Genomic DNA, 55,458 nt, shown 5'->3' with positions numbered 1-55,458 from the left:
CGTTCTTCCTTTTATCGATAGGCACTGGCATAGACCGCAGCGACGGTCCAAAGGTCTATGGCTGACCTTTAGATTAATCCACTCGCGCGCAACCTGCTTGATCCCGGTCAGGGCTTTTCGCCCTTGAGGCGACGCAGGCTGATGTCTGCCAGGCAGGTATCGAGGTCACCAAGATGGTCGATGACCGAATGCACGCCCAGATTGAACAGTTGCAACGTAGCCTTTCCGCGTTTGATTTCCCGTTCCTGCTGGGTCAAGGCTTGCCATTCTTCAGGGGAAAGCCCGCACAGCGAGCCGCAGGACGCCAGGCCAATGGTCCACAATCCGGCGTTGAGGCCTGATTGCAGCAGCCGCGGTTCGCCGCTGACCAGCACACAGCCGTCCAGGCGTTCGACGTTCAAGGTCATCAGCGCTTGCCAGCAGGCGTTCGGTGCCGGCCATGGTTGATTGATTGTTGCTAGATGTTGCGACGGCTTGATCCAGTCCGGCAGGGCGACGGCCAGGGAGTGACTGACGGCAGGCGGGAGCTCATCGAGCCAGGCGCAGGGAATTTGCTGGCGCTGCAGGCTGTGCAGGCTGTCCAGCGCGCCGGGCGTGACGTCGGCATGCTCTACGGCATGCGCGCCTTGGCGGTGAGTGCGCGCGCCGAAATCCACCAGGCAGCCACTGAGTCCGAACAGTACTGCCGTCAGGCTGGGGGCGGTTTGGGGCAGAGCTTCGGCGCGTGGCATATCTACATCCCTGAAATAGCGTCGAGGCTAGCGAATCACGGTGACAGTTGAGTGACACGGATGTGAATGCCTCACAATTGGCGCGATTCCATACGAGTGTGATTCGTGCAATGTGCCTTAAACGGCGTTTACGTCTTATACTTGCCAGCTTGTTGAACGGCCTCCGTGCCCGTTCCAGTACCTACCAAGGAGTTTTTTTATGCGCTGGAGCAATCATCTAGCCAGGATTTGTGTATGCGCCAGCCTGCTGGTTCCGTTCGTTGCACAGGCGGCGACGGAAGAAGATCCTTGGGAGAGCGTCAACCGCCCGATTTTCAAATTCAACGATGTCATTGATACCTATGCCCTGAAACCTCTGGCCCAGGGCTACCAGTACGTGACGCCGCAGTTCGCCCAGGACGGCGTGCACAACTTCTTCCGCAACATCGGCGACGTGCGCAACCTCGCCAACGACCTGTTGCAGGCCAAGCCGCGCGCTGCGGGCGTTGACACTGCACGGATCATTTTCAACACCACCTTCGGCCTGTTGGGCCTGATTGACGTCGGCACCCACATGGGCCTGCAGCGCAACGACGAAGACTTCGGCCAGACCCTCGGCTACTGGGGTGTCGGCAGCGGTCCTTACGTGATGCTGCCGTTCCTTGGCCCGAGCACCCTGCGTGATGCGCCGTCGAAATATGTCGACTCCTTCACCGGCCCGTACCGCTATGAAGACGATGTGGCCGTGCGCAACTCGTTCTTCGCTCTGGATGTCGTTGACACCCGTGCCAACCTGCTGTCGAGCGAGAAGCTGATCACCGGCGACAAATACACCTTCATCCGCAATGCCTACTTGCAGAACCGCGAATTCAAGGTCAAGGACGGCAAGGTCGAGGACGATTTTTAATCTCGACCGATAAACTGAAAAGGCGACCCTCGGGTCGCCTTTTTCGTATTGAAAAGCGTTATCTCATCTTCAGGATTGTAAGGCCGAGTTTCTGGTTGCCCTGATCCTGCGCCTTCACCCAGACCACCTCGGTATCGGCCTCCAGGCCCTTGAGCGCCGCGTGGTCGGAATCGATACGGACATTGAGCCGGTCACCCACCTTGAACTGACGGGGTGCCTCAAGCTGCATGCCACTGCTGGAAAGGTCGATGCAGACGCCTTGCACCTCATCCCCCTCATGAATCAGCAACACATCGGCATCGACGCGCATGCGGATGAAATCGCGCTTTTCACTGTAGTCCCGACCGGTTTGACTCATGGGTTCGATCCTTCCATTGGGTTACGGATTTGCCTGTTCTTATAACTCCCGGTCATTTCACAAGTAAAGACGTCAAGCGACCATCGGCGTGAGCTTGAAACGCCCCGCGGATGGGAGTACCGTCTGCGCCTTAGAAGGGCACCTCTGGTGTACCTGTGTGTAGGGCGAATGCCCGAAAGCGGTGCAACAGAGAGGCTAGAAAGCGAATCCAGTAGTGAGAACCAGGTAAAAACCTGACCACTACGCCAACCTAATTCTGGCGCCGTTTGCCCACATGCCAAAAACCAGTGCCACGCTGCTGATAATCGATGATGACGAAGTAGTGCGCGCGAGCCTCGCCGCCTATTTGGAAGACAGTGGTTTCAGCGTCCTGCAGGCCAGCAACGGCCAGCAAGGTCTTCAGGTATTCGAGCAAGACAAGCCCGATCTGGTCATCTGCGATCTGCGCATGCCGCAGATGGGCGGACTCGAACTCATTCGCCAGGTGACCGAGCTGTCACCGCAGACACCGGTCATCGTAGTTTCCGGTGCCGGCGTGATGAACGATGCGGTCGAGGCGTTGCGCCTGGGCGCGGCGGACTACCTGATCAAGCCTCTCGAAGACCTGGCCGTGCTCGAGCACTCCGTGCGCCGGGCCCTGGATCGAGCGCGTCTGCTGCTGGAAAACCAGCGCTACCGCGAGAAGCTGGAAAAGGCCAACCGCGAGCTCGCCGCCAGCCTGAACCTGCTCCAGGAAGACCAGAACGCCGGTCGCCAGGTGCAGATGAACATGTTGCCGGGCAGTCCGTGGGCCATCGACGAGTTCAAGTTTGCTCACCAGATCATCCCGTCGTTGTACCTGTCGGGTGATTTTGTCGACTATTTTCGGGTCGACGAGCGCCGGGTCGCGTTTTACCTGGCGGATGTTTCCGGTCACGGCGCCTCTTCAGCCTTCGTGACCGTGCTGCTGAAATTCATGACCACGCGCCTGCTGTTCGAGTCCAAACGCAGCGGCACGTTGCCGGAATTCAAGCCATCGGAAGTCCTTGGTCATATCAACCGGGGGCTGATCAGTTGTAAGCTGGGTAAACACGTCACAATGGTCGGTGGAGTCATCGACGAGGAGACAGGTTTGTTGACCTATAGCATCGGTGGTCATTTGCCGTTGCCAGTGTTGTACACACCCGACAGTGTTCGTTATCTGGAAGGGCGTGGTCTGCCGGTGGGCCTCTTCAACGAAGCCACCTACGAAGATCACGTGCTGGAGCTGCCGCCGACCTTCAGCCTGACGCTGATGTCTGATGGCATTCTGGACCTTTTGCCAGAACCCACACTCAAAGAGAAAGAAGCGGCGTTGCCCCAACGGGTCAAGGCTGCGGGCGGCACCCTGGATGGGCTGCGGCAGGTTTTCGGATTGGCCACGCTAGGGGAGATGCCGGATGATATCGCCCTGTTGGTGTTGAGCAGGAATCTTTAATGAGTACCGGTAGAATCCAGTTCGCCGAGCAGGACGGCACCTTCGTCCTGAAGTTCGTCGGTGAAGTTCGCCTGACCCTGTGTTCGGCGTTGGATGCGACTATTGATCGGATCTTCACCGCGTTGAATTTCAACGCGATCGTGATCGACCTGACCGAAACCCGCAGCATCGACAGCACCACCCTTGGCCTGCTGGCCAAACTGTCGATCCTGTCGCGGCAGAAGGTCGGCCTGTTGCCGACCGTCGTCACCACCCACGAAGACATCACGCGGTTGCTGGAGTCCATGGGCTTCGAGCAGGTGTTCAACATCGTTGACCAGCCTGTGCCGTGCCCTGAGTGCCTGGACGACCTGCCTGATCAGGATCAGTCCGAGGAAGTGGTGCGGATCAAGGTGCTCGAAGCGCACAAGATCCTCATGGGCCTGAACGACTCCAACCGCGAAGCCTTCCACGACCTGGTAAATGCGCTCGAGCGGCATTGATCGCTGAACGCCTCGCCACAAGTAATCAGGTGCACACAAAAAAGGGCGAATCCACCAAGGTTCGCCCTTTTTGCATTGCGCTAACTCAAATCACAGCTTGGCTTGCAGCAGCGCCTCAAGCTTCTCCTGATCCCGCGCAAACTGACGAATGCCTTCCGCCAGCTTCTCGGTCGCCATCGCATCTTCGTTGGACAACCAGCGGAATTGCGACTCATTGAGGCTCAGGCGCGCTTCACCAGCGTGGCCTGGGGACAGTTTGCGTTCCAGCTTGCCGGTATCGGCCGCCAGTTTGTCGATCAGGTCCGGGCTGATGGTCAGGCGATCGCAGCCGGCCAGTTGCTCGATCTGCCCCAGGTTACGGAAGCTCGCACCCATGACCACGGTCTTGTAGTCATTGGCCTTGTAGTAGTTGTAGATGCGCGTCACCGACTGCACGCCCGGATCATCGGCGCCGGTGTAGTCGTTGCCGTTGGCTTTCTTGTACCAGTCGTAGATACGGCCCACGAACGGCGAAATCAGGAATACCCCGGCGTCGGCACAGGCAGCGGCCTGGGCGAACGAGAACAGCAGGGTCAGGTTGGTCTGGATGCCTTCCTTCTCGAGGATCTCGGCGGCGCGGATGCCTTCCCAGGTGGAGGCGATCTTGATCAATACGCGGTCACGGCCGATGCCGGCTTTGTCGTACAGCTCGATCAGGCGATGGGCACGCTTGAGCATGGCGTCGCTGTCGAACGACAGGCGCGCATCGACTTCGGTAGAAATACGCCCCGGAATCACTTTGAGGATTTCCTGACCCACGGCAACGCCAAAACGGTCGCTGGCCAGGCCCACGTCGCCCTTGCAGTCGCGCACGCTGGCGTTGAGCAGCTCGGCATACGCAGGGATGGCGGCGGCCTTGAGCAACAGGGAAGGGTTGGTGGTGGCGTCCACGGGTTTGACGCGAGCGATAGCTTCGAAGTCGCCGGTGTCGGCAACCACGGTGGTCATCTGTTTGAGTTGTTCCAGCTTGGAAGTCATGGGCGTGCTCTGTCCTATGGGTCTGAAGACATTACCCGAGCGCTGACAGCCACTCAAGGGCGCGTGCGTGTATCGACGGCCCCTGGGGCAACAACCTGAAAACGGCTGTTTGAAAGGCGGGGCTTGGTGGTGAAAAAGCTATCGAAGAATACGATGCCCAAATGCCCCGCAGGTTCAATGCGACTGACCGTCAGCGCCCTTCAAGCAAGGCCGCTGCCTGATCCAGCAACGCCAGCGGGTCCTTCGCCTTGTGAATATCCACCGACAACAGCTGGCGGAACTTGCGCGCCCCCGGAAACCCGGTGCCCAGGCCCAGGACATGGCGGGTGATATGGTGCATCGAACCACCGGCATCAATGTGCGCGGCGATATAAGGCCGCAATTGCGCCAGCGCCTCGGCACGGCTGATCACCGGCGCCGTGCTGCCGAACAACTGCTGATCCACCTCAGCCATCACATAGGGGTTGTGATACGCCTCACGGCCCAGCATCACACCGTCGAACGTCTGCAGATGCTCGTGGCAGGCCTCCAGCGACTTGATCCCGCCGTTGAGAATGATCTCCAGCTCCGGAAAATCTGCCTTCAACTGCGCCGCCACGTCATACCGCAGGGGCGGAATGTCACGGTTCTCTTTCGGCGACAGACCTTCCAGAATCGCAATCCGCGCATGCACGGTAAAACTGGTGCAGCCGGCATCGCGCACCGTGCCAACGAAATCACACAGTTCTTCATAGCTGTCGCGCCCATTGATGCCGATCCGATGCTTGACCGTCACCGGAATGGACACCGCATCACGCATCGCCTTCACACAATCAGCCACCAACTGCGGATGCCCCATCAGGCACGCACCAATCATATTGTTCTGCACCCGATCACTCGGGCAGCCAACATTCAGGTTCACCTCGTCATACCCATGCTCCTGCGCCATACGCGCACAGGCCGCCAGATCCAGCGGCACACTGCCACCCAGCTGCAACGCCAACGGGTGCTCAGCCTCGTTATGACGCAGGAAACGCTCGTGATCACCGTTGAGCAAGGCACCGGTGGTGACCATTTCGGTGTAGAGCAGGGCGTTTTTCGAGAGTAGGCGCAGGAAGAACCGGCAGTGGCGGTCTGTCCAATCCATCATCGGAGCAACGGAAAAACGACGCGAGAGCGGGGCGGGTGTGGCGGTGGTGATGGACATGGGGGATCTGGAATCGGTGAGGCTGGGAGGTGGGGGAGTTTATCAGGGTTGGGGCTATGAGGTTTGCCCGAGCTTATGGAAGGTGCTCGGTGAGCCTGTAGAGCAAGGGATAAGCGGATCTGAACGACCAGAGCTCCGCTTTCCATGGCGAGTTAAACGATGAACCTGACCTCACCGCTATCAAGACGATAAACCCCGCCTACGATCTTCAATCGCTTCTGCTCCACCGCTTCTTTCAACAGATCCGATGACTTCAGAAGATTTGCAGCGGTATCCATGACGTTTTGCGTGATAGCGTTTTCCAGCAAATCACCCGGCTTCTCGAGAACCTTACGTACCGACGGCTCAAGGGCTGTCGCCAGGCTCTGGATCTGGCCCGGAAACACGGCGTTTTCCTTGACCGACTTGACTCCGGCGGCAACCGCGCCGCAGCGTTCATGCCCCAGTACCACCAGCAGCGGCGTGCCCAAGACGGCGACCGCGTATTCGAGGCTGGCCAGGCCGTCGGTGGTCATGAAGTTGCCGGCGACTCGCACGGCAAATAGATCTCCTCGTCCCGTATCGAAGGCATATTCAGGCGCAATTCGTGAGTCGGCGCAGCTCAATACTGCTGCGAATGGATTTTGCCCTTCGACGAGGGCTGCACGTTCCGGAAGGAAGTTTTGCCGCTGGGTTACGCCCTGGATGTAGCGGGTGTTGCCGGCAATCAGCCGCTCTAGCGCCTGATCAGGGGTGATCGCGTTTTGTGGTTTTGGTGGCGCGGCGACCGGTGCGGCGTGAGCGGGTTTGACGGACACGATACCCGACAGGGCTGCTGCACCGATTCCGATGCCTGCCAGACGCAGAAAGCTGCGGCGGCCATTGAAAGACGGAGGCGTGGGTGATTCCGGGTTTGAACACATGGCAAAGGGCCTGTTGGCAGTTATTGAAAAATGCCGCGCATGTTCAAAGTGTTTGGGTGCCAATGGCCAAGCTAAATACGTAACCAGTTTTTGTTGGCGCGTATTCATGGGGGATTTCAATTGTTTCGGGAGGTGAAAGTGGCGTGTTCAGTGAGTTCAACGGTTCAACGCCAGAGCTGAACCCAAGCTGTCGTGCCGATAAGTTTCATGATGTTTCGCCCCCGCGACGCCTAGGATAAACACACAAAAGATCATCTCCCCGCGCCTCAACTCCACAGGAAGTCAAAAATGATCGCTAACCTCGTCAAAGTTTCGCTGGTGGCCGCTGCTGTGTTGTTGAGCGCCTGTTCGGGTTCGGGCGTGAGCGCCCGCAACGATTACTCCGTTGATTCCGTGGCGCCGGCCGGTTTTGGTCCGGGGCCGACGAACAGTGGCAAGCAGATGAATTTCCACGGTAACGCGTTGGGCAACAGCTTTGGCGAGTACGGTTCCGGGTTGCTGCACGACGACTGATGCGCGAGCGGTATAAAAAAGGGCGTCCCTCGGGACGCCCTTTTTTGTGCGCGAAATTCGCTACTTCGCTTCCGGCACCGCCAGCCATTGGCGCAGGATTTTCTGGTAGCTGCCGTTGGCCTTGGCCAGGTGCAGCCATTGATCGACGTAGAGCTTCCAGGTGATGTCGTCGCGGGGCAGCAGGTAGGCTTTTTCGCCGTATTGCAGGGCGTGCGTCGGGTTGACGGCGCACAGGCCCGGTTTGAGTTTCTGCTGGTACAGCGCTTCGGAAGCGTCGGTGATCATCACGTCGGCTTTTTTATCGAGCAGCTCCTGGAAGATGCTGATGTTGTCGCGCAGCTGCAATTGCGCCTGGGGCAGGTAGGCATGGACGAACGCTTCGTTGGTGCCACCGGCAGGTTCAACCACGCGCACCGCGGGCTGGTTGATCTGTTCGACGGTCTGGTACAGCGCCTGGTCTTCGCAGCGCACCAGGGGAATCTTGCCGTCGACGTCCAGCATCGTGCTGAAGAAGGCTTTTTTCTGGCGTTCGAGGGTCACCGAGATGCCGCCCATGGCGATGTCGCACTGGCCGGCGAGCATGTCGGGCATCAGGGTTTTCCAGGTGGTGGGCACCCATTCGACCTTGACGCCGAGGCTCTCGGCCAGGGAGCGGGCCATGGCGACGTCGATGCCGGCGTATTCGCCGTTTTCCGATTTGATCGTGTAGGGCTTGTAGTCACCGGTGGTGCAAACGCGCAGCTGACCCGCTTGCATGACACTGTCCAGGTGCGAAGGGTCTGCCTGGGCGCCGCAGGCGAGGGTGAGCAAGCCGCCGAGCATCATTGCTCTGTTGATGTTCTTCATTGTTATCAGGCTTATGTGCAGAGGTGGTGGTGAAGGAAGGCAGTGTAGTGAAACATTCACTGATTTGAGAAATGAGTATTGCTTTCACCCACTCTTTTCACTTCCTTCAGAACCACATCCTCACCCCAAGCACCAGGCGGGCTTCGCTGGAATCTTCGCCTTCTTCGGCAATGTAATCGGCGGTGTTGCCAAACGCGCGGTTCCAGCTCACGCCAACGTATGGCGCGAACTCCCGGCGGATTTCGTAACGCAGGCGCAGGCCCGCTTCGATGTTCGACAGCCCGGCGCCGATGCCGCGCTGCGGGTCGTTGTTGGCGTAAGCATTGAGTTCTGCGCTGGGTTGCAGGATCAGCCGTTGGCTCAGCAGGATGTCGTAGTCGCCTTGCAGTCGCAGCGCACTCTGGCCGGCTTCGCTAATGAAGGCCGTGGCTTCGGCTTCGAAGTTGTACAGCGCCATGCCCTGCACGCCGAACGCGGCCCAGGTTTGTGGAGCGCCGGGTTTGAAGTCTTGGCGTACGCCGCCGACCAGGTCCCACCAAGGGGAAATGGCGTGGCCCCACAACGCCTGGATTTCCGCGTCTTCGGTCACGCCGTTGCTGCGCTCACCCTCGGAGCGCAGCCACAGGCGATCAATGTCGCCGCCGATCCAGCCGGACAGGTCCCAGGCCAGGGTGCTGCCATCGTCGGCGTCCTGCCATTCGAGTTTGTCGGCGAGGAAAAAGCTGTTGAGTGCGGTGTCGTGCACGCGATGGCCAGTGGGGTCGACGTAGACGGCGGCGCGATCGGCGGCGGTCGGCAGCGGGATCGGCGTGCGGCTTTCCCTCGGCGCGGTGGCAGGCATCTGGCCGTGGCTCATCTGACTGTGATCCATGCCTTGCATCTGGCCATGATTCATCTGGCCGTGGTCCATGGCTGGCATGTCATCAGTGGCGGCCAGCGTGGTCGAGGCCATCAACGCTGCAATAAAAGGGCTCAATCGAATCATGCTCTGCACCTCATTCTTCCACGCGAACTTCACGGAACATGCCCATTTCCATGTGGTACAGGAGATGGCAGTGGTAGGCCCAGCGACCGAGCGCATCGGCGGTGACCCGATAGCTGCGCCGCGAGCCGGGCGGCATGTCGATGGTGTGTTTGCGCACCATGAATTGGCCCTTTTCGTCTTCGAGGTCGCTCCACAGGCCATGCAGGTGGATGGGGTGCATCATCATGGAGTCGTTGACCAGCACGATGCGCAGGCGCTCGCCGTACTTGAGGCGCAGCGGCTGGGCGCCGGAGAATTTCACGCCGTTGAATGACCAGGCGAACTTTTCCATGTGCCCGGTCAGGTGCAGTTCGATTGTGCGGCCAGGCTCGCGGCCGTCCGGGTCTTCGAAGGTGCTGCGCAGATCGGCGTAGGTGAGGACGCGGCGTCCGTTGTTGCGCAGGCCCATGCCGGGGTCATCGAGTTTGGGCGTGGGGTTCATGGTTTGCATGTCCACCAGCGGGTTGTCGGTTTCCGACGCTGGATGGGACTGCATCATGGGCATGGCCATATTGCTGTGATCCATGCCTGCCATGTTGTCGTGGTCCATACCACCCATGCCCATGTCGGCCATGGTCACCAGCGGGCGCGGATCGAGAGGCGGAAGCGGTGCTGTCAAACCCGGCTTGATGGCGAGGGTGCCACGGGCGTAACCACTGCGGTCCATGGCCTGGGCGAACAGGGTATAGGCCGCTGCGGTCGGTTCGACGATCACGTCATAGGTCTCGGCCACGGCGATGCGAAATTCATCGACGCTCACCGGTTTGACGTGCAGGCCGTCGGCGGCGACCACGGTCATTTTCAGGCCCGGGATGCGCACGTCGAAGTAACTCATGGCCGAGCCGTTGATGAAGCGCAGGCGCAGTTTTTCGCCCGGGCGGAAGATGCCGGTCCAGTTGGTCTCCGGCGACTGGCCGTTCATGAGGTAGGTGTAGGTGGCGCCGCCGACGTCGGCGAGGTCGGTGGGGTTCATGTTCATTTCAGCCCACATCTTGCGGTCGGCAACGGTCGCGGCCCAGCCGTTGTCGCTGACGTCACCGATGAAGTCGCCGACGGTGCGCTTGTGAAAGTTGTAGTAGTCGGACTGTTTTTTCAGGGTTTTCATCAGGCTGACCGGGTCTTCATCGGTCCAGTCGCTGAGCATCACCACGTAGTCACGGTCGTACTGGAAGGGCTCGGGCTCCCGGGCGTCGATCACCAGTGGCCCGTAGACGCCAGCCTGCTCCTGAAAACCGGAGTGGCTGTGATACCAGTAAGTGCCGTTCTGCCGCACCTGGAACTGGTAGACATACATGCCGCCGGGCTCGATGCCTTTGAAACTCAGGCCCGGCACGCCGTCCATGTTGCTCGGCAGGAGGATGCCGTGCCAGTGGATGGAGGTGCTGTCCTTGAGCCGGTTGCGCACCCGCAGCGTCACGGTGTCGCCTTCGCGCCAGCGCAGCAACGGGCCAGGGATGCCGCCGTTGATCGCCATGGCCGTGCGTGGGTTGCCAGTGAAATTGACCGGGATTTCGCCGATGGACAGGTCGAAATCGGTGCCGGCCAATACCTGCTGTTCTCCGGGACTGCTGACCGCCCAGACCGGTGCGCGCCATAACCCGGTGCCGCTCAGCAACCCGCCAATGGCCAGGCCTTTGACGAAGGTGCGTCGTGAAGTGTGGGAATCCATGCCGAGTGTTCCGCCCGTCAGCCTGTTGAATGTTCAACGAGGCTAAAGGGCGGTGGCTTTCAGCAGGCTGAGGCGGGGATTACAGTTTTGACAGCCGGACAGTTTGCTTATTGGCGGGAAGTGGACTTTTCTCTGGAGGCGACGGTGCCGCTGCCACAGTTGATGTAGGACGACGACTTCAACCAGCGCTGGTCCGGGTAGTAGGAGAACAACAGCTGGCCATCTTTCATCGAATCGATCAGGCGTCGGGCAATCGCCGGCCTCACCGCCGGGCAACCCAGGCTTCTGCCGATGCGGCCGTTGATGCGTGCCAGCACCGGGCTGACGTATGGCGCGCCATGAATGACGATGGCGCGGTCGAAGGCGTTGTCGTTGAAGCCGGGTTCGAGGCCTTCCATGCGCAGCGAATAACCGTTCTGGCCCAGGTAACTTTCCTGGGTGCGGAACAGTCCAAGGCTGGTGGCGAAGCTTTCGTTCTGGTTGGAGAACAGCGTGGCCATGTTTTCACCGCTGTTGCGGCCATGGGCAACCAGTTCGTGAAACAGCAACTTGCGGCGTTTAAGGTCGAAGACCCACAGGCGTTGTTCGGTCGACGGCAGCGAGTAATCGATGACGGCCAGTCGCTGGGCAGGGGCATCGCCCTGGGCACGGCTGCATTGGGAAGCACGAACGGCGAGGGCAATGACTTTCGAATTGGCGTCGGGAGCTGCTTTGACCAGCGCCTTTTCAAGCGAATCGGCGTAGGCTGACTGTACTGAAAGGCACGTCAGTAAAATGGCAAATAAAAGGCCAGAGCGGTTTAGCGCCATAGTCGGGTCTCATCATGATAATTTCGAGTCTAGCAGCCAACAGGAAGCTGGCCGTTTGAAACGGGAGATTAAGGATTATCCATGGTGCAATTAACAAGGTTATTCGTCATAAGCCACCTGTTTTTTATGGGACTTCTGATCAGCGGTGCAGCGTCGGCGCAAATTTCGCCGATCGAGCCGGTATCTGTGGCGAACAGCGGAGTCGATGCTGCCGCCCCTGACGATGTGCTTGGCCAGACCATCCAGGCATCGCTCGAGCCGTTGCGCTCGGCCTTTCCGCCACTGCTCACCTCGCGGCGTTACCAGCGCGTGGACGTCAATCGCGTGGTCATGGATTTCTACATGCATCGCAACTACCGCGCCGCCTGGACCGACGAGCGTGATGTGACGCAATTGCTCAAAAGCCTCAATGACACCCAGCTGGACGGCCTCAACCCGGCGGACTTCCGCGTAGCCGAGCTGGCCCGGGCCCATGCGTTCGTGCAATCGGCGGATGCCACCGTGGCACAAAAGGCGACTTTTGACATGGCCGCCACCCGCACCTTCATCACCGCCGTGCAACAGCTACGCCGTGGCAAGGTGGATCCGGCGCGGCTGGACGCCCACTGGAATTTCGACCCTGACGGTGCCCGCGATGACCTGAGGGCGCTGTTCGCCGACGTCGATGCCCATGACGTCGCGCGTGCGTTCGCCGAAGCGCCGCCGCAGGAAGCGATCTACCGCAACCTGCGCGATGGCCTGGCGCAATTGCGCAAGGTCCGCGATGCCGGTGGCTGGCCGAGAGTCACCGAAGGGCAGTCGCTCAAGCCCGGCATGGACGGCGTCGCGGTCAATCAGTTGCGCGCACGCCTGGTGGCGGGCGGCTATCTGGACGCGCACCTGTCGAAAAAGGCCGGTTACGACGACAAAGTCATAGCCGCGGTGAAGAGATACCAATCCGAACAGTACCTGGGCGCGGACGGTGTGGCTGGCGCGACGACGCTGGCGGCGCTGAATGTGCCGGTCGAAACGCGGATCGATCAGGTGCGGGTCAACATGGAGCGCGCCCGTTGGTTGCTGTACAAGCTGCAGGGCACCTTCGTGATGGTCGACATTGCCGGCTATAAGGTGGCGATGTACCGCGACGGCCAGCCGATCTGGCGTTCGCGGGTGCAGGTCGGCAAGCCGGTGCGCAGCACGCCGGTGTTCCAGGCCGAGATCACCTACATCACCTTCAACCCGACCTGGACCGTGCCACCGACCATCCTCAAGCAGGATGTGATTCCCAAGATCCAGAACGATCCCGGCTACCTGGCCGCCAACCGGATTCGCGTGCTGGATCGCGAAGGCAATGTGCTCAGCCCGTCGAGTGTCGACTGGAGCAATCCACGGGGTATCAGCCTGCGCCAGGACGCCGGGCCGGACAGTTCGCTGGGGCAGGTGGTGATCCGCTTCCCCAACGATTACGCGATCTACCTGCACGACACGCCGCACCGCGAGCTGTTCGCCAAGACCGTGCGCGCCACCAGTTCGGGCTGCATTCGCGTCGAACACCCGCTGCAGCTGGTGGAATTGCTGTTCAACGACCCGATCCGCTGGAGCAGTGAAGGCATCCAGAAACAACTGGCCAACGGTCGCACAGAGAACATCCGCTTGCCGGTGAAAGTGCCGGTATTACTGGCCTACTGGACGGTGGACCTGAGCAGCGACGGGCGCGTGGTATTCAAACCTGACGTGTACGACTACGACAGCCCGCTGTTGAAAGCGTTGAACCAGCCTTCGACGCTGCCGGCGTTGACCGGGCTCGGGCCGACGCTGCCTTCCCTGGCCTCCGGGCAGAACAAACTCTGACAGTGCGGACAAAGGCGCCTGAACATCAGGCGCCTTTGTCCAGCAACTGGCTGAAGCTTTCCAGCTCGCCTTTCTCCAGATCCGAAATCACGATGAAGCGCATGTGATCCCGTTCCCACGAAACGATGTTGTAGCCACGGAGCAACTGACTCTGGTGCGCGGTATCGGCCTGGTTGGTTGGCAGGATAAACACGTTGATGATGTGCTTGGCCCGGCCGTAGGTCAGCGCCGCGGTGGTCTGGTGTTGCAGGTAGTCCAGCCGCCCGCCGAGTAACGCAAAGCCCTGGGCGGCGTAGTCGAACACCGGTGGCGAGAAGTCCAGCTTGCCGGTGAACCACGGTTTGACCGTGTGCCGGTCGGAGGACACCACATCGTTCAGGTGATCGCCCATCAGTGAGCGCACATGGCTGGACACGGCTTCGTCCATCAAGGGTTGCTCGCTGCCCGGCGTCGCCACGTAAAGCACCACGGCCAGGGCCAGTGCTGCGGCCGAGAAGGCCGGGGCGAGCCAGCTGCGCAGACGCGTCAGCGTGTTGGTCGTCGGTGAGACCTGACTGAAGATCTGTTCACTCAGCGATGGCGGCGCCGGGTAATAGGCTGCATGGCGCTTCACGCTGCCCATCAACAGCTGCGCCTCAGCGAGCGCCCGAGTGCATTGAGCGCAGGCCGACAGGTGCTGCGTCACCTTCGCCGTATCCGCCGAATCCAGTTCCCGGTCCAGGTAGCCATGCATCAGCACCTGGCATGTCGTGCAGTCGAGGTCAGTCATGGCTGTGCAACTTCAGTAGTTCCAGCTTGAGCATCGAGCGGGCGCGGGCCAGTCTCGACATCACGGTGCCGATGGGGATGTCGACGACCCGGGCGATGTCCTTGTAGGGCAGGTCTTCCAGTTCCTTGAGCACAATCACCTCGCGATAGGCCGGGGGCAGGGCGCTCAGGGCCTGCTGGAGCAGTGCGGCGTTTTCGGCATGGATGGCCAGCAGCTCCGGGGTCTGGCCGTGGCTCAGGGCCAGGTCGTTTTCCGCGAGTTCATCACCAATGGCCAGCCAATGCTGGCCGGCGGAAGCCTTGAGCCAGGTGTAGCTTTCGTTGCGCACGATGGTCAGGAACCAGGCCTTGGCGTTGCCGTCGGCGAAACGATGCAGGAACCTGAAGGCACGCAGCGCACTTTCCTGCACGACATCGCGTGCGGCGGCGTCGTTGCCGGTGAGCCAGCGCGCGAGGTTGTAGGCCGCATCCATATGGGGCGCAAACAACGCCTCAAATCGCTTCATAGTGATTTCCGCACCATCCCGTTCCTGTAACCGCGAATCGCCCGGTTTTATTCCCGGAAAAACATTTATTTTTTCACCCGGAATAAAGTCTCGGCGTGCCCGGTTGTACCTCGTGTCAGCTACATCACTGTAGACCGCAGCGAGGGTGTACCGATGGACATTCACACAAAACCGCAACGACGCACCGACAGCCTGCTCAATCCCGATCGCCGTACCTTGCTCAAGTGCTCGGCATGGGCCGGGGCCGGGGTGCTCTGGGCGTTGAGCGGCGGCATTCCCCGGGCTTTTGCGCTGGACGAGTCGGGCCAGGTGTCCGATCCCAAGGCACTGGCCAGTACCTTCCACTTCGTACAACTCAGCGATTCCCACATCGGCTTCAACAAGGAAGCCAACCCCGAGCCGGTGAAGACCCTGCAGGTGGCCATCGACAAGGTGATCGCCTTGCCCAGACAGCCGTCGCTGATCCTGCATACCGGCGACATCACCCATCTGTCCAAGGTCGAGGAGTTCGACACCGCCGCGCAATTGCTCAAGGGCCTGCCGTCCACGGTGCATTACGTGCCGGGCGAGCACGACACCCTCGACGAGGGCGGCGGCCAGCTGTATCTGCAGCGATATGGCAAGGGCACCAAAGGCAACGGCTGGTACAGCTTCGATGACCACGGCGTGCATTTCATCGCGCTGGTCAACGTCTTCAACTTTCAGGCCGGCCGTGAAGCCAATCTCGGTGCCGACCAGCTCGCCTGGCTGGCCGATGACCTGAAGGCGGTGAGCACCAGCACGCCGGTGGTGGTGTTTACCCACATTCCGCTGTGGACGATCTATCAGCCATGGGGCTGGGGCACCGAGGACGGCGACCAGGCCATCGCCATGCTGCGCAAGTACGGCTCGGTGACGGTCTTGAACGGGCACATCCATCAAGTCATCCAGAAGGTCGAAGGCAACATCACCTTCCACACCGCACGCGGCACGGCCTATCCGCAACCGGCACCGGGTGCCGCGCCGTCGCCGGGGCCGATGACGGTGGCCGCCGATCAATTGCGCAATTACCTGGGGTTGACCCAGGTGAACGCGACCCAAGGCGATCATCCATTGGCATTGATCGATTCGACACTGGTGTAGGAGGGTGATGCGATGAGAAAGCCTCTATGGGGACTGCTGGGTCTGATCGTGTCGATACCGGTCTGGGCGTCGGACGTGAACATCGACATCAAGGAGTTCATGTACGGGCCCAAGGATTTGACCGTGGCCGTGGGCACCCGGGTGACCTGGGTCAACGATGACGAGGTGCCGCACACCGTGGCCGAAACCCACAAGGCCTTTCGCTCGGGGGCGCTGGACACCAATGACCGGTTTTCCTGGGTGTTCAATACGCCGGGCGAGTACGAGTACTTTTGCGCCTTGCACCCGCAGATGACCGGCAAGATTGTCGTTACCCAGTAACCGCTGCGGGCACAGGGGACCACTCGGCGAGTGGTCCCCCTTTTGTCACAGATTACCCCGTAAACTAGGCGCACAAAGACTGAGGGCTTTGGGCCGGTGCCCATGCCTTGCCCTGACAGGATGAGTTTTTTGCCCAACCGCCATCACGATGTGCACCATGCCCCTGGCATCACATTGAAACGCTTACCGCTGCGCAAGGCCGCGGTGTGTTTCATTGGCGCGGTGTGGCTGTGCCTGTGCGGTTTGCTTTACCTGCAACTGGACCAGTCCCGCAGCCATGACCTGAGCCTGGCGCAGGTGGCATCGACCAACCTGACCCGGGCCATGGCGCAGCAGGCCGAAGATACCTTCATGAAGGCCGACCTGGTGCTGACCAGCCTGGTGGATTTGATCCAGATGGACGGGGCCGGCCCGCAGCAGCTTGAGCGCTTGCAGAAAACCTTTGCCCGCCGGGTGCTGACGCTGGACCAGTTGCACGGCATCCTGCTGTTCGACCGCAACGGCCAGTGGGTCGTGACCTCGTTTGAAAGCCTGCCGCGCGGTCCCGGCGTCGCCGACCGCGAGTACTTCAAGTTTCACCAGCAGAACGTGACGTCCGTGGCGCACATCGGTCCGGCGATCCGCAGCCGGGAGAACGGTGAGTGGATTATTCCGATTTCCAAACGCATCAATGATAAGGACGGCAACTTTCAGGGGGTATTGCTGGCCGGCATCAAGATGTCGTACTTCGACCAGTTCTTCAAAAGCTTCAGCCTTGATGACAAGGGTTCGATGTTCCTCGGCTTGACCGACGGTACCTTGCTGGCGCGGCGTCCCTTTGTCGAATCGCAGATCGGTACCTCCGTGGCCCAGAGCGAGATCTTCAAGAATCTCCTGCCGCAGGCGAATTCGGGCAGTGCGATGTTCACCTCGTCCATTGATGGTGTGACGCGCATGTATGGCTACCGGCAGCTGGAGGCCTATCCACTGGTGGTGACGGCGGCGTCCTCCATCGACACTATCCTCGCCGGTTGGTATGACACGGCGTTTCGCTCCAGCATCATCGTCGCGCTGGTGCTGGTCGGCGTCGGGCTGTTCGGCTGGGTGTTCATTTATCAGGTGCGTGTCGGCGAGCAGGTCGAGAAGGATTTGCGCCGGGCCCAGGAGGCGCTGGAACTGATCGCCACCCACGACAGCCTGACCGGCCTGGCCAACCGTCGCCTGTTCGAGCGGGCGCTGGACATCGAGTTCGGCCGTGGTGCGCGGCAGGTCAGTCCGCTGAGCCTGATCATGCTCGATATCGATTATTTCAAGCGCTACAACGATACCTACGGCCATGTGGTGGGCGATCACTGCCTGGCCGAGGTGGCGCGGGCGCTGAAAAGCTGTTGCCATCGCAAGGCTGACCTGGCGGTGCGTTATGGCGGTGAGGAGTTCGCCGTGCTGCTGCCCGACACCGATATCCATGGCGCGATGACCATTGCCGAGCAGATTCGCCGCAGCGTCATCGACAAGAACATCAGCCACAGCGGCTCCCCCAACGGTTACGTGACGGTCAGCCTCGGCTGCTATTCGTTCGTGCCGTCAGGGCGCGACAGCATGGACGTATTCATTCAACGCGCGGACGCGGCGCTGTATCAGGCCAAACATTCGGGGCGTAATCGGGTGGCCAGCCTGTCCACGGAGAGCAGTGTTGAAACGCTGATGCGTTCGGATCGCTGACACCTTGCCGCTTACTGGCTGCTTTTGCCGGTAAAGCTGCCCGTGCCGCCACCAGCTCCTCCGGTGCCACCGCCCGGCGCACCCGTGCCGCCACCGGCGCCGGAGCCCGGGCCGTTCACTCCCGTGCTGCCGCTCGACGAGTTGGGGCCCTGCCTGCCGACATTATCGGCGGAGGGTTCGCTGGGCCTGTTTTTGTCCGGCGACATGCTCGAACTGCGCGTGGTTGGCGAGTCGGTAGTATTTGCACTGGTGCCATCGCTGGACGCGGCGAAGGCCGTGAGCGACGTGGCGGACAGCAGTCCGATCAGGGCCAGTGAAGTCATTTTGATGTTCATCAGCGTGAGCCTCCAAAGTGGGGTCATTACCTGATGTTGGTCTGAGGACTGCGCGGTTGGTGCCCTTTGAATGACCAGCGGTGCAGCCAATCCCCGCCCGCTGTAGGAGCGAGCTTGCTTGCGATGGAGGACCAGACAACCTGGGCTATCTGGATGCCCGCGTCATCGTTGACGACGACCATCGCGAGCGAGCCCGCTCCCACAGAGGGCATTAAGCCAGGCGTTGCTCAAGCCGCTGGCGCACCTGCGGCCACTCATCATCAATGATGCTGAAGCGCACCGAGTTGCGTTTTCGCCCGTCCGGCATGATCCGTTCGTGACGCACGGTGCCTTCCTGTTGTGCACCGAGGCGCAGGATCGCCTGGCGCGACGTCTGGTTGTTTTCGTCGGTGGTGAACTGCACCCGCACGCAGTCCAGCGTCTCGAAGGCATACCGCAGCATCAGGTACTTGGCTTCAGTGTTGACGAAGGTCTTCTGCCAGCGTGCGGAAATCCAGCTGCTGCCGATTTCCAGTTTGCGATTGTGCCGGTCGATTTTCCAGAAGCGGGTCGAGCCGATCACTTCGCCGGTTTCGTTGAGCACGATGACGAAGGGCATGACCGTGCCGGCGTCGCGACCGTCAAGGGCTTTTTTCAGATAGGCGTCGACGGTGGTACTGGAGGGCACTACGGTGACGGTCAGGTTCCACAGTTCGCCATCGCTGGCGGCCTGCACCAGTGCATCGGCATCGCTGTATTGCAGTGGGCGCAGGCTGATTCGGCGACCTTGCAGCGGCGTATCCATGGCGTTGAAACTCTCGGCAATTGGGCGGTGTCTATTACGCCGTAGCGGAAGTGGTGGGCGCAACCACCGAAGCGGCCAAGTGGCGGACATGGGGGGGCAGTAGGGCACGCACAAGCGCCGTTGATTTCTTTCAGGCGCGGCCATTGCTTAAATCAATTGTCGGCGACAGCGCTTCATCCCTTATACATAACGGCCATCGGCGGAGCGATCCGCAGCGACCGTACAAAAGGACTGAACGATGAGCGAGACACGCCTGAATAACCCTGCTTTGTATCTGCAGCGACTGGGTTTCGCGACACCGCCAGCGCCGACGCTGGAGACCTTGCGCCAGTTGCAACTGCGCCATACCGGCGAATTCCCCTTTGAAAACCTCACCACCCTGTCCGGCGAGCCGGTGCTGATCGATCTGCCCTCCATCGAACAAAAGGTTTTGCACGACGGTCGCGGCGGTTACTGCTACGAACTCAACAAGCTGTTTCTGGCCTTGCTCGAAGAACTGGGCTTTGACGCCCGCGCGATCAGTGGCCGGGTGGTGATGGGGCAGCCTGAAGGCAGCTGGACGGCGCGAACCCATCGCCTCAGCCTGGTCACCTTCGATGGCGTGCGCTACATCACCGATGTCGGCTTTGGCGGCATGGTGCCGACCGCACCGTTGTTGCTCGACTCCGGCGCTGAACAAAGGACGCCCCACGAAAGCTACCGCATCAAACAGCACGCCGATGGCTACACCTTGCGCGCCAATGTCGCGGGCGAGTGGCGGCCGATGTACATCTTCGACCTGCAGCGTCAGGAGGACATCGATTTCGCCGTGGGCAACTGGTACGTCTCGACGTATCCGGAGTCGTCGTTCGCCAAACAGTTGATGGTTGCGCGCACCGGACCCGGCTGGCGGCGCACGCTCAACAACGGCAGTTTTGCCATCCATCGGGTGGGGGCAGAGAGCGAACGGCGGCAGCTGACGGATGTTCAAGCCTTGTTGGATCTGCTCGAGGTGGAGTTTGGCATCCGCGCGCCGCAGAGCGGGCAATTAAGGTGCACACTGGATCGACTGATCGCGTCGCCTGAATAACCGCTGACCGTACACAAGACTCAAGGGGCTGATCTCAATCGTCGGCCCCTTTTTGTTTCAAGCCGGCTGTGTTTCGCCTGAAAAAGGGGCGGCTTGCGACGAACGTTGCTGGATACCCGGTACGTCAAAGTCCCACCGACGGCGGCTCAGACCTACAAATATTTCAATGTGTTAGAGGAGGGCACGACTATTGCTGGGTAGGGACAGGTGAACGTTGATTCATTTAGTGACTGATGAGTTGTATACAACTCTATAGACATTTGTCCTATCTGTTGCATACAGTGTGCGCATAACAAAAACCAGGGAACCCCCTACCATGAAAACGCCCCATGTTTCACACCAACGGCCCGAGGACGAAAACCTAGGGATCGGCGCGAATATGGCTTATGGCCTGCAACATGTTCTGACCATGTATGGCGGTATCGTCGCGGTGCCTTTGATCATCGGCCAGGCGGCCGGGCTCTCACCGGCGGACATCGGTTTGTTGATCGCTGCTTCATTGTTTGCGGGGGGGCTGGCAACGCTGCTGCAAACCCTGGGTGTACCGTTTTTTGGTTGTCAGTTGCCGCTGGTGCAGGGCGTTTCGTTTTCCGGCGTGGCAACCATGGTGGCGATTGTCAGCACGGAAGGTGAGGGAGGCTTCCAGGCGATCCTGGGGGCGGTGATTGCCGCCTCCCTGATCGGTTTGTTGATAACACCGGTGTTCTCGCGCATCACCAAGTTCTTTCCGCCGCTGGTGACCGGCATCGTGATCACCACCATCGGCTTGACGCTGATGCCGGTGGCGGCACGCTGGGCTATGGGTGGCAATAGCCATTCCCCGGAATTCGGCAGCGTGGCCAATATCGGCCTGGCCGCGGTGACGCTGATGCTGGTGCTGTTTCTAAGCAAGATTGGCAGCGCGACCATTTCCCGCCTGTCGATCCTGTTGGCGATGATCATCGGTACGATCATCGCGGTGTTCCTGGGCATGGCGGACTTCTCGTCCGTCGGCCAGGGCCCAATGTTCGGTTTCCCCACGCCTTTCCATTTCGGCATGCCCACCTTCCACTTCGCCGCGATCCTGTCGATGTGCATCGTGGTCATGGTGACGCTGGTGGAAACCTCGGCCGACATCCTCGCGGTCGGTGAAATCATCGACACCAAGGTTGACTCCAAGCGTCTGGGCAACGGCCTGCGCGCCGACATGCTGTCGAGCATGATCGCGCCAATCTTCGGCTCCTTCACCCAAAGCGCGTTCGCCCAGAACGTCGGCCTAGTGGCGGTTACCGGGATCAAGAGCCGTTATGTGGTGGCCACCGGCGGTCTGTTCCTGGTGATCCTCGGCCTGCTGCCGTTCATGGGCCGGGTGATTGCCGCCGTACCGACCTCGGTGCTCGGCGGTGCCGGTATCGTGTTGTTCGGCACCGTGGCCGCCAGTGGCATCCGCACGCTGTCCAAGGTCGACTACCGCAACAACGTCAACCTGATCATCGTCGCCACATCGATCGGCTTCGGCATGATCCCGATTGCTGCACCGAACTTCTACGATCACTTCCCGAGCTGGTTCGCCACCATTTTCCACTCGGGCATCAGCTCTTCGGCGATCATGGCGATCGTGTTGAACCTGACCTTCAACCACTTCACCGCCGGCAACTCGGATCAGCAGTCGGTGTTTGCCGCAGCCGCTGAGCGCGTCCTGCGCTACCAGGACCTGGCCGCACTGCGCGAAGGGGATTACTTCAGCGACGGCAAGCTGCATGACTGCGACGGCAAGGAAGTGCCGGTGATCGAAGCGGAGCATGGCAGCGCGGAACACCGGGCAACGCATTCGAAAAGCAGTGAACACGTCTGACGCTTGAGGCAATGAAAAAAGGCCGACCTGTCGCGTGACAGATCGGCCTTTTGCTTTTATGCGGCGCTTATTGTTCGCTGTGCTTCCAGCGTTGCATCAAGGTATTGGACGGCAGTTGTTCATCCAGCAGCTTCCTCGCCGTCTCCACGCCCGCCACCGGCAGCCCTTCAGGGTTGAGCAAGCCGATTTGCACCAGCACACTGGCCTGGTCCCAGTAGATGTGCTCGTGGTACAGCTTGTCGCCACGGAACTTGATCACCCCCAGCATCGGAATCTCGACGTATTTACCGGTCGGGGCGACGTTGGGCAGCATCCAGTCGATTTCAGTGCTGTGGGTGAAACACATGATGAATTCATCGACGATCTGCAAGGCGCCAATGGTGCGTGAGATCGGGATGAGCTTCATGTCTGGCGGGTTGCCGTGGACGAAATGGTGTTGGTAGAAGCGGCTGAGTTGCTTGGCGCCGACGCCACCGGTCATGGTCGGGATGTGGTTGACGTAGGGTTCGGCGACCATGGTTGCCATGGTGGCGGGCACGTCGCGGGTGTCGAACTCGTGGCGGATATGCTCCTCCCACAGGGCCGACAGGTTGAAGTGGGGGCCGATCTCGCGCTTGAGGGCGGCGATGCTGCGCTCATGGGCCATCAGTGAGGCCGGTTTGTCGTAGTGCGGGCTCCCGGCCCGGGCGAAGGCGTGGTCGACGCCTTGGTAGACATAAATTTCCGCCTGGTCATGACCAGCCAGATGCTCGCTGATCCGCGCGCGGGCGTCGGCGTCGCAATAACCATCGTTTTCGGCAAAGTGCAGGACCAGCCGACCCTTGAGGTTTTCCGATTCGTGCAGCAGGTGTTCGATGCCCATACCGTAGTAGCCGACAGCGCAGGCGACGTCGGTGCGCGTGGCGGTCAGCCAGGCCAGCTTGCCGCCCATGCAGAAGCCGACATAGCCCAGGCCCGGGCCTTCGACTTCGGGCAAGGCGCGCAGGGCTTTGAAGCTGGCGTCGATGTCGGTGATGGCCTTGTCCACGTCCAGGCGCTGGAACAGGTCGATGGCCACGGCAAAGTCCGCTTCGGTGTAGCCCAGGTCAACGCCCGGTTGCAGGCGCCAGAACAGGTCCGGCACCAGCGCGACGTAGCCTTCCTCGGCATAGAAGTCGGCCACCGCACGCATGTTGGCGTTGACCCCGAAAATTTCCTGGCCGATCACCACCCCGGGTCCCTTGCCGCTGGCCGGCAGGGCCAGGTAACCGCTGAACGTGGCGCTGCTGTCCGTTGCCTGGATCTCAATCATCTTGCCCATGTCATCTCCCTCATTCGGTTATCAGGTTTTATTGACTGTCACGGTATTGCTGGAACCACACGCGTGGCGACACACCCCGGTCTGGCCCGAGAATTGAAAAGCCGCCGTCTACTGGCACATCGACACCGGTCATCCAGCTTGCACCGGCGCTGCACAAAAAAGCCACCACGTTGCCGATCTCGTGGCCACGGCCGACGCGCCCCAGCGGGTGAAAGGGGGCGCCGACCCGATCGGCCAACGCTGGGTCGTTGTCGCTGAAATCGGCGACGCTGGGTGACCAGGTCCAGGCCGGGGAGACGCTGAGGACGCGGATGCTTTCGGGGGCCAGGGTCATCGCCAGGTTTTTCGTCAATTGCAGGATGCCGGCCTTGGACGCCGGGTAGAGCGCGCGGCCAGCGGCGCCGAACTTGCCGCCGGTGCTGCCGATATTGATCACCACACCACCGGCGGGCAGATGCACGGCGGCCTTCTGGGTGAAGATCGCTGCCGAGACCAGGTTGACGTTGAGGGTTTTCAGCCACTGTGCACGGTCCGAGGCCAGCCCCTGGTCGGCGTACAGGCAAGCGTTGTTGACCAAAATGTCGAGCCTGCCAAAGCGAGCCAGCGTGGCCGCGATGCAGGCATCGATGTCCTCGTCGAGCTCCACATCGCAGGCGCAAAACCCGCAATCCATCGCTTGCGCCAAGGCCTGGCCGGTGTCGGCATTGCGCCCCACCAGCATCACCCGAGCGCCTTCGGCCAACAGCTGCCGCGCGATGTCCAGGCCCAGCCCCTGGGTACTGCCGGTGACGATTGCCACTTTGCCTTCGAGCATCATGCCAATGCCTCCAGTGCCTGTTCGACCTGACTGATATGGGCGATCAATGTCATGCTCGCCAGCGAAGCCGCGTGTGCGGCGCTGTCTGCGCTGGCGCAGGCATCCGCCACCACCGTCACTTCAAAACCGCAATCCACAGCATGCCGCACAGTGCTTTCCACCACTGAGTGGGTCGCCACCCCAGCGATCAAAAGCTGCGTGGGATCGAACTGGCGCACCAGGCTTTCCAGTGGCGAGCCATAAAAGGCGTTGATCCGGTTATGGCTGACGATGAACTCGCGGGGGCTGACCTGCGGCGCCAGGCTGCTGAAGAACTCCGCGCCCCAGCTGCCTTCCTGGGCCGCGCCCAGGCTGGCGACTGCGCGCAGGATCGGTGCGTTCTGGATCAGGTCGGCGTAGTCCGGCCGAAACGCCACGCGCACATGGACGATCGGCCAGCCCCTGGCCCGTGCACCGGCAAGTAATCGACCGGCCGCGTCGAGCAGGTCAGCGCGTGCGCTGTCGTCGGCCCCCAGCCCGACCCTGATCTTGCCCTCGGGGTGCAACACGTCATTCTGATAGTGCAGGGCGATCACCAGCGGCGCGCCCATCACACGAACACCTCAAGATTGGCGAACACGTCGTTGCAGTTGATCAGGTCCACGCGCTTGAGCTGGATCTGCCAGCCACCATGGTCCTGGGCGGCCAGTTTGTAGGTGTAGCGACCGGCGAGCTGGCGCTGCTCCAGGCGCCACTCGCTGTACTGGAAGCTGGCGCTGACCACCAGCAGGCCCTGGGCATCGAGACCTTCGACCTGGACATTGCCGATCAGGTGCGAGGTCTGGGTCTGTGGTTGCTGCGACCAGTTGCGGGCGTTTTCCACCCGGCGAATGCGCACCTCGCGCAGCATGCGGTTTTCCCAGAACAACGAGATATGGTCGAACGGATTGGCTTGCTCGTGCTTGTGCGGTACCCAGTACATGCCAGTGTCGGTGAACAGTTTGTCCCACTCCCAGAAGCGCCGCTCATCCAGCAGGCGTGCCTCCTGGTAAAGGAACTGCTCGATCTGGCGCAAGGTCTCGACCGGCACCTGGGCGGGCGTCAGTTTGCGGGTGTCGACGTCGATTCGGCGGTCAAGCAGCATGGGTGCTCTCCTTGGCGATCAGAGTGGCGGTCATGAACTGTTTCCAGGCGGCGAACTGGTTGCGCATCGGCAGTTCGCTGGTGCCGTTGGTGGACACTGCGCCGTCCTCCAGCGCCTTGTCGGTGCCGGCGTAGCGGTGCATGCTGATCCACTCGCCACCACGGGTCATGTTGCCTTCCTGGCAGCGCGCATAGACTTCGACATCGTCCGGCATCACGTTGGAGGAGGGCGAGTTGATGACGTTGGCGTAGGTCAGCGCGCGATCGAACACGGCATCCGGTGCCCCCTTGCAGCGGAAGGTCTGGATCTCGACCATGGTCTGGTCCACGGCGATGGGGCGGATCACCCGGAACTGCATGAACACGGTGTGCGGCGAACCGCTGCCGTAAATCACGGTGTTGTGGCGGTTCATGCCGAGGATTTCCTTGGCGCGCTGGGCACCGTAGGCCTGGCTCAGGCATTCGAAATGGGCACGGGCCACCTCGTCGCGCTCGGCGGCACCCGGGTCGAAAATCGCCTCCATGTAACCGTGGCCGTTGTGGTAGGCGCGCAGCTCGAGCTTTTCCCAGAAGTCGTAGGGTTCGCCGTTGCCGTCCATGATCAGCAGTTCGAAGGGCATTTCGCCAATGGCCTCGGCCTGGCCGCGGGCGGCGTCCACCGACGACTCGTGGGTGACACGGGCGTGCATGGTGTCGTGCAGGTTCTCGTAGAACACTTTCCAGTTGGAGCGCTGCTGCACGCGGAAGATGCCGCCAGCCACCTCGACTTCACCTACTGGCGAGCGGTCGCAGAGGTTGTCGATGGAGGTAATGACGCCGCCCAGGAAGGTTTTCAGGTCCGGTCCGAACGCGGCCTGGCTGGCAAACACGAAGCCGCGATAGCTGTCGACGCGGGCGACGCTGACCATGGAAAAATCCGGGTGTTTGGGGTCGTAGCAGGTGCCCTCGAAACCGCTCTTGAGCGGTGCCGACAGATGCTGGCCGTCGAGCTTGAAGGTCCAGGCGTGGTACGGGCAACGGAAGAATTTGCCAACACTGCCGTCACCGTCGGCGACCAGTTTGGCGCCCTTGTGCGGGCAGCGGTTGTACAGCACGCTGACCTGCTGGTTGGCGCCGCGCACCATGATCACGTCCTGATCGCCGATGCGCGTGGTGTGGTAATCGCCAGGGTTCTTGACCTGACTTTCGTGGCCGACGTAGATCCAGGCGTAGCCATAGATCCGCTCCATCTCCAGCTTGAACAGGGTGGGGTCGGTGTAGACGCTCTTGTGCACGCTGTCCTCACGAATCAAGGCAGCGATTTGTTCGTTGGTCGGTATCACGGGATGTCCTCGGTTTGTCACAGATCGAGCACCAGCAGCGCGGTGCGGGCACGGGAGACACAGGTGCAGAAACTGCCGCTGGCGCGTTCGCGTTCAGAGAGGCAGATGTCGCGATGGTCGGCCTGGCCGTCGATGACCTGGGTCACGCACACACCGCAGTCACCGCGGCGGCAGTCGAACATCGGGTCCAGGCCGGCCTCGAGCATGGCGTCCAGCACGCTTTGCCCGGCGGCCACTTGCAGGTTCACGCCGCTTTCGCGCAGGTGCACTTCGAAGCCTTGGTCGCCGGCCATTTCCAGGGCGCCACTGAACAGTTCGTAGTGCAGGTGATCTTCGGCCCAGCCCAGCTCGCGGGCGCAGGCCAACACGCTGTTGAGCATGGCCGTCGGTCCACAGATGTAGAGGTGCAGGCCGGGCTTCGGCGCCTTGAGGATCGTGGCCGCGGGGAAGCGCTTTTGCGGGTCGCCGCCGCTGATCCAGCAATGGCTGTCCAGGCAGGTGCGGGCTTCTGGCAGATAGGCCATGTGCGCGGCATCGCGCCCGGCGTAATGCAGGGTGAAGGGCTTGCCCGCCGCTTGCAGTGAGCGGGCCATGCCCAGCATCGGCGTGATACCGATGCCGCCGGCGATCAGCAGGGCATGTTCGGTGTCTTCATGCAGGGGAAAGTGGTTGCGTGGCGCTTCGGCCAGCAGTTCATCGCCGACCCTGAGCGCGTGCACCCAGCGCGATCCACCGGTACTCGCCTCTTCGAGTTGAACGGCGATTTCGTAATGATATTCATCGGGCAGGTTGACCAGTGAATAGGCTCGACGCTGGGCACGACTGCCAGGTACATGCAACTCCAGGTGTGCCCCGGCGGTGAAGTCCGGCAGTGGCCGGGCGTCGCTGGAGACCAGCAAAAGGCGGCGGATCCTGGGGGTCAGAAGCTCGATGTGTTCGACCCTGAGCGAGAGGCTGGACATACGCAATTCCTGTCTGAATTCGTCGTCACTGTAGGAAGCTTGCGCAGGTCAAAAAAGCCGTAAAAGGCAAACCGGTAGCCATATCTGGCGAGAGTGATTTCAGCCCCGCCCCCCTGTAGGAGCGAGCATGCTCGCGATGGGCGCAAGGACAGCGTGGGGCGTCAGGTTTCCCGCATCATCGTTGACGTCCATCGCGAGCGTGCTCGCTCCTACAGGGAAAGGTGTTTCAACAGTGCGCGCAGGTGCTCGCCATCGGATTTGGCCAGATCGTCGAGCACAGCAAAGTGATGACAGTCGGCAAGCTCGATCAAGCTCACCGACTGCCCGGCCGCGCGACAGGCATTGGCGTATTCACGCGAGTGGCGGATCAACTCCGGCAACTCATCCGTGCCCACAGTCACCAGCAACGCTGCGCCATCGTCGATCTGCCTTTGTGGGCTGTAGCGGCGGATGTCCTCGTCGCTCAATTGCAACTTGTCGTTCAGCCAGCAGCGACTGATGGGCTCAAGCTCCATCAGCCCACTGATCGGCAGGGCCAGGGTCACCAGCGGATGCCGGCGGTACAGCGCGGTCAGATGGCCGCCTGCCGAATGCCCGCACAGCACCACCTGCTGGCCGATGTTCAAGGCGTCGCGGTGTACCATCAGGTGGTCCAGTGCCTTGCCGATCTGGCTGACAATGGTGCTCATGTTTGCCTCGGGGGCCAGCGTGTACTCGAGCAACCCGACATTGAAGCCAGCTTCGATCAGGCCTTCGGCGATAAAGGCGTAATCGTCCTTGTCCGAGGCTTGCCAGTACCCGCCATGGATGAACAGCAGTGTCGGCGCCCCGGCATTGGCCTGGGCGAACCAGTCGAAACGCTCACGCACGGCATTGCCATACGCGATGTCACGCTGCCAGGCGTGGCGTGCATAGGTCTCGGCGCTACGCTGGCGAAAACCCTGCATGATCTGCGCAAAATTGCCCACTGCGGCGACGTTGTTATAAGCCTGATCAAGGTCCATGGCGGCTCACACGCCCAGGTAGCGTTGCGACAGTTCGGGTTGCGCCGCCAGCTCCAGCGGCGTGCCATCCCAGACCTGGCGACCCTTCTCGATGATGTGATGACGGTCGACCACCCGCGCCATTTCCTTGAGGTTCTTGTCGATCACCAGAATGGTTTCGCCCTCGGCCTTGAGGGTGCTCAAGCAACTCCAGATCTGCTCGCGAATGATCGGTGCCAGGCCTTCGGTGGCTTCGTCGAGAATCAGCAGGCTGGGGTTGGTCAGCAATGCACGGCCGACCACCAGCATCTGCTGCTCGCCACCGGACAGGGTGCGTGACAGTTGGTCCTGGCGTTCGAGCAGGCGCGGGAACAGTGCATAGACCCGCGCCAGGTCCCACTTGCCGCGTGTGGCGGTGGCCAGCAGATTTTCCCGCACGCTCAAGGTGCCGAAGGCGCGGCGGCCTTCCGGCACCAGGCCGAGGCCGGCCTTGGCGATACGATAGGGCGCAGCACCGCGCATTTCCGTGCCGTTGATGCGGATGCTGCCGGCGCTGGGCTTGAGCAGTCCCATGATCGATTTGACAGTGGTGGTCTTGCCCATGCCATTGCGGCCGATCAACGACACCACCTGGCCCTGCGCGATGCTCAGGTGCATGTCGAACAACACCTGGCTCAGGCCATAACCCGCTTTCAAACCTTGCACTTCAAGCATGTTCTTCTCCCAGGTAGGCGGCCCGCACCTGCGGGTCGTTGCGCACTTGTTCGACGCTGCCGGTCAATACCGTCTGGCCGTACACCAGCACGGTGATACGGTCGGCGAGGGCGAACACCGCGTCCATGTCGTGTTCCACCAGCAGGATCGCGTAGCGGCCCTTGAGGCTGTGCAGCAGTTCGGTCATGCGCACGGACTCGTCAGCGCCCATCCCGGCCATCGGCTCATCGAGCAACAGCACCGATGCTTCCTGGGCCAGCGCCAGGGCGATCTCCAGTTGCCGCCGTTCGCCATGGGACAGCGCGTGCACCGGGTCTTGTGCGCGTGGGCCGAGGCCCACCTGTTGCAAGTAACCCTGCGCCGGTTGCAGCAGGCGCGCGTCACTGCTCAGTGGGCGCCACATGCCGAACGTCTTGCCTTCGCGGGCGGCGATGGCCAGGGCAACGTTCTCCAACAGGGTGAAATCGCTGTACAGCTGGCTGACCTGGAAAGCCCGTGCCAGGCCCAGGCGCGGGCGCTGCCAGGCCGGTACGCGGGTGATGTCCTGACCGTTGAGGTGGATCTGGCCGCGGTCGGGGAACACCTCGCCGGCGATCTGCGAAATCAGCGTGGACTTGCCGGCGCCGTTCGGCCCGATGATGGCGTGCAACTCACCCTGGGCCAATTCCAGGCTGGCTCCGTTGGTGGCTTTGACTGCACCGAAGGCCTTGTGCAGATCGCGAATCGACAGTTGTGCGCTCATGGGCGAACCTCCACGGCAACCTTCGGTTTACTGGCAACCACCTTCGGCTTGCGCTGCAACAGGCTGAGCAGCAATCCGTAAACGCCTTGCTTGCCGAACAGCACCACCAGCAACAGCAGGGGGCCGAAAATCAGCATCCAGTGTTCGGTCCACTGGCTCAGTACCTGTTCAAGACCCAGGTAGGTGGCCGCGCCCAGCAGCGGGCCGAGCAGGGTGCCGACGCCGCCGAGGATGACCATCGCCATCAGCTCGCCGGACTTGTGCCAGGCGCCCATGTCGGGGCTGACGAACAGCGCGTAATTGGCCCACAGAATCCCCGCCAGGCCACCACCGGTACCGGCGATCACAAAGGCCGTCAGGCGATAGCGCAAGGGCTTGAGGCCGAGGCTGACACTACGCCGCTCGCTCTGCTTGAGCCCGCGCAGGACAAAACCGAAACGCGAATTGACCAGCCGGCGACACAGCAACAACCAGCCAGCGAGCAACGCCACACACAAGTAGTAGAAATGGTTGGCGTCGCCCAGATCCAGGGCGCCCAAGGTATTGCGTTCGTTCAGCAAAATGCCGTCGTCACCGCCGTACAACGACAGCGAACCGAGCACGAAGTAGAGCATCTGGCCGAAGGCCAGGGTGATCATGATGAATTGCACGCCGCTGGTGCGCAGCGACAGGTAACCCACCAGCAGCGAGAGCAGGGCGCAAACCAGCAGGGCCAGTGGCCAGACCACCAGCGCGCTGTTGCTGCCATCCCAGCCCCACAGCGGCATGCCTTGGGAAGTGTGAAAGGCGACGATGCCGACGATGTAGCCGCCGAGGCCGAAAAACGCCGCATGGCCGAAGCTGATCATGGCGCCGTAGCCGATCAGCAGGTCGAGGCTGATGGCGGCCATGCCGTAGATCGCCAGGCGAGTGAAGAAACTGACCAGGTAGGGTTCCTGCAACCAGTGGGCGAGCAGGGGCATGCAGGCGAAGGTCGCAAGGCATGCAAGGTCGATGATAAGGCGTGGTGACATGGCGTTCTCCTCAGGCACGGGCCGGCAGCAGGCCGCGGGGGCGCACCAGCAGCACCAGGGCCATGACAATGTAGGCGCTGGCGGAAATCAGCCCGGCGCTCAGGGTGCCGCTGGTTTCGCTGGGCAGCAGTTGGTCCAGCAGTGGCGGGATGTAGGCACGGCCCAGGCTGTCGACCATGCCGATCAACAGGGCGCCGACCAGTGCACCGCGCACCGAACCGACACCGCCGACGACGATGACCACGAAGGTGGTGATCAGGATCTTCTCGCCCATGCCGATCTCCACCGACAACAACGGTGCCGCCATGAAGCCGGCCAGGCCGCACAGCGCGCAGCCGAAAACGAACACCAGGGTGTACAGCCGGGCGATGTTGACGCCCAGGGCGCCGACCATTTCATGGTCATCGGCACCGGCACGAATCAGCATGCCCAGGCGCGTGTGGTTGATCAGCAGCCACATGCCGACCGCCACCAGCAACCCGGCGGCGATGAACAGCAGCCGGCTGACCGGGTACATCAGCCCCGGTAGCACCTGGACAAAACTTGAGTACCACTCGGGCGTAGGCATCGCCGGCGGGCTGCGGCCGAAGATCAGGGTCAGCAGTTCGTTGCTGAAGAACACCACGGCCAACGTCGCCAGCACCTGGTCGAGGTGATCGCGACTGTAGAGGCGGCGCATGATCGAGGTTTCGATCAGCGCGCCGTAACAGGCCGAACCGATCAGCGCCGCCAGGCCGCCGAGCCAGAACGAGCCGGTAGCCATGGCTGTGTAGGCGGCACAGAAAGCGCCGACCATGTAAAAGGCGCCGTGGGCCAGGTTGATCACGCCCATGATGCCGAAAATCAGGGTCAGTCCCGAGGCCAGCAAAAACAGCAAGGCGCTGTATTGCAGGCCGTTAAGAATCTGTTCGAGCAATAACATGACTGCGTTCCTCATGAAAACGCCCCGCAGCTATGCTGCAGGGCGAGGACGGGGGGCTCAGGTGCCGGTCAGATCGCGCATTGAGCGGCGTAGCTGTCGACGTGGCGGGTCGCCAGGGTCCTGATCGGCACTTCGACCAGCTTGCCGTCGGCACCGGCCTGCACTTGCAGCAGGTACCAGTCGATGACCGGGTGCTGGTTCTGGGCGAAGCTGAAGTCGCCACGAATCGAGTCGAACTTGACGTTTTTCATGGCCGCGCGGAACGCTGCCTGGTCTTTCAGATTGCCCTGGGAGGTTTTCAGCGCGGCGCCGATCAGCCGTGCGGTGTCGTAAGTCTGGGCGGCATACACGGTCGGAGCGCGTTTGTATTTTTCACTGAAGGCTTTGACGAAGGCCTGGTTGGCCGGGTTGTCCGACTGCGGGTTCCACAGGGTGACGATGTTGGTGCCCTTGGCCACATCACCAACGGCGGCGAGCATGCGTTCGTCCATGGAGAACACCGGCACCACCATCGGGATCTGCGCCGAGAGGCCCGAGCCGCCGTATTGCTTGGCGAAGTTGATACCGCCACCACCGGGGTGAAACTGGAAGATCGCATCCGGCGCCAGCGAGCGCACGCGGGCCAGTTCCACCGAGAAGTCCAGCTGGTTGAGCTTGGTATAGATCTCGGTCACTTCACCCTTGAAGGTGCGCTTGAAGCCGGCCAGCGCGTCACGGCCGCCCTGGTAGTTGGGGGCCAGGATCACCATCTTCTTGTAGCCCAGCTCGTTGGCGGCGACACCGGCCATCTCGTGCGGGGTGTCATTCTGGTAGGAGCCGACGAAGTAGTTGGCCATGCATTTTTCACCGGCCAGGGTCGAAGGCGCGGTGTTGTTGCTGACGTAGAACCCGTCCTTGGTGGCGGTGTTGATCACCGCCGCGAGCACGTTGGAAAAAATCACCCCGGTATACAGCGAGATGCCATCCAGGCTCATGCGGTCGGCGATCTGCTTGGCCTTGGCCGGTTGCAGGCCATCATCTTCCACGATCAGTTGCACCGGCACGCCGCCGAGCTTGCCGTCTTCCTGATCGATCGCCAGCTGGAAGCCGTCGCGCGAGTCTTCGCCCAGGTAGCCGGCGGGGGTGGAGAGGGTGGTGATGAAGCCGATTCGGACAGGCTCCACGGCCTGGGCAGCCGTCGCTGCACAGAGGGAGGTTGCCAGACATGCACGCAATACCAGGTTTTTCATGAGGCGGCCTATGAAGTAGGTCGTGCCAACGCACGGTAGATGTCGATGAGGGCAGTGATTCAGTGTTCGGGCGGGCCGATTGATTGTTGTTATGGGGGCTGCTTCAGCTGTTGCTCTCGGTGAACTTCTCCAGATAGAGGCGGCTTTGATCCAGGCCGTGTTGTTGGCGCCAGTCTTTGATCGACTCGACCATTGGCGGCGGGCCGCACAGGTACAGGTCGAATGGCTGGTCACGCAGCTCGGCCAGTTCCAGGTGTTCGGCGATGTAGCCGGTCTTGCCCGGCCAGTCGGGGTTGGGGTTGCTGACCACGGGGGTGAAGCGAAATCCCGGGATGCGCGTGGCATAGGCTTCGATGCGCGAGATCTCGCACAGGTCCTCGGCTTCGCGCACGCCGTAGTACAGATGTACCGGCTGTCCGCAGCCGTGTTGCCCGGCGATCTGCTCGAGCATGCCGAGGAACGCCGACAGCCCGGTGCCGCCGGCCACCATCACCAGCGGCCGGTCGATGTGGCGCAGATAGAACGCACCCAGTGGCGCCTCCATGTGGATCACGTCACCGACCTGGCAGCGCTCGCGTATGTAGTCGCTCATCACGCCGCTGGGCAGCAGGCGAATGAGAAACTGCAGGTTGCTGCGGCCCGGCGCACAGGCAAAGGAATACGAACGCCGATGCTCGGTGCCCGGCACCTGCAGGCGAGCGTACTGCCCCGGCAGGTAGTCCAGCGCCGCGCCCGCTGCACCGACGTCCACCTGCACGATGGCGGTGCTCGGCGAGACCTGCCGCACTTCGCTCACCGTGCCTTGCAGGCTGCCCGGACCACTGCTGGTGCAGAGGCTGGAATCGAAGTCGAAGTAGAAGGCGGCGTCCGATTGCACCCGGGTCTGGCAGCTCAGCACCTTGCGCTCGGCCAGGTCGCTGGCGGACAGCGCTTCATCGTCCACGTAGTCCTGGGTGTACTGCCCGGATTCACAGCGGCCCTGGCAAGTCGCGCAAACCCCTTCGCGGCAGTCCAACGGAATCTTGATCCCGCTGCGCAGGGCCGCGTCGAGCAGGATTTCATTGTTCTGCACGTTGCAGAAGAGTGTTTTGCCATCGGCGAAACTGAAGGCGACCTTGTACGTCATGGGCGTTAATCCGCAGGGGTCAGAGGTGGTAGAAATCGAGCACGGAGTTGATCGTGTCGTTGAGCAGCAGCACGTGTTTGCGGGCAATCTTCCAGCTCTCGCCGTCGGGGCGCAGGCGGTAGGTGGCGCGACCGAAGAATTGCTCCGCGGTCTGCATGCGGTAGTACAGGGTGCTCCAGTTGACGCGTACCTCCAGCTCGTCATCCGGCAGTGGCGCGATGCGTACGTTGCTGATCAGGTGCAGGGTGCGCGGCATCGGGATGGTCGATGCCGCCTTGCCGGTGCGAATGCGGAACACCCGGTCTTCAAGACCGCCGCGGTTCGGGTAGTAGATCAGCGACATGGCTTTTTTCGGGTCGCTGGTATAGACGTGCTCCGAGTCCCATTGCGGCAGGTGGAATTCGCTGTCGTCGCTGAACATGGCCAGGTAGCTGTCCCAGTCCTGGGCATCGCAGGCCTCGGCGTTGCGGTAGAGAAATTGCTCGACGCGGTATTGCAGTTGCGAATTCATGATCACACCTCACGCAGTTTCAACGGTTGTGGGTCGGCCGCCTTGCGCGCCAGGCCTTCGAGCAAGAAGCGCTGCCAGTTGCTGTGCTGGTTGACGTACAGGCCTTCGTGGGTGAGCTCGGTGCCGGTCAGTGCCGGGGCGATGCCAATGGTTTCGCTGTTGCGGGTGGCGCCTTCGACCCACTTGCCCTGGCCGCGGGAGATGTCGCTCCAGCGCTCCAGGCGTGCCTGGAAGCCACGCTGGGCTTCACGGAATTCCACCAGGTCATCGGGGGTGCCCATGCCTGACACGTTGAAGAAGTCTTCGAACTGACGAATGCGGTTTTCCCGATCGGCATCGGACTCGCCGACCACGCCCAGGCAGAAACTGTTGATTTCGGTCTTGTTCCAGGCCAGCGGGCGGATGATGCGCAGCTGCGAGCTGATCTGGTCGAGGAAGAACATGCTCGGGTAGACGTTCAGGTTGCGCAGGCGGTGCATCATCCACTCGGCCTTGCCTTGCCCGTGTTCCTTGACCAGGCGCGGCATGATCGAGGCATAGCCGGGGCGCACCGCAGGGTTGGGCATGTCGCTGAACAGCACGCTGTGGCCGTTGTGGAAGGCGAACCAGCCGTCGTCGGTTTCGTTGTCGCCCGCACCCAGCTTGCTGTAGTCCAGGGTATCGCTGGCGCTCAGGCCTTTTTCGTTGTTGATCTGCTGGCGGTGCTGCACGGTGGCCACGTAGTTGTAGTGCACGGTGCTGACGTGATAACCGTCCAGGCCGTTTTCGTTCTGCAGTTTCCAGTTGCCGTCGTAGGTGTAGGCCGATTTGCCCGGCAGCACTTCGAGCTGACCGGTCGGCGACTGCGCAACCATCATGTCGAAGAACACCTTGGCGTCACCGAGGAAGTCTTCCAGGGTGTCGCTGCCGTCGACGTCGAGGCTGACGAAGACGAACCCCTTGTAGCTTTCGATGCGGGCTTTTTTCAGGCCGCGGGTGGCCTTGTCGAAGTCTTCGGGGTATTCCCCCGGTGCCTTGACCTTGACCAGGCGGCCGTCACTTTTGTAGCACCAGGCGTGGAAGGGGCAGGTGAAGGTCGATTGATTGCCTTTGCCGACGCGGGTGAGGGTGGTGCCGCGATGCTGGCAGGCGTTGATCAGGGCGTTGAGGCGACCTTCACCGTCGCGCGTGATGATCAGCGGCTGGCGGCCGGCACGCATCGTCATGAAGTCGTGGTTATGGGCAATTTCGCTTTCGTGGCAGGCGTAGATCCAGTTCTTCTCGAAAATCAGTTCCATTTCCAGGTCGAACAGTTCCGGGTCGGTAAACATATCGCGGGCAATGCGATAAACACCGTCCTGCGGGCGGAAGTCCAGGCAACTTTCAATATAACTTTTCCACTGTTCGACACTTCGTGCAGTTGTCATTTCCCAGTCCTCGGCCAATGGGCTAATTCACACCTTCATTTAATGCCGTGGTCACGCGCAGGGTCTATCCGATTATTAGTGGAAACCCATCCGGAAAATAAGACCTGATCTTCGCTTGTTGTGGGTTTTCTCCAGGAAACACTGGGTTGTTGCGCATTTTATGGCTGAGCAAACGGCTAGTTGTCTTCCAGTAACGGGATAGCCGTTGAGTAACTTGTTGCTGCTTAATTTCAATCGAAGCACCGCCAGAGTGTCTCGCTGCAGGACATTGGAAACTGCCAATGCGCATGGCCCTGGTTTAAACCGGAAGTGCCTTTTATTGATGTGTTGCTCTTAACGCGGCAGGGGGAAGAAATAATATGTTACATAGACCGTGGTTGGTTAGAAGTGTGCAAACAGTTGGGTTGTTGGCGCCATTGTTGGCCCAGGCAGATGTACTCTCCGACAGTCGACTGACATTGGGGACTCGCAACTTTTACATCGATCGGGATTTCAAGCAGGACAATCCGCCCCGTTCGCGGGTGGGCAGTTGGACTCAGGGTTTCGACCTGCGTTTCGTCTCGGGTTATACCGAAGGCCCGCTGCAGTTCGGCCTGGATGCGGAAGCGCAATATGCCTTCCGACTGGATGGTGGTGGCGGCCGCGGCGATGACACCATCATCCCTTACAGCCAAAGTCGACACGAGCAGGCCGACGACTATGGTCGCGGCGGGGCGACCTTGAAAATGCGCTATTCGAAGACCGAGCTGAAAGTCGGTGAGCTGCGGCCGTTGCTGCCGGTGGCAATCATTGACGACTCCCGTCAGTTGATCACCACCTATCGCGGTGGCCTGATCGAATCCAAGGAAGTCGATGGCCTGACTTTGACTGGGGGGCGGCTGACAGAGATCGGTGCACGTAACTCCTCCAACTACGAAAAGCTTTACCTGCAGACCGGTTCCGGCGTGCGCCACGGCAGTGACGGCATGAACCTGGCGGGCGCCAGTTATGTCTTCACGCCGTCAATCACTGCGACTTACTTCTACGCGCAACTTGAAGACATCTACCAGCAGCACTACCTGGGTATCACCCATCTGGCCGATCTGGGCGACGGTTATGCGCTGAAGACCGATCTGCGCTACTTCAACAACAACGAAGACGGTGACGCGCTCTACGGCAATATCGATAACCGTTCCTATGGCGGCATGACCTCCTTGAAAAAGAGCGGGCATCGATTCGGCGTGGGCTACCAGCGCATGCTCGGCGACAGCAACTTCCCGACCCTGGGTGGTTATGTGCCGCAGCCGTTTTTGGTGAACTGGTCGCGGCTGGGGTACATCAAGCCCAACGAAAAATCCTGGCAGTTGCGGTATGACTACGATTTCGCCGCCCTCGGCGTGCCGGGCCTGAACTTCATGACCCGCTACTTCAAGGGCACTTCAATAGACCGTGGTGACAACCTCAGCCAGGCCGCAGAGCAGGAGCGCCAACTGATGCTGTCCTATGTGGTGCAAAGCGGCCCGCTCAAGGGCGTGGGCGTGGAGGCCGGCAACGTCGTTGCCAAGTTCAGCCACGGCAATGACTGGGTGGAGAACCGTCTGATCACCACTTACACCTGGAAATTTTGGTAACGTCCTGCCCTCTATTTGCACGTAATTGCGCGCTGAAGTGACGCGTTGGGTAGCGCTTTACCCGTCGCGTCACTGACGCCTTGCGCCATGGTTGTGCGCGCCAATGCCGCGTAACGCGTTCGATATCCGGATAGTTTCCGATTACTAGCCGAAAAATGCGCATATCACCTATTCGCAGAGGCTGGGCATAGCCCTTGCAGTTCCAATGAAAATACGCGCCGAAGAGCGTGTCGTTGTCCCTTGCCGTGGGTGTACTGACATGACCGAACCAAACGTTGTGCAATTTCGAGATATCCGCATAGATCGCTACGACCTCGCCGGTGCCCGTGCATGGATGGCCGGCATTTGCGGGCCGCACGAGCTGCAGACCGCGCAGCCGAACCGTATTCAGTTCCACCATAAGGCCAATGTATTCAAATCCATGTCCACGACCCTGGGCCGGATGGAGTACGGCACCGATGTGACCATCGGCGTCGAAGATGCCGAGCACCTCAATTGCTACAGCCTCAGCCTGCCGATTCGCGGCGAGCAGGAACTGCTCAAGGATGGCCGCCGCTTGCACTCCGATCAGGATCGGGGGCTGATCGTGACGCCCCACGAAACCCAGGCGCTGAGCATGGCCGGTGACTGCCACAAGATCTCTGTGGTGATTACCCGCATGGCCATGCGCCAGACCCTCGAGGGCATGCTGCAACGCCCGCTGGAAATGCCGCTGAAGTTCGAGCCGGTGATGGACGCGGTCAACGGTGCCTCGGCCTCCTGGTGGCGGCTGGCCCGTTACTACATCGATGAGCTGGAGCGCGGTCATGATCTGTTCAGCCAGGTGTTCTTCACCCGCGATATCGAAAGTGCGCTGATCAAGGGGCTGATCCTTTCCCAGCCCAACAACTACAGCGCCGAACTTCGTCAGCAACTGGGCGTCAAGCTGCCGTATTACCTGGTTCGGGCGAAAGACTTCATCGAAAGCAATGCGCGCGACGACATCCATCTGGAGGACATCGAGGCGGCGGCAGGGGTGTCGCGCTTCAAGCTGTTCGAAGGCTTTCGCAAGCATTTGGGTGTCTCGCCCATGGCTTATCTGAAAAAATACCGCCTCGGCGGCGTGCGCCAGGAAATCCTCGAAGACGCCTCGGTACGCAACATCTCCGTGATCGCCATGTGCTGGGGCTTCTCCCATTTGGGCCGGTTCGCCAGCGAATACCGCAAGCTGTTCAACGAGACGCCCAGTGCCACGCTGCAACGCAGCGAAGCCCGTCGCAACCGGTCGCTTTGACATGGCCACTTTCCACGCGGCCACCGCCAACAGCGTGGGCCTGAACTTGTCGCTGATGTGCCGCGAGCCGGTGTTCACCAGCCGCTCGGCGCAGGAAACCCAACGTTTGATGGGCCAGGCCCTGGTAGAGCATGAACTGGTCTGGCCACAGGGTGGCGTCGATACGGCGTTCTATCGCGGCCAGGTCGCCAGTTGTGAGCTGTATGCGCTGCGCTACGGTGGCCAGGTGGAAATTCGCCCGCAGCCTTTCGAGGATTTCGTCCTGGTCCAGATGCCGCTGCGCGGCAGTGCCACGCTGGAGTCCGACGGCATGGGCTACGACGTCAGCCCCGGCGAGGTGGCGATATTGTCCCCGCGTGAGCAGGCCCGGGTGGTGTGGGAGGCGGGTTGCGAGCAACTGATCCTCAAGCTGCCGCGGGCCTTGCTCGATGCCAGCCAGCAGGCGCTGGGCGATGACTTGTCTCCGGATTTCACGTTGGCCCCTGTTAGCCGTCTGCAGCGGCCACTGGCGCTGCGCTGGTTTCGCCTGGTCAGCGAACTGCTGGAGCATTTGCCCGAGGGAGAGGCGTGCACAACGCCTTCACGCTGGCTGCAGCATCTGGAGCAGAGCTTGCCGATGTTTCTGCTCAGTCATTGTGATGTCGCGCAGCAGGCGCCGCCTGCGCCGCGGCAAGCCACGCGGCAGCTGCAAAAAATCGACGCGTGCATGCGTGAGCACTTGGCTCAAGGTATTTCCCTGGCGGAACTGGCGGTGGCTGTCGGGGTGAGCATTCGCAGCTTGAACACGTTATGCCAACGCGAATACGGTCAAAGCCCGATGGACCGACTGCGCGGATTGCGCCTGGAAGCGGCTCGGGAATATTTGCTGGCCAAGCCCCACAGCAGCGTGACGGAAGTGGCGCTGGAGTTCGGGTTCGGGCATGTGGGGCGGTTTGCCAACTACTACCGGCAACGGTTTGGTGAGTTGCCCAGGCAGACAATGAAGTCTCAGGCGTGAACAGGCAGTGCCAAAACGAAAAAACCCGCCAGAAGGCGGGTTTTTTGTGGTGCAGAGATTTGGCAAACCTTCTCTGAACCTTGTCTGGCTCCACGACCTGGACTCGAACCAGGGACCCAGTGATTAACAGTCACTTGCTCTACCAACTGAGCTATCGCGGAATGGCGCCTATGTTACTGATTCAAAAAGAGAAGTCAAGCGTTGATGCGCACCTTTTGTCGATAATGGCTCATCCGCCGAACGTCAGGGTGCCCATCAGCAGTTTGGCGTAGAGCGCGGTGGCCGCCAGCTGCACCAGCCAAAGGGCCAGGCCGCCGAGAAATACCCCGGCCGCGACCTGCAATACCAGGCTGCCGCTGCGTTTGCCCGCTGTACGAGGGGGAGGGTAGTAGTCCAGTTCGTCGCGGTCGGCGCGCAGGTCATCGTTTTTCATGTGGGTTCTCTGTGGACATCTCGGGATTACATAACACCTGTGCGCAGTTTAGAGGGCCAGGTTGGTTTGCCGGGAATTATCTGCTGCAAAAAAAACGGGAAGCCCAAAGGCTTCCCGTTTTGCGCTTCAAGGCGAAATCAGATGACCTGGACGATAGCGTCCGTCACCACCTTGATGTTGCTCTGGTTCAGCGCGGCCACGCAGATGCGGCCGGTGTCCAGGGCGTAGATGCCGAATTCGTTGCGCAGGCGGTGAACCTGTTCAACGGTCAGGCCGGAGTAGGAGAACATGCCGCACTGGCGACCGACGAAGCTGAAGTCCTGCTGCGGCGCTTTCTGTGCCAGCAGATCGACCATCTGGGTGCGCATGCCACGAATGCGCAGGCGCATTTCGGCCAGTTCGGCTTCCCACTGGGCGCGCAGTTCCGGGCTGTTCAGCACGGCGGCGACGATGGTTGCACCGTGGGTCGGCGGGTTGGAGTAGTTGGTGCGGATCACGCGTTTGACTTGCGACAGTACGCGGGCGCTTTCTTCTTTCGATTCGCTGACGATCGACAGGGCACCGACACGCTCGCCGTACAGCGAGAACGATTTGGAGAACGAGCTGGAGACGAAGAAGGTCAGGCCCGACTCGGCGAACAGGCGCACGGCCGCGGCGTCTTCGTCGATGCCATCGCCGAAGCCCTGGTAGGCCATGTCGAGGAACGGCACGTGGCCCTTGGCTTTAACCACTTCGAGGACGTTTTTCCAGTCCGCCGGGCTCAGGTCGACGCCGGTCGGGTTGTGGCAGCAGGCGTGCAGCACAACGATCGACTTGTTCGGCAGGGCGCTGAGGTCTTCCAGCAGGCCGGCGCGGTTCACGTCGTGGGTCGCGGCGTCGTAGTAGCGATAGTTCTGCACCGGGAAACCGGCGGTTTCGAACAGGGCGCGGTGGTTTTCCCAGCTCGGGTCGCTGATCGCCACGACGGCGTTCGGCAGCAGTTGCTTGAGGAAGTCGGCACCGATTTTCAGGGCGCCAGTACCGCCAACGGCCTGGGTGGTGATGACGCGGCCGGCAGCGATCAGCGGCGAGTCATTGCCGAACAGCAGTTTTTGCACAGCCTGGTCGTAGGCAGCGATACCGTCGATTGGCAGGTAGCCACGGGAAGCGTGTTGAGCGGCGCGAATGGTTTCGGCTTCGACAACGGCGCGCAGGAGTGGAATTCGCCCCTCCTCGTTGCAGTAAACACCGACCCCCAGGTTGACTTTATCGGTCCGGGTATCGGCGTTGAATGCTTCGTTGAGGCCCAGGATAGGATCGCGTGGTGCCATTTCGACAGCGGAGAACAGGCTCATTATTGCGGCGGCTCTGAATGGAGAGTGGAGGGACGTGTCGCGCTCCAGCCGAATGCACTAGAGCGGTGCACAAACGGGGAGCTAGTATAGAGGCCATCGGCGATCAATGGCGACAGGCGAATGGGCTTTTCAGCCAAGTTTTTGAGTTTTTTTCTCGACCGTTAGTCGAATGGCGTAAGCAAGTGGAATGCGCGATGTAGGACGTTTGCCTTGAAAGCTGTAGCAATCGCCTCCACATTGAGCACAATCCAGTTTTTTCCCCGGGCGACACTCGTCGTTTGCGGTCTTTCTCGTTCGTGTCGGTTTCACCGGCAAGCGTGATCCAGAGGTCTTTCATGTCCGAATTCCAGCTAGTCACCCGTTTCGAGCCCGCCGGCGATCAGCCTGAAGCCATCCGCCTGATGGTGGAGGGCATCGACGCCGGTTTGTCGCACCAGACGCTGCTCGGGGTGACGGGCTCGGGCAAGACGTTCAGCATCGCCAACGTGATCGCCCAGGTGCAGCGCCCCACTTTGGTGCTGGCGCCGAACAAGACCCTCGCCGCGCAGTTGTATGGCGAGTTCAAGGCGTTCTTTCCGAACAACGCGGTGGAGTACTTCGTTTCCTACTACGACTACTACCAGCCCGAAGCCTACGTGCCTTCCTCCGATACCTTTATCGAGAAAGACGCGTCGATCAACGACCACATCGAGCAGATGCGTTTGTCGGCCACCAAGGCGTTGCTGGAGCGCAAGGACGCGATCATCGTGACCACGGTGTCGTGTATCTACGGTCTGGGCAGCCCGGAAACCTACCTGAAGATGGTGTTGCACGTGGATCGCGGCGACCGCCTCGATCAGCGCGAGTTGCTGCGACGCCTCGCCGACCTGCAATACACACGCAACGACATGGAGTTTGCCCGGGCAACCTTCCGCGTGCGCGGTGACGTGATCGATATTCACCCGGCGGAATCCGACTTCGAGGCGATCCGCATCGAGTTGTTCGACGATGAAGTGGAGAGTCTCTCGGCCTTCGATCCGCTGACTGGCGAAGTCATCCGCAAACTGCCGCGCTTCACCTTCTACCCGAAAAGCCACTACGTGACGCCGCGGGAAACCCTGATGGGCGCGGTCGAAGGCATCAAGGAGGAGTTGAAGGAGCGCCTGGAATACCTGCGCAGCAACAATAAGCTGGTGGAAGCCCAGCGCCTGGAGCAGCGCACCCGTTTCGACCTGGAGATGATCCTCGAGCTGGGTTACTGCAACGGCATCGAAAACTACTCGCGCTACCTCTCGGGTCGCGCCGCCGGCGAGGCGCCGCCAACTCTTTACGATTACCTGCCGGCCGATGCCTTGCTGGTGATCGACGAATCCCACGTCAGCGTGCCGCAGGTCGGCGCCATGTACAAAGGCGACCGCTCGCGCAAGGAAACCCTGGTGGAATACGGCTTCCGCCTGCCGTCGGCGCTGGATAACCGGCCGATGCGTTTCGACGAGTGGGAAGGCATCAGCCCGCAGACGATTTTCGTTTCGGCGACACCCGGCAACTACGAAGCCGAACACGCCGGGCGTGTGGTCGAGCAAGTGGTGCGGCCGACCGGTCTGGTCGATCCACAGGTGGAAATCCGCCCGGCGCTGACGCAGGTCGACGATCTGCTCTCGGAAATCCACAAGCGTGTGGCGGTCGAGGAGCGGGTGCTGGTCACCACCCTGACCAAACGCATGGCCGAGGATTTGACTGATTACCTGGCGGATCACGGCGTGCGTGTGCGTTATCTGCACTCGGACATTGACACCGTCGAGCGGGTCGAGATCATCCGCGATCTACGCCTGGGCACCTTCGATGTGCTGGTCGGGATCAACCTGCTGCGTGAGGGCCTGGACATGCCGGAGGTATCGCTGGTGGCGATCCTCGATGCCGACAAGGAAGGCTTCCTGCGCTCCGAGCGTTCGCTGATCCAAACCATCGGCCGTGCGGCGCGTAACCTCAATGGTCGGGCGATCCTGTATGCCGACCGGATTACCGGCTCCATGGAGCGTGCCATCGGTGAAACCGAGCGCCGTCGCGACAAGCAGATCGCCTTCAACCTGGCCAATGGCATCACGCCAAAAGGTGTGTTCAAGGACGTCGCCGACATCATGGAAGGCGCCACCGTGCCGGGCTCACGCAGCAAGAAGCGTAAGGGCATGGCCAAGGCCGCCGAAGAAAACGCCAAGTACGAAGCCGAACTGCGCTCACCGGGCGAGATCGCCAAGCGCATCAAGGGCCTGGAAGAGAAGATGTATCAGCTCGCTCGTGACCTGGAGTTTGAAGCGGCGGCGCAGATGCGCGACGAGATTGCCAAGTTGCGTGAGCGCTTGATTACGGTCTGAGATTTGTTGCGACTGTAATGGCCTCATCGCGAGCAAGCTCGCTCCCACAGTGATCGGTGTCGAACACAAAATGTGCGACCAACCAATAAACCCTGTGGGAGCGAGCTTGCTCGCGATGGCTTCTTTACAAGCGCAACAGAATCAATGGGCTTCCCCGGCCTTCAATCCCGCCGGCAGCTTCTTGGTCAGCAACACCGCGATCATGCTGATCCCCAGCGCAATCCCGACAAAGTGAAATGCATCGTTGTAGGCCATGATCGACGCCTGTTGATGGGCGATCTCGCTGAGCTTGCCCAGTGCCGCCGTTTCGCTGCCGAAGCGGTCGGTCAACGACGCCATGCGCTCGGCCACCTGCGGATTGCTCGGCACGATGGATTCACGCAAGTAATCAAAATAAACCTTGGTGCGCGCATCCAGCAGCGTGGCAAGGAGGGCGATGCCGATGGCGCCGCCGAGGTTGCGCAGGATGTTGAACAGACTCGACGCGGATCCCGCATCCTGAGGCAGGATGTACGCCGTGGCGATCAGCGAGATGGTCACCATGATCAGGGGTTGACCGAGGGCGCGGATGATCTGGATCTGATTGAACTGCGGCCCGGCAAAGTCCGGGTTGAGCACGCCGGATGAAAAACTGGCGATGCCGAACAGCCCGAACCCCAAGGTACACAGCCACTTCGGCGAAATGATCTTCATCAGCTTTGGCACCAGCGGAATCAGAAACAGCTGGGGCACGCCCATCCACATGATCACCTCGCCAATCTGCAGGGCGTTGTAGTTCTGGATCTGCGCCAGGTACAGCGGCAGCAGGTAAATCGAACCGTACAGCCCGACCCCCATGCCGACGCTGGAAATGCTCGACAGGCCGAAGTTGCGATTGCCCAGAATGCCCAGGTTGATCAGTGGATTGGGCTTGGAGAACTGCACGATGACAAAGATGATCAGGCTGATCAGCGCAATGCTGCCCAGGGTCACGATCAGGTCCGATTCCAGCCAATCCTTGCGATGGCCTTCTTCCAGGAACACCTGCAGACAGCCAAGGCCGACGCCGAGGGTGAGAATGCCGGCGTAGTCGGTGCTTTTCAGCAGTTCCCAGTGCGCCTCTTTCTTTTCCAGACCGTACATCAGGCCGGCGATCATGATCAGGCCGGGCGGGATGTTGATGTAGAAGATGTACTCCCAGCCCCAGTTTTCCGTGAGCCAGCCGCCGAGGGTCGGGCCGATGGAGGGGGCGAAGGTCGCGGTCATGGCGAACATGGCCATGCCTTTGGCGCGATGGTGTTCGGGCAGCTTGATCAGGGTCAGGGTAAACGCCAGCGGAATCAGCGCGCCGCCGGTAAAGCCCTGCAAGGCGCGGAACACGATCATGCTTTCCAGGCTCCAGGCCATGGAGCAGAGCAGGGAGGCGACCAGAAAACCGAGGGACACCCACACCGCCAGGCGCCGTGCCGACAGCAGCTGCACCAGCCATGCGGTCAGCGGGATCATGATGATTTCCGCCACCAGGTAGGAGGTGGAAATCCACGAGCCTTCTTCAAGGGTCGCCGACAGCGCGCCTTGAATGTCCTTGAGCGACGAGTTGGTGATCTGGATATCGAGCACGGCCATGAAGGCGCCGAGCATCACGCTCATCACCGCGATCCAGTCCCGCCGGGTCGGTTCGCCGACCGGGCGGATCAGTTGATCACCGGCCATCTTCAGGGCTGTCTTTGCTGCTTACCTGCGGGGTGACATCAACAGGGGCATCCTTGATGTTCACCTTGGCGGTCACCGACATGCCCGGGCGGATCTTGCCGCGCAGCGGGTTGTTCGCATCGAAGGTCAGTTTCACCGGAATGCGTTGCACGACCTTGGTGAAGTTGCCGGTGGCATTGTCCGGTGGCAGCAGGCTGAACTGCGCCCCCGAGGCGGCAAACAGGCTGTCGACCCGAGCCTTGATCGGCGTGTCGCTGTAGGCGTCGAAGGTCAGTTCGGCGGTTTGCCCGGGCTGCATGTGGCCGATCTGGGTTTCCTTGAAGTTGGCCTGAATCCAGATGTCTTCGTCGGGAACGATGGACAGCAGGTAAGCGCCGGCCTGGACAAACTGACCGTTACGCGCCGAGCGCTGGCCGATCAGGCCGCTGATCGGCGCGTGGATTTCACTGCGGGTCAGGTTCAGTTCGGCCTGGGCCAGCTCGGTTTTCGCCGTGGCAATCATCGCGTCGAGGCGCTTGATCTCGGCGGTCAGGGCGTTGACCTGCTGGCGCTGGCTTTGCGCGTCCGCCTGTGCCTTGGTCATTTGCGAGCGGGCGATGTGATTGTCAGCGGCGAGCGTGGTGACCCGTTCTTCGGAGATGTAACCGGGTTTACGCAGGGTCTCGGCGCGGGTCAGGTCGATCTGCGAGCGATCCAGGCTGGCCTGGCTGGAGGCGACTTGCGCTTCGCTGGAAGCAATCAGGCTGGCTTGCTGGGTCAGCTTGCTCTGGGCTTGCAGGCGTTCAGCCTGGCGCGTGGAGAGTGCGGCGTTGGCACGGTCGACGGCGAGCTGGAAGTCATCGCGTTCCAGTTTGACCAGCAACTGACCTTTCTCTACGTGCTGGTTGTCCTGCACCAACACCTCATCGATGCGCGCACCCAGTTGGCTGGAGACGCGGGTGATCTCGCCCTGGACATAAGCGTTGTCGGTGCTTTCATAAAAGCGCCCCTTGAAAAACCATTGGGCAAAGAAGCCCCCGGCAATCAGCAGGACAATCAACAGGAAGGTGAACAGGCGACGCTTGAGTTGGGCAGGCATGGGCAAACTGTAGTCAAGAAATTGTAAGGGAAGATATCAGCAGGCAAATCTGGCATACAGCCGATAAACGGTAAATGCCATTGGCTGATATTCAGTCATTCACCCCCTCATACGGGTGTTCCAGCCGCAACCTTGGCTTAAATGCCCTGCTCACTGGAGCGGGGCGGGTGTCGCCTGTTACCATTCCGCTCTTGTTTGATGTTCTGTCTGAACTTCGCTTTTCATTCTTTCCGAGACATGCCATGACCACCGTCCGCACTCGCATCGCGCCATCGCCTACCGGGGACCCCCACGTAGGTACCGCTTACATCGCATTGTTCAACTACTGCTTTGCCAAGCAGCACGGCGGTGAGTTCATCCTGCGGATCGAAGACACCGACCAGTTGCGTTCGACCCGCGAGTCCGAACAGCAGATTTTCGACGCCCTGCGCTGGTTGGGTATCGACTGGAGTGAGGGCCCGGACGTCGGCGGCCCGCACGGTCCGTACCGTCAAAGCGAGCGCGGCGAGATCTACCAGAAGTACTGCCAGCAACTGGTCGACATGGGCCATGCCTTCCCATGCTTCTGCACCGCCGAAGAGCTGGACCAAATGCGTGCCGAGCAAATGGCCCGTGGCGAAACCCCGCGTTACGACGGCCGCGCGCTGCTGTTGTCGAAGGAAGAAGTTGCCCGTCGCCTGGCGGCCGGTGAACCCCACGTGATCCGCATGAAAGTGCCGAGCGAAGGCGTCTGCGTGGTGCCGGACATGCTCCGTGGCGACGTTGAAATCCCTTGGGACCGCATGGACATGCAGGTCCTGATGAAGACCGATGGCCTGCCGACCTACTTCCTCGCCAACGTGGTCGACGACCATCTGATGGGCATCACCCACGTCCTACGTGGCGAAGAGTGGCTGCCGTCGGCGCCGAAACTGATCCTGCTGTACGAATACTTCGGCTGGGAGCAACCAGAGCTGTGCTACATGCCGCTGCTGCGTAACCCGGACAAGAGCAAGCTGTCCAAGCGCAAGAACCCGACCTCGGTGACCTTCTACGAGCGCATGGGTTTCATGCCGGAAGCCATGCTCAACTACCTCGGCCGCATGGGCTGGTCGATGCCGGACGAGCGCGAGAAGTTCTCGCTGCAGGAAATGGTCGACAACTTCGACCTCAAGCGCGTCTCCCTGGGCGGGCCGATTTTCGACATCGAGAAGCTCTCGTGGCTCAACGGCCAGTGGCTGCGTGATTTGCCGGTGGAAGAGTTCGCCGCGCGCGTGCAGAAGTGGGCGTTCAACTCCGAATACATGATGAAGATCGCGCCCCACGTCCAGGGCCGCGTCGAGACCTTCAGCCAGGTGGCACCCCTGGCCGGGTTCTTCTTTGCCGGCGGCGTGAATCCGGATGCCAAGCTGTTCGAATCGAAGAAGCTCTCGGGCGATCAGGTGCGTCAACTGATGCAGTTGATCCTGTGGAAGCTCGAAAGCCTGCGTCAGTGGGAGAAGGACAGCATCACCGCGACCATTCAGGCCGTGGTCGAATCCCTGGAGCTGAAGCTGCGTGACGCCATGCCGCTGATGTTCGCGGCGATCACCGGTCAGGCGAGTTCGGTGTCGGTGCTCGATGCGATGGAAATCCTCGGCCCGGACCTGACGCGTTTCCGCCTGCGCCAGGCCATCGACCTGCTCGGTGGCGTGTCGAAGAAAGAAAACAAGGAATGGGAAAAGCTGTTGGGCGCGATTGCCTGACACGCTTGATGCGGGACTGATGGCCATTGCGTACGCCTGTCGTTGGGCGCGCAGTGGTCCTCAGACCCCCGATTTTTCGGGGGGAGGGCGGTAAGTGATTGTTATGCCGACAAAAAATTTTAAATTTTTTGAAAAATAAGTTTGACAGGCTTTCGATACGCCCTTAAGATTCGCCCCGTCCTCAGCGATGACATCAACGATGAGGGGCTATAGCTCAGCTGGGAGAGCGCTTGCATGGCATGCAAGAGGTCGACGGTTCGATCCCGTCTAGCTCCACCAATTTACACTTCGAAGCCTGGCCACACCGGCTCCGAAGCGATCAACACTCAGCGTTGATCAGTTGTATAGAAGGGTTTGCGTCCCCTTCGTCTAGTGGCCTAGGACACCGCCCTTTCACGGCGGTAACAGGGGTTCGAGTCCCCTAGGGGACGCCAGTTTTACAGAAGCGATGTTGCAAGATGTCGCTCCGCCGCGAGGCGAAAAATCCGGGGCTATAGCTCAGCTGGGAGAGCGCCTGCATGGCATGCAGGAGGTCAGCGGTTCGATCCCGCTTAGCTCCACCAATTTTACAAGTTCAAGGTCTGGCCACACCGGCCTTGAATGGATCAGCACTCAGCACTGATCAGTTGTATAGAAGGGTTTGTGTCCCCTTCGTCTAGTGGCCTAGGACACCGCCCTTTCACGGCGGTAACAGGGGTTCGAGTCCCCTAGGGGACGCCACGATTACCCGCTTTGCGGGATTTATAAGGGTCATTCAATTATTGAATGGCCCTTTTGTTTGTCTGGCGTTTGGCCAAATCCCCCATTCCTTTCCACACTGTTCTTCTGACCAGCGGTCACATTCACGACTTGCGTAAAATTATTATGAGAATAATATTCTAGTCGTAATATTCGGAGGCAACGATGAACGATAAAAAAGCTCAGACCCGCGAACGCATTCTCAAGGCCGCCAGTGCAGCGCTGATTCAGCGTGGTCCGGCAGAGCCGAGCGTGGGTGAAGTGATGGGCGCAGCCGGCCTGACGGTTGGCGGTTTCTACGCACACTTCGAAAGCAAGGACGCGATGATGCTGGAGGCCTTCAAGCAATTGCTGGGTCACCGTCGTGACTTGATTGCCGACATGGATGCCGAGTTGACCGGTGAAGAGCGTCGGGGGTTGGTCGCCGCCTTTTACCTGTCACGCCGGCATCGCGACTCATCCGATTCGGCCTGTCCGATCCCGGCGTCGGTCGGTGAGTTGGGACGGCTGCCGGAAGCCTTTCGTGTAGCACTCAATGAGCATGTGGAAATGATGGTCGCGCAGTTGGCGTCCAGTCCCGAAGAAACTGAAAAAGCCCTGGCCGACATGGCCTTGATGGTGGGTGGACTGGCACTGGCGCGGGCGCTGGGGCCGGGTGAATTGTCCGATCGATTGTTGCGCGCGGCCAAGTCGGCGGTGCGTTGACCTGAAGGCTGCGGCCTGAGGAGCATGCGATGAGCGCGTTAAAGTGGGTTCGTGGCGTTAATGGCACCTTGGGCTGGTTTGCCCCCAAACTCGTTGCAAGCAAAATGCGCGTGGCCTTCATGACACCGCGCGACCTGCCGCCCCGTGACTGGGAGCTGCCGCTGTTGGCCAGGTCCGAGCGCATCACCTTGCGTTTCGGTCTTTCGGCGCTGCGTTGGGGGCAAGGCCCGGCGGTGCTGTTGATGCACGGTTGGGAAGGGCGGCCCACGCAGTTCGCCAGTCTGATCACTGCGCTGGTCGAGGCCGGATATTCGGTCGTTGCGCTCGATGGTCCGGCCCATGGCCATTCACCGGGCAGCGAGGCAAACGTCGTGCTGTTTGCCCGCGCCATGCTGGAAGCCGCTGCTGAATTGCCGCCGTTACAGGCCGTGATCGGTCACTCCATGGGCGGCGCCAGCGCCATGCTCGCGGTGCAGATGGGCTTGCGTACCGAAACCCTGGTCACCATTGCTGCCCCGGCACGCATTCTCGGGGTGTTGCGCGGGTTTGCCCGTTACGTTCGATTACCGCCGAAAGCGCGCTCGGCGTTCATTCGTCAGGTGGAAAAAGACGTGGGCATGCGCGCCTCGCTGCTGGATGTCGCGCACTATCAACTCGACATGCCCGGCCTTATCGTCCACGCCGAAGACGATGACTTTGTGCGGGTGAAGGAGTCGGAACTGATCCACGAAGCCTGGTTCGACAGCCGCTTGCTGCGTCTGCAAGAAGGCGGTCACCAGCGGGTGCTGGCCGACCCTCGGGTCATTGATGGCGTGTTATCACTGCTGGCCGGTCGCAGCCTGCAATCGCGCCAATCCGCCTGAGCTTCCGTTACACTGCCCCGGTCGAATTTATCTGACCGGGGAGTCGGGCATGGGCTGGGATCGAGAAACGCCATTTGTCATTGATCTGCAAGTGGGCGCCGAGGACATCGACGGGCTGGGGCACGCCAACAACGCGGTGTATGTCACCTGGCTCGAGCGCTGTGCCTGGCGTCATTCCCAGCGCCTCGGCCTGGACCTGAGCGAGTACCGGCGCCTGGATCGGGCGATGGCGGTGGTGCGGCACGAAATCGATTACCTCGCCGCCGCCTATGAAGGCGATGAGCTGCAACTGGCGACCTGGATCGTCGACTGGGACCAGCGCCTGAAAATGACCCGGCATTTCCAACTGATCCGTCCCAGCGACAATTCGACGCTGCTGCGCGCGCAAACCACTTTTGTCTGCATCGAGCTGTCCTCGGGCAAGCCCAAGCGTATGCCGGCGGAGTTCATCGAGGGTTACGGCCCGGCGCTGCAAGCTTTGGAGTCAGCAAAAATCTAATGTGGGAGCGAGCTTGCTCGCGATGGCGGCGTGTCAGTGAATGCATAAGTACCTGACACATCGCCATCGCGAGCAGGTTCGCTCCTGGAAGGGCTCCTGCGCATCGGAATCTGCGGTTTCTCGCGTAATCCAGTAAACTGCCGCACGTTTTTCGTTGAGTGTATTTTTCATGCAAATTGCTTTGGCACCCATGGAGGGGTTGGTCGACGACATCCTGCGCGATGTGTTGACCCGCGTGGGTGGTATCGACTGGTGCGTGACCGAGTTCATTCGGGTCAACGATCAGTTGCTGACGCCTGCCTACTTCCACAAGTTCGGCCCCGAGCTGCTCAACGGCGCTCGCACCGCCTCCGGCGTGCCCCTGCGCGTGCAGTTGCTCGGCTCCGACCCGGTGTGCCTGGCGGAAAACGCCGCCTTGGCCTGTGAGTTGGGTTCCGAAGTCATCGACCTGAACTTCGGCTGCCCCGCCAAGACCGTAAACAAATCCCGTGGTGGCGCGGTGTTGCTCAAAGAGCCCGAGCTGCTCAACCAGATCGTCGAGCACGTCCGCCGTGCCGTGCCGGCACACATTCCGGTCACCGCGAAGATGCGCCTGGGCTTCGACAGCCCGGACGGTTCGCTGGTCTGCGCCACGGCGCTGGCTGAAGGCGGCGCCGAACATATCGTCGTGCATGCCCGGACCAAAGTGGACGGCTACAAACCGCCGGCTCACTGGGAGTGGATTCCGCGAGTACAGGATGTGGTCAAGGTGCCGGTGTTCGCCAACGGCGACATCTGGAGTGTCGAGGACTGGCGCCGTTGCCGCGAGATCAGCGGCGTGGAAGACATCATGCTCGGTCGCGGGCTGGTGTCGCGTCCGGACCTGGCTCGGCAAATCGCCGCCGCCCGCGCCGGCGAGGAAGTGGTCGAGATGACCTGGGCGGAGCTGATGCCGCTGATCCAGGACTTCTGGCTACAGGCCAAGGCGCAGATGACCGCGCGGCAATCGCCGGGTCGCCTGAAGCAATGGCTGGCGATGCTGACCCGTAATTATCCCGAGGCGGTAGAGTTGTTCACCGTGCTGCGGCGTGAAACCGAACCGGACAACGTCTCGCGCCTGCTCGGTTTGCCGGTGGCCGAGGCGGCCTGATTTTTTTAAACAAACTGCAAAATAATCTCTTGAAATGCAATCAGCGGTCCCTATCTAAGGGTTACGCGATGCCGAATTCGGGTCGCGGAGACAAAAAACCTTGCTGATTGTTTTCAGGAGATTTGAACCATGAGCACTGCATTTTCCCTGGCCCCGCTGTTCCGTTCCTCGGTGGGTTTCGACCGTTTCAACGACCTGTTCGAAACCGCTTTGCGCAATGAGCCAGGCAGCACCTATCCACCTTACAACGTGGAAAAGCACGGCGACGATCAATACCGCATCGTCGTAGCCGCAGCCGGTTTCCAGGAAGAAGACCTGGACCTGCAAGTCGAGAAAGGTGTGCTGACCATCAGCGGCGGCAAACGTGACGCCAACGAAGGCGTGACCTTCCTGCACCAAGGCATCGCCCAACGTGCATTCAAGCTGTCCTTCCGCCTGGCGGACCACATCGAAATCAAGGCCGCCGACCTGCGCAACGGTCTGTTGAGCATTGATCTGCTGCGTGTGGTTCCCGAGGAAGCGAAAGCCAAACGCATCCCGATCAACGGGACGCAGAAACCGGCTCTGCAGCACTAAGCCAGAGCGCTGGTTGAAAAAAGACCCCGATTGATCGGGGTCTTTTTTTGCGTTGTGTTTCACTTTTTCAGGTTCAGCCGTATCGGACCAGTCGAAAGAAGATCGCTGCCGCAACGCAGCGAGTCTGGGCAGGGATTTGAGTCAGTGATAATGGAGTGTGAGGTGAGGTGGCATGTTTTGAGATTGTGCCGGTACGGTGCGTCGTGCCGAGCGATGCTTCGGACTTACTGCCCGCCCCGTGATTTGTGGATGGCCAATGTGATGAGGTAGCGTTCCTCGGTGGGGCGCTTTTTGTCTTCGAAGCGGCTGACCACCAGCATCAATTGGTACTTGTCACCTGCTCGCCAGTAGGCCGTACCGCCTTTGTTGACATCCCGCAGTTGGTCTCGCCATTGCGGGGTGTCGGCAAACGATGGATACCTCGTGACCCGGGCGGGCACCCAGCCGGCTCTGTGCCATTGGTCTTGCAGATCCAGCACGACCTTGAGGGTGTCGTCGAGCAGTAGTGGCTCGATTTGTGGCGACATGCGGACATTGCTGACACGCTCATCATCGAAACTCACGCTAAAGTAGCGAGCTAGGGGCGTTACAAATCCGTATTGAGAATCTGTGAAGCGCAGGCGGGCATCAGATTTGGGCATCTGCCCCCAATAATGTCCTGCAATGGCTGGATCAATCTCGGCACTGGAGCGGCGGCGCATATCCTCCCAAGGTTCGCCAATTACCAAGGCTATTTCCGGTTCGTCCGACAGGACCTCAATCGGCGCCAGCGTCAGAAGAACCATGGTTGCAAGTACAGCGACACCAGATCGCCAACCCAAGCGATGCGTCAGACTCACTGCACGCCCCGTGCTTTGTGGAGTCCCAATGTGATGAGGTAGCGTTCTTCGGTGGGACGCTTGCTGTCCCTGAAGCGACTGACCACCAACATCAATTGGTACTTGTCACCGGCTCGCCAGTAGGCTTTTTCAACGTTCTTTGTTTCTCTCAATCGATCACGCCATTGCGGAGTGTCGGCGAACGAAGGGAATTCCTTGGTCCGGATGGGTACCCAACCCGCTCTGCGCCATTGGTCTTGCAAATCCAGAACGACCTTGAGGGTGTCGTCGAGCAGTAGTGGCTCGATTTGAGGGGACATGCGGACACCATCGATTCGCTCATCCTCGAACATCACTGTGAAAAAGCGGGCCAGAGGGGTCACAAAGCCGTACTTATTATCATTGAAACGCAGGCGCGCATCCGATTTCGGGACACTGAACCATGCGCGTCCAGGAATGGCAGGGGCAATGCTCGCGCTAGAGCGCTGGCGCATGTCCTCGTAACGCTCTCCAATCACCAGAGAGATTTCCGGCTCATCCGATAGCTCCTTAATTGCGGCCAGCGTAATGAGGGCTGCGGCTGCCAATGCCAACGCACTGCGTCGCCAGCTCACGAGCCGCTTCAGATTCATCGTATGCCTTCTCCCAAGGCGATTTCCCAAATTGATCGTTCCAGTTGCTCGCGCTGATCACTGTGCAGAAGATCATCAAACCGCTGCGCTGCCCTCAGCACGAAAGCCATGCGTTGGTTGATGTCTGCCAAGTTGGCAACAGGGTTGTTACCAAACCCAATGGTGCGTCCGTCATCGATAGGGCGGCACTGACTGGTAAGGGTCAGCTCGATGGCTTGAGCGACACCGGAGGGTATGTTGGTGACGTAGGAGACATGGTTGCCGCGCAATAACCATTGCAGGCCTTTGTCGTTGTACATTGCTGGCTGCAGGATGTTGACCTGTTCATGTCTGGCAAGATGATCAACACTTTTGGCAATATTGCCAGTCTCTATGGCGTCGAATGCCAGACGGATTTCCTCATGGTCAACCCCAAACTCAAGAATTTCCTGTCCGACGGGCCACAACACCGGGCGTTCACCTTGCCCGTAAATGTTGCTACGTGACCCCAAACACTCCCTAAGCGCCTCCAACCCTCGCTCCGCATAAAACACATGCAACGGATACACATCCAGGAACAGTGTGGTATTGCCCATCGCCAGCATCTCGTACACGAACTGGTACATCTGTTGCGAGTAGGTCAAGGGGCTTTCGGCGCCCCAATGGGTGAAGCCCCACACCGGGTTGTTGCGGTTGGCCTGTTCATATT

The 55,458-nt window shown here is 60.7% G+C and carries 55 protein-coding genes and 5 tRNA genes; 24 read left to right on the top strand and 36 right to left on the bottom strand.

All coding sequences use genetic code 11. The features are described from left to right. Positions 1-107 precede the first annotated feature (107 nt). Entirely contained in the window at positions 108-731 is a 624-nt protein-coding gene (gene pcrP / locus EIY72_RS19370; RefSeq protein WP_093217807.1) for an HAD superfamily inactivated hydrolase PcrP, read from the bottom strand. Positions 732-930: 199 nt separating this feature from the next. On the opposite strand from pcrP, the gene EIY72_RS19365 reads away from it, so the two are divergent. Continuing rightward, on the top strand, positions 931-1,617 hold the full coding sequence (locus tag EIY72_RS19365; protein WP_093217809.1) for an MlaA family lipoprotein: 687 nt from the start codon (positions 931-933) through the stop codon (positions 1,615-1,617). 58 nt (positions 1,618-1,675) lie between these two features. Here EIY72_RS19365 and EIY72_RS19360 read toward each other — a convergent pair whose 3' ends face one another. Next, complete coding sequence (locus tag EIY72_RS19360) at positions 1,676-1,975, bottom strand: PilZ domain-containing protein (RefSeq protein WP_093217811.1); 300 nt, start codon at positions 1,973-1,975, stop codon at positions 1,676-1,678. 274 nt (positions 1,976-2,249) lie between these two features. On the opposite strand from EIY72_RS19360, the gene rssB reads away from it, so the two are divergent. Then, positions 2,250-3,431 carry a two-component system response regulator RssB gene (gene rssB, locus EIY72_RS19355; RefSeq protein ID WP_093217814.1) on the top strand — a complete coding sequence of 394 codons (1,182 nt, stop codon included), beginning with the start codon at positions 2,250-2,252 and terminating at the stop codon, positions 3,429-3,431. Next, complete coding sequence (gene rssC, locus EIY72_RS19350) at positions 3,431-3,913, top strand: anti-sigma factor antagonist RssC (RefSeq protein WP_046026968.1); 483 nt, start codon at positions 3,431-3,433, stop codon at positions 3,911-3,913. The genes rssB and rssC overlap by 1 nt, the downstream gene beginning before the upstream one ends. 90 nt (positions 3,914-4,003) lie before the next feature. Here the strand turns inward: rssC and tal are convergent, their stop codons facing one another. The 3 genes from tal to EIY72_RS19335 form a co-directional block, all read right to left on the bottom strand. After that, positions 4,004-4,930 carry a transaldolase gene (tal, locus tag EIY72_RS19345; RefSeq protein ID WP_093217817.1) on the bottom strand — a complete coding sequence of 309 codons (927 nt, stop codon included), beginning with the start codon at positions 4,928-4,930 and terminating at the stop codon, positions 4,004-4,006. 190 nt (positions 4,931-5,120) lie between these two features. After that, complete coding sequence (gene dusA / locus EIY72_RS19340) at positions 5,121-6,116, bottom strand: tRNA dihydrouridine(20/20a) synthase DusA (RefSeq protein WP_093217820.1); 996 nt, start codon at positions 6,114-6,116, stop codon at positions 5,121-5,123. Between the two features lie 152 nt (positions 6,117-6,268). Continuing rightward, positions 6,269-7,018 (bottom strand): carbonic anhydrase, encoded by a 750-nt coding sequence (locus EIY72_RS19335; protein WP_093217823.1) that lies wholly within the window; start codon positions 7,016-7,018, stop codon positions 6,269-6,271. Between the two features lie 288 nt (positions 7,019-7,306). On the opposite strand from EIY72_RS19335, the gene EIY72_RS19330 reads away from it, so the two are divergent. Next, positions 7,307-7,531 carry a hypothetical protein gene (locus EIY72_RS19330; RefSeq protein ID WP_093217826.1) on the top strand — a complete coding sequence of 75 codons (225 nt, stop codon included), beginning with the start codon at positions 7,307-7,309 and terminating at the stop codon, positions 7,529-7,531. 60 nt (positions 7,532-7,591) lie between these two features. On the opposite strand, the gene EIY72_RS19325 is transcribed toward EIY72_RS19330, so the two are convergent. The 4 genes from EIY72_RS19325 to EIY72_RS19310 form a co-directional block, all read right to left on the bottom strand. Further along, positions 7,592-8,353, bottom strand: a complete 762-nt coding sequence (locus EIY72_RS19325; RefSeq protein WP_093230378.1) for a transporter substrate-binding domain-containing protein — start codon at positions 8,351-8,353, stop codon at positions 7,592-7,594. A 130-nt stretch (positions 8,354-8,483) separates the two neighbouring features. Further along, complete coding sequence (locus tag EIY72_RS19320; RefSeq protein WP_093217828.1) at positions 8,484-9,362, bottom strand: copper resistance protein B; 879 nt, start codon at positions 9,360-9,362, stop codon at positions 8,484-8,486. Between the two features lie 10 nt (positions 9,363-9,372). Further along, positions 9,373-11,070 carry a copper resistance system multicopper oxidase gene (locus EIY72_RS19315; RefSeq protein WP_093217831.1) on the bottom strand — a complete coding sequence of 566 codons (1,698 nt, stop codon included), beginning with the start codon at positions 11,068-11,070 and terminating at the stop codon, positions 9,373-9,375. Between the two features lie 107 nt (positions 11,071-11,177). After that, positions 11,178-11,879 carry a murein L,D-transpeptidase catalytic domain family protein gene (locus EIY72_RS19310; RefSeq protein ID WP_093217834.1) on the bottom strand — a complete coding sequence of 234 codons (702 nt, stop codon included), beginning with the start codon at positions 11,877-11,879 and terminating at the stop codon, positions 11,178-11,180. An 81-nt stretch (positions 11,880-11,960) separates the two neighbouring features. Here EIY72_RS19310 and EIY72_RS19305 point away from each other — a divergent pair, with 81 nt between their 5' ends. Then, positions 11,961-13,709 (top strand): L,D-transpeptidase family protein, encoded by a 1,749-nt coding sequence (locus tag EIY72_RS19305; RefSeq protein ID WP_093217837.1) that lies wholly within the window; start codon positions 11,961-11,963, stop codon positions 13,707-13,709. A gap of 25 nt (positions 13,710-13,734) precedes the next feature. Here EIY72_RS19305 and EIY72_RS19300 read toward each other — a convergent pair whose 3' ends face one another. Both EIY72_RS19300 and EIY72_RS19295 read right to left on the bottom strand, forming a co-directional pair. Continuing rightward, positions 13,735-14,478, bottom strand: coding sequence for an anti-sigma factor family protein (locus EIY72_RS19300; protein ID WP_093217840.1), 744 nt, complete (start codon positions 14,476-14,478; stop codon positions 13,735-13,737). After that, positions 14,471-14,983 carry a sigma-70 family RNA polymerase sigma factor gene (locus EIY72_RS19295; protein WP_093217843.1) on the bottom strand — a complete coding sequence of 171 codons (513 nt, stop codon included), beginning with the start codon at positions 14,981-14,983 and terminating at the stop codon, positions 14,471-14,473. Before EIY72_RS19295 ends, EIY72_RS19300 begins: the two co-directional genes overlap by 8 nt. Positions 14,984-15,136: 153 nt before the next feature. Here EIY72_RS19295 and EIY72_RS19290 point away from each other — a divergent pair, with 153 nt between their 5' ends. The 3 genes from EIY72_RS19290 (at position 15,137) to EIY72_RS19280 (ending at position 18,127) form a co-directional block, all read left to right on the top strand. Further along, the gene (locus EIY72_RS19290; protein ID WP_093217846.1) at positions 15,137-16,105 is read left to right on the top strand and encodes a metallophosphoesterase family protein; all 969 of its coding nucleotides are present in this window, start codon (positions 15,137-15,139) and stop codon (positions 16,103-16,105) included. A 12-nt stretch (positions 16,106-16,117) separates the two neighbouring features. Then, a complete protein-coding gene (locus EIY72_RS19285) occupies positions 16,118-16,426 on the top strand; it encodes a cupredoxin domain-containing protein (protein ID WP_093217849.1) in 309 nt (102 codons plus the stop codon). 120 nt (positions 16,427-16,546) lie between these two features. After that, the gene (locus EIY72_RS19280) at positions 16,547-18,127 is read left to right on the top strand and encodes a sensor domain-containing diguanylate cyclase (RefSeq protein WP_371315400.1); all 1,581 of its coding nucleotides are present in this window, start codon (positions 16,547-16,549) and stop codon (positions 18,125-18,127) included. Positions 18,128-18,138: 11 nt separating this feature from the next. Here EIY72_RS19280 and EIY72_RS30040 read toward each other — a convergent pair whose 3' ends face one another. Both EIY72_RS30040 and EIY72_RS19270 read right to left on the bottom strand, forming a co-directional pair. Next, positions 18,139-18,465 (bottom strand): hypothetical protein, encoded by a 327-nt coding sequence (locus tag EIY72_RS30040; protein ID WP_197678853.1) that lies wholly within the window; start codon positions 18,463-18,465, stop codon positions 18,139-18,141. A 208-nt stretch (positions 18,466-18,673) separates the two neighbouring features. Next, positions 18,674-19,246, bottom strand: coding sequence for a GNAT family N-acetyltransferase (locus tag EIY72_RS19270; protein WP_093217858.1), 573 nt, complete (start codon positions 19,244-19,246; stop codon positions 18,674-18,676). Between the two features lie 238 nt (positions 19,247-19,484). Between EIY72_RS19270 and EIY72_RS19265 the strand changes: the two genes are divergently transcribed. Together EIY72_RS19265 and EIY72_RS19260 are read left to right on the top strand one after the other, a co-directional pair. Next, positions 19,485-20,315, top strand: a complete 831-nt coding sequence (locus tag EIY72_RS19265) for an arylamine N-acetyltransferase family protein (RefSeq protein WP_093217861.1) — start codon at positions 19,485-19,487, stop codon at positions 20,313-20,315. Between the two features lie 316 nt (positions 20,316-20,631). After that, positions 20,632-22,149: a nucleobase:cation symporter-2 family protein gene (locus tag EIY72_RS19260; protein ID WP_093217864.1), complete on the top strand. Its 1,518-nt coding sequence runs from the start codon at positions 20,632-20,634 to the stop codon at positions 22,147-22,149. 67 nt (positions 22,150-22,216) lie between these two features. Here EIY72_RS19260 and EIY72_RS19255 read toward each other — a convergent pair whose 3' ends face one another. The 15 genes from EIY72_RS19255 to antA all read right to left on the bottom strand — a co-directional run bounded on the left by EIY72_RS19255 (position 22,217) and on the right by antA (position 36,318). Further along, positions 22,217-23,449, bottom strand: coding sequence for a dienelactone hydrolase family protein (locus EIY72_RS19255; RefSeq protein ID WP_093217867.1), 1,233 nt, complete (start codon positions 23,447-23,449; stop codon positions 22,217-22,219). A gap of 28 nt (positions 23,450-23,477) precedes the next feature. Beyond that, on the bottom strand, positions 23,478-24,266 hold the full coding sequence (locus tag EIY72_RS19250; protein WP_093217870.1) for an SDR family oxidoreductase: 789 nt from the start codon (positions 24,264-24,266) through the stop codon (positions 23,478-23,480). Next, positions 24,263-24,856, bottom strand: a complete 594-nt coding sequence (locus tag EIY72_RS19245) for a cysteine hydrolase family protein (protein WP_093217873.1) — start codon at positions 24,854-24,856, stop codon at positions 24,263-24,265. The genes EIY72_RS19250 and EIY72_RS19245 overlap by 4 nt, the downstream gene beginning before the upstream one ends. Continuing rightward, positions 24,856-25,389, bottom strand: coding sequence for an aromatic-ring-hydroxylating dioxygenase subunit beta (locus EIY72_RS19240; protein WP_093217876.1), 534 nt, complete (start codon positions 25,387-25,389; stop codon positions 24,856-24,858). Before EIY72_RS19240 ends, EIY72_RS19245 begins: the two co-directional genes overlap by 1 nt. Next, positions 25,379-26,710 (bottom strand): aromatic ring-hydroxylating dioxygenase subunit alpha, encoded by a 1,332-nt coding sequence (locus EIY72_RS19235; RefSeq protein ID WP_093217878.1) that lies wholly within the window; start codon positions 26,708-26,710, stop codon positions 25,379-25,381. Before EIY72_RS19235 ends, EIY72_RS19240 begins: the two co-directional genes overlap by 11 nt. Before the next feature lie 17 nt (positions 26,711-26,727). After that, positions 26,728-27,672, bottom strand: a complete 945-nt coding sequence (locus EIY72_RS19230; RefSeq protein WP_093217880.1) for a PDR/VanB family oxidoreductase — start codon at positions 27,670-27,672, stop codon at positions 26,728-26,730. 209 nt (positions 27,673-27,881) lie between these two features. Further along, positions 27,882-28,676: an alpha/beta hydrolase gene (locus EIY72_RS19225; protein ID WP_093217883.1), complete on the bottom strand. Its 795-nt coding sequence runs from the start codon at positions 28,674-28,676 to the stop codon at positions 27,882-27,884. A 6-nt stretch (positions 28,677-28,682) separates the two neighbouring features. Beyond that, positions 28,683-29,369, bottom strand: coding sequence for an ABC transporter ATP-binding protein (locus tag EIY72_RS19220; protein WP_093217886.1), 687 nt, complete (start codon positions 29,367-29,369; stop codon positions 28,683-28,685). Continuing rightward, positions 29,362-30,111 carry an ABC transporter ATP-binding protein gene (locus tag EIY72_RS19215; RefSeq protein WP_093217889.1) on the bottom strand — a complete coding sequence of 250 codons (750 nt, stop codon included), beginning with the start codon at positions 30,109-30,111 and terminating at the stop codon, positions 29,362-29,364. The genes EIY72_RS19220 and EIY72_RS19215 overlap by 8 nt, the downstream gene beginning before the upstream one ends. After that, positions 30,108-31,124: a branched-chain amino acid ABC transporter permease gene (locus EIY72_RS19210; RefSeq protein ID WP_093217891.1), complete on the bottom strand. Its 1,017-nt coding sequence runs from the start codon at positions 31,122-31,124 to the stop codon at positions 30,108-30,110. Before EIY72_RS19210 ends, EIY72_RS19215 begins: the two co-directional genes overlap by 4 nt. 10 nt (positions 31,125-31,134) lie before the next feature. Next, positions 31,135-32,046: a branched-chain amino acid ABC transporter permease gene (locus tag EIY72_RS19205; protein WP_093217894.1), complete on the bottom strand. Its 912-nt coding sequence runs from the start codon at positions 32,044-32,046 to the stop codon at positions 31,135-31,137. 68 nt (positions 32,047-32,114) lie between these two features. After that, positions 32,115-33,275 (bottom strand): ABC transporter substrate-binding protein, encoded by a 1,161-nt coding sequence (locus tag EIY72_RS19200; RefSeq protein ID WP_093217897.1) that lies wholly within the window; start codon positions 33,273-33,275, stop codon positions 32,115-32,117. A gap of 103 nt (positions 33,276-33,378) precedes the next feature. Beyond that, positions 33,379-34,401, bottom strand: coding sequence for an anthranilate 1,2-dioxygenase electron transfer component AntC (gene antC, locus EIY72_RS19195; RefSeq protein WP_093217900.1), 1,023 nt, complete (start codon positions 34,399-34,401; stop codon positions 33,379-33,381). A 19-nt stretch (positions 34,402-34,420) separates the two neighbouring features. Further along, a complete protein-coding gene (gene antB, locus EIY72_RS19190) occupies positions 34,421-34,912 on the bottom strand; it encodes an anthranilate 1,2-dioxygenase small subunit (protein WP_093217903.1) in 492 nt (163 codons plus the stop codon). Positions 34,913-34,914: 2 nt separating this feature from the next. Continuing rightward, entirely contained in the window at positions 34,915-36,318 is a 1,404-nt protein-coding gene (gene antA, locus EIY72_RS19185) for an anthranilate 1,2-dioxygenase large subunit (protein WP_093217906.1), read from the bottom strand. A gap of 359 nt (positions 36,319-36,677) precedes the next feature. Between antA and EIY72_RS19180 the strand changes: the two genes are divergently transcribed. The 3 genes from EIY72_RS19180 (at position 36,678) to EIY72_RS19170 (ending at position 40,198) form a co-directional block, all read left to right on the top strand. Continuing rightward, positions 36,678-37,928 (top strand): OprD family porin, encoded by a 1,251-nt coding sequence (locus EIY72_RS19180; protein ID WP_093217909.1) that lies wholly within the window; start codon positions 36,678-36,680, stop codon positions 37,926-37,928. Between the two features lie 259 nt (positions 37,929-38,187). Then, complete coding sequence (locus EIY72_RS19175; protein ID WP_197678825.1) at positions 38,188-39,201, top strand: AraC family transcriptional regulator; 1,014 nt, start codon at positions 38,188-38,190, stop codon at positions 39,199-39,201. A 1-nt stretch (position 39,202) separates the two neighbouring features. After that, on the top strand, positions 39,203-40,198 hold the full coding sequence (locus EIY72_RS19170; RefSeq protein ID WP_093217912.1) for an AraC family transcriptional regulator: 996 nt from the start codon (positions 39,203-39,205) through the stop codon (positions 40,196-40,198). Between the two features lie 85 nt (positions 40,199-40,283). Here the strand turns inward: EIY72_RS19170 and EIY72_RS19165 are convergent. The 3 genes from EIY72_RS19165 to EIY72_RS19155 all read right to left on the bottom strand — a co-directional run bounded on the left by EIY72_RS19165 (position 40,284) and on the right by EIY72_RS19155 (position 41,965). Beyond that, a tRNA-Asn gene (locus EIY72_RS19165) sits at positions 40,284-40,359 on the bottom strand. A 68-nt stretch (positions 40,360-40,427) separates the two neighbouring features. After that, complete coding sequence (locus EIY72_RS19160; RefSeq protein ID WP_093217915.1) at positions 40,428-40,631, bottom strand: hypothetical protein; 204 nt, start codon at positions 40,629-40,631, stop codon at positions 40,428-40,430. Between the two features lie 137 nt (positions 40,632-40,768). Beyond that, positions 40,769-41,965 (bottom strand): amino acid aminotransferase, encoded by a 1,197-nt coding sequence (locus EIY72_RS19155; protein ID WP_093217918.1) that lies wholly within the window; start codon positions 41,963-41,965, stop codon positions 40,769-40,771. A gap of 335 nt (positions 41,966-42,300) precedes the next feature. On the opposite strand from EIY72_RS19155, the gene uvrB reads away from it, so the two are divergent. Further along, positions 42,301-44,316 carry an excinuclease ABC subunit UvrB gene (uvrB, locus tag EIY72_RS19150; protein ID WP_093217921.1) on the top strand — a complete coding sequence of 672 codons (2,016 nt, stop codon included), beginning with the start codon at positions 42,301-42,303 and terminating at the stop codon, positions 44,314-44,316. 141 nt (positions 44,317-44,457) lie between these two features. Here uvrB and EIY72_RS19145 read toward each other — a convergent pair whose 3' ends face one another. Together EIY72_RS19145 and EIY72_RS19140 are read right to left on the bottom strand one after the other, a co-directional pair. Then, entirely contained in the window at positions 44,458-46,008 is a 1,551-nt protein-coding gene (locus tag EIY72_RS19145) for an MDR family MFS transporter (RefSeq protein ID WP_093217924.1), read from the bottom strand. Beyond that, positions 45,998-47,086 (bottom strand): HlyD family secretion protein, encoded by a 1,089-nt coding sequence (locus EIY72_RS19140; RefSeq protein ID WP_093217927.1) that lies wholly within the window; start codon positions 47,084-47,086, stop codon positions 45,998-46,000. The genes EIY72_RS19145 and EIY72_RS19140 overlap by 11 nt, the downstream gene beginning before the upstream one ends. A 242-nt stretch (positions 47,087-47,328) precedes the next feature. Here EIY72_RS19140 and gltX point away from each other — a divergent pair, with 242 nt between their 5' ends. The 10 genes from gltX to EIY72_RS19090 all read left to right on the top strand — a co-directional run bounded on the left by gltX (position 47,329) and on the right by EIY72_RS19090 (position 53,320). Then, complete coding sequence (gltX, locus tag EIY72_RS19135) at positions 47,329-48,810, top strand: glutamate--tRNA ligase (protein ID WP_090463698.1); 1,482 nt, start codon at positions 47,329-47,331, stop codon at positions 48,808-48,810. 203 nt (positions 48,811-49,013) lie between these two features. Then, positions 49,014-49,089: transfer RNA gene (locus EIY72_RS19130), tRNA-Ala, on the top strand. 79 nt (positions 49,090-49,168) lie between these two features. Beyond that, a tRNA-Glu gene (locus EIY72_RS19125) sits at positions 49,169-49,244 on the top strand. A 53-nt stretch (positions 49,245-49,297) separates the two neighbouring features. Further along, a tRNA-Ala gene (locus tag EIY72_RS19120) sits at positions 49,298-49,373 on the top strand. An 81-nt stretch (positions 49,374-49,454) separates the two neighbouring features. Next, positions 49,455-49,530: transfer RNA gene (locus tag EIY72_RS19115), tRNA-Glu, on the top strand. A 183-nt stretch (positions 49,531-49,713) separates the two neighbouring features. Further along, a complete protein-coding gene (locus EIY72_RS19110) occupies positions 49,714-50,253 on the top strand; it encodes a TetR/AcrR family transcriptional regulator (protein ID WP_093217930.1) in 540 nt (179 codons plus the stop codon). A 29-nt stretch (positions 50,254-50,282) separates the two neighbouring features. After that, complete coding sequence (locus EIY72_RS19105; RefSeq protein WP_093217933.1) at positions 50,283-51,116, top strand: alpha/beta fold hydrolase; 834 nt, start codon at positions 50,283-50,285, stop codon at positions 51,114-51,116. Between the two features lie 49 nt (positions 51,117-51,165). Then, a complete protein-coding gene (locus EIY72_RS19100; RefSeq protein ID WP_093217936.1) occupies positions 51,166-51,615 on the top strand; it encodes an acyl-CoA thioesterase in 450 nt (149 codons plus the stop codon). Positions 51,616-51,784: 169 nt separating this feature from the next. Then, positions 51,785-52,744, top strand: coding sequence for a tRNA dihydrouridine synthase (locus EIY72_RS19095; protein WP_093217939.1), 960 nt, complete (start codon positions 51,785-51,787; stop codon positions 52,742-52,744). 129 nt (positions 52,745-52,873) lie between these two features. Next, positions 52,874-53,320 (top strand): Hsp20 family protein, encoded by a 447-nt coding sequence (locus EIY72_RS19090; RefSeq protein ID WP_046817890.1) that lies wholly within the window; start codon positions 52,874-52,876, stop codon positions 53,318-53,320. A 224-nt stretch (positions 53,321-53,544) separates the two neighbouring features. On the opposite strand, the gene EIY72_RS19085 is transcribed toward EIY72_RS19090, so the two are convergent. The 3 genes from EIY72_RS19085 to EIY72_RS19075 all read right to left on the bottom strand — a co-directional run. After that, positions 53,545-54,159, bottom strand: a complete 615-nt coding sequence (locus EIY72_RS19085; RefSeq protein ID WP_093217942.1) for a hypothetical protein — start codon at positions 54,157-54,159, stop codon at positions 53,545-53,547. Then, entirely contained in the window at positions 54,156-54,770 is a 615-nt protein-coding gene (locus EIY72_RS19080; protein WP_093217945.1) for a hypothetical protein, read from the bottom strand. Before EIY72_RS19080 ends, EIY72_RS19085 begins: the two co-directional genes overlap by 4 nt. Continuing rightward, a partial coding sequence (locus tag EIY72_RS19075; protein ID WP_425048555.1) for a DUF2515 family protein occupies positions 54,767-55,458 on the bottom strand: 692 nt, incomplete at its 5' end. The genes EIY72_RS19075 and EIY72_RS19080, both read right to left, overlap by 4 nt.

The organism is Pseudomonas vancouverensis, from assembly GCF_004348895.1.
Classification (GTDB): Bacteria; Pseudomonadota; Gammaproteobacteria; order Pseudomonadales; family Pseudomonadaceae; genus Aquipseudomonas; species Aquipseudomonas vancouverensis.
Note: the sequence above shows the minus strand (reverse complement) of the source record. Positions and strands in the feature narration are given on the sequence as shown.

Coding starts and splice junctions, on each gene's coding strand:
- pcrP (WP_093217807.1), bottom strand. CDS start 731: ATGCCACGCGCCGAAGCTCTGCCCCAAACCGCCCCCAGCCTGACGGCA.
- EIY72_RS19365 (WP_093217809.1), top strand. CDS start 931: ATGCGCTGGAGCAATCATCTAGCCAGGATTTGTGTATGCGCCAGCCTG.
- EIY72_RS19360 (WP_093217811.1), bottom strand. CDS start 1,975: ATGAGTCAAACCGGTCGGGACTACAGTGAAAAGCGCGATTTCATCCGC.
- rssB (WP_093217814.1), top strand. CDS start 2,250: ATGCCAAAAACCAGTGCCACGCTGCTGATAATCGATGATGACGAAGTA.
- rssC (WP_046026968.1), top strand. CDS start 3,431: ATGAGTACCGGTAGAATCCAGTTCGCCGAGCAGGACGGCACCTTCGTC.
- tal (WP_093217817.1), bottom strand. CDS start 4,930: ATGACTTCCAAGCTGGAACAACTCAAACAGATGACCACCGTGGTTGCC.
- dusA (WP_093217820.1), bottom strand. CDS start 6,116: ATGTCCATCACCACCGCCACACCCGCCCCGCTCTCGCGTCGTTTTTCC.
- EIY72_RS19335 (WP_093217823.1), bottom strand. CDS start 7,018: ATGTGTTCAAACCCGGAATCACCCACGCCTCCGTCTTTCAATGGCCGC.
- EIY72_RS19330 (WP_093217826.1), top strand. CDS start 7,307: ATGATCGCTAACCTCGTCAAAGTTTCGCTGGTGGCCGCTGCTGTGTTG.
- EIY72_RS19325 (WP_093230378.1), bottom strand. CDS start 8,353: ATGCTCGGCGGCTTGCTCACCCTCGCCTGCGGCGCCCAGGCAGACCCT.
- EIY72_RS19320 (WP_093217828.1), bottom strand. CDS start 9,362: ATGATTCGATTGAGCCCTTTTATTGCAGCGTTGATGGCCTCGACCACG.
- EIY72_RS19315 (WP_093217831.1), bottom strand. CDS start 11,070: ATGGATTCCCACACTTCACGACGCACCTTCGTCAAAGGCCTGGCCATT.
- EIY72_RS19310 (WP_093217834.1), bottom strand. CDS start 11,879: ATGGCGCTAAACCGCTCTGGCCTTTTATTTGCCATTTTACTGACGTGC.
- EIY72_RS19305 (WP_093217837.1), top strand. CDS start 11,961: ATGGTGCAATTAACAAGGTTATTCGTCATAAGCCACCTGTTTTTTATG.
- EIY72_RS19300 (WP_093217840.1), bottom strand. CDS start 14,478: ATGACTGACCTCGACTGCACGACATGCCAGGTGCTGATGCATGGCTAC.
- EIY72_RS19295 (WP_093217843.1), bottom strand. CDS start 14,983: ATGAAGCGATTTGAGGCGTTGTTTGCGCCCCATATGGATGCGGCCTAC.
- EIY72_RS19290 (WP_093217846.1), top strand. CDS start 15,137: ATGGACATTCACACAAAACCGCAACGACGCACCGACAGCCTGCTCAAT.
- EIY72_RS19285 (WP_093217849.1), top strand. CDS start 16,118: ATGAGAAAGCCTCTATGGGGACTGCTGGGTCTGATCGTGTCGATACCG.
- EIY72_RS19280 (WP_371315400.1), top strand. CDS start 16,547: ATGAGTTTTTTGCCCAACCGCCATCACGATGTGCACCATGCCCCTGGC.
- EIY72_RS19270 (WP_093217858.1), bottom strand. CDS start 19,246: ATGGATACGCCGCTGCAAGGTCGCCGAATCAGCCTGCGCCCACTGCAA.
- EIY72_RS19265 (WP_093217861.1), top strand. CDS start 19,485: ATGAGCGAGACACGCCTGAATAACCCTGCTTTGTATCTGCAGCGACTG.
- EIY72_RS19260 (WP_093217864.1), top strand. CDS start 20,632: ATGAAAACGCCCCATGTTTCACACCAACGGCCCGAGGACGAAAACCTA.
- EIY72_RS19255 (WP_093217867.1), bottom strand. CDS start 23,449: ATGGGCAAGATGATTGAGATCCAGGCAACGGACAGCAGCGCCACGTTC.
- EIY72_RS19250 (WP_093217870.1), bottom strand. CDS start 24,266: ATGATGCTCGAAGGCAAAGTGGCAATCGTCACCGGCAGTACCCAGGGG.
- EIY72_RS19245 (WP_093217873.1), bottom strand. CDS start 24,856: ATGGGCGCGCCGCTGGTGATCGCCCTGCACTATCAGAATGACGTGTTG.
- EIY72_RS19240 (WP_093217876.1), bottom strand. CDS start 25,389: ATGCTGCTTGACCGCCGAATCGACGTCGACACCCGCAAACTGACGCCC.
- EIY72_RS19230 (WP_093217880.1), bottom strand. CDS start 27,672: ATGTCCAGCCTCTCGCTCAGGGTCGAACACATCGAGCTTCTGACCCCC.
- EIY72_RS19225 (WP_093217883.1), bottom strand. CDS start 28,676: ATGGACCTTGATCAGGCTTATAACAACGTCGCCGCAGTGGGCAATTTT.
- EIY72_RS19220 (WP_093217886.1), bottom strand. CDS start 29,369: ATGCTTGAAGTGCAAGGTTTGAAAGCGGGTTATGGCCTGAGCCAGGTG.
- EIY72_RS19215 (WP_093217889.1), bottom strand. CDS start 30,111: ATGAGCGCACAACTGTCGATTCGCGATCTGCACAAGGCCTTCGGTGCA.
- EIY72_RS19210 (WP_093217891.1), bottom strand. CDS start 31,124: ATGTCACCACGCCTTATCATCGACCTTGCATGCCTTGCGACCTTCGCC.
- EIY72_RS19205 (WP_093217894.1), bottom strand. CDS start 32,046: ATGTTATTGCTCGAACAGATTCTTAACGGCCTGCAATACAGCGCCTTG.
- EIY72_RS19200 (WP_093217897.1), bottom strand. CDS start 33,275: ATGAAAAACCTGGTATTGCGTGCATGTCTGGCAACCTCCCTCTGTGCA.
- antC (WP_093217900.1), bottom strand. CDS start 34,401: ATGACGTACAAGGTCGCCTTCAGTTTCGCCGATGGCAAAACACTCTTC.
- antB (WP_093217903.1), bottom strand. CDS start 34,912: ATGAATTCGCAACTGCAATACCGCGTCGAGCAATTTCTCTACCGCAAC.
- antA (WP_093217906.1), bottom strand. CDS start 36,318: ATGACAACTGCACGAAGTGTCGAACAGTGGAAAAGTTATATTGAAAGT.
- EIY72_RS19180 (WP_093217909.1), top strand. CDS start 36,678: ATGTTACATAGACCGTGGTTGGTTAGAAGTGTGCAAACAGTTGGGTTG.
- EIY72_RS19175 (WP_197678825.1), top strand. CDS start 38,188: ATGACCGAACCAAACGTTGTGCAATTTCGAGATATCCGCATAGATCGC.
- EIY72_RS19170 (WP_093217912.1), top strand. CDS start 39,203: ATGGCCACTTTCCACGCGGCCACCGCCAACAGCGTGGGCCTGAACTTG.
- EIY72_RS19160 (WP_093217915.1), bottom strand. CDS start 40,631: ATGAAAAACGATGACCTGCGCGCCGACCGCGACGAACTGGACTACTAC.
- EIY72_RS19155 (WP_093217918.1), bottom strand. CDS start 41,965: ATGAGCCTGTTCTCCGCTGTCGAAATGGCACCACGCGATCCTATCCTG.
- uvrB (WP_093217921.1), top strand. CDS start 42,301: ATGTCCGAATTCCAGCTAGTCACCCGTTTCGAGCCCGCCGGCGATCAG.
- EIY72_RS19145 (WP_093217924.1), bottom strand. CDS start 46,008: ATGGCCGGTGATCAACTGATCCGCCCGGTCGGCGAACCGACCCGGCGG.
- EIY72_RS19140 (WP_093217927.1), bottom strand. CDS start 47,086: ATGCCTGCCCAACTCAAGCGTCGCCTGTTCACCTTCCTGTTGATTGTC.
- gltX (WP_090463698.1), top strand. CDS start 47,329: ATGACCACCGTCCGCACTCGCATCGCGCCATCGCCTACCGGGGACCCC.
- EIY72_RS19110 (WP_093217930.1), top strand. CDS start 49,714: ATGAACGATAAAAAAGCTCAGACCCGCGAACGCATTCTCAAGGCCGCC.
- EIY72_RS19105 (WP_093217933.1), top strand. CDS start 50,283: ATGAGCGCGTTAAAGTGGGTTCGTGGCGTTAATGGCACCTTGGGCTGG.
- EIY72_RS19100 (WP_093217936.1), top strand. CDS start 51,166: ATGGGCTGGGATCGAGAAACGCCATTTGTCATTGATCTGCAAGTGGGC.
- EIY72_RS19095 (WP_093217939.1), top strand. CDS start 51,785: ATGCAAATTGCTTTGGCACCCATGGAGGGGTTGGTCGACGACATCCTG.
- EIY72_RS19090 (WP_046817890.1), top strand. CDS start 52,874: ATGAGCACTGCATTTTCCCTGGCCCCGCTGTTCCGTTCCTCGGTGGGT.
- EIY72_RS19080 (WP_093217945.1), bottom strand. CDS start 54,770: ATGAATCTGAAGCGGCTCGTGAGCTGGCGACGCAGTGCGTTGGCATTG.